This is a genomic window from Sphingopyxis sp. MWB1 (assembly GCF_000763945.1).
Classification (GTDB): domain Bacteria; phylum Pseudomonadota; class Alphaproteobacteria; order Sphingomonadales; family Sphingomonadaceae; genus Sphingopyxis.
On sequence record NZ_JQFJ01000002.1, the window covers coordinates 2,407,591 to 2,463,957 of the forward strand.

Consider the following 56,367-nt stretch of genomic DNA (forward strand, 5'->3'; position numbering starts at 1 on the left):
CATAGCCAAGTTGAAGCGCAGCCTCTTTCAGCGTGGTTCCACTTTCATGGGCGTGCTTGGCAATTTTGGCGGCCTTGTCATAGCCGATTTCGGGCGCGAGCGCGGTGACGAGCATCAGCGACCGGTCCACCAGTTCGGATATGCGCGCGCGATTGGGGGTTATGCCTGTCACACAATGATCGGTGAAACCCGCCATGCCGCGCGCGAGCAGGTCGACCGAGCGCAGCACATTGGCGCCGATCAGCGGCTTGAAGACATTGAGTTGTAAATGCCCTTGCATCCCGCCGACGGTCACCGCCTGATGATTGCCGATGACCTGCGCCGCGACCATCGTGAGCATTTCGCACTGGGTCGGATTGACCTTGCCCGGCATGATCGAGCTGCCCGGTTCATTGGCGGGCAGGTCAATCTCCCCCAGCCCCGCGCGCGGACCGGAGGCGAGGAGGCGGATATCATTGGCAATTTTGGTCAGCGTGACCGCCAGCGTGTTGAGCGCGCCTGAGAAAAAGACCAGGCCGTCGTTTGACGCCAGTGCCTCGAACTTGTTGGGGGCGGGTTCAAAGGCGATGCTGGTCATGCGGCTCAGTTCGCTCGTCATGGCGCGGTCAAAATCCGGCGGGGCGTTGAGCCCGGTGCCGACCGCCGTGCCGCCTTGCGCCAATTTGCAGATATTGTGCGTGAGCGCGCTTTCGATCCGCGCGCGGCAGGCAATAAGCTGCGCAACAAAGGCGGAAAATTCCTGACCCAGCGTCAGCGGAGTTGCATCCTGCAAATGGGTGCGGCCGATCTTGACCAGATCGTCCCACGCCGCGGCCTTTTCGGTGAGCGCGTCGATCAGCGCGCCAAGGGCGGGGAGCAGATGCTGCTGCGTTTCGAGCGCGACGGCGATATGAAGCGCGGTGGGAAAGCTGTCGTTCGACGACTGGCCGCGATTGACATGATCATTGGGATGGACCGGGCTTTTGCCGCCGCGCGTTCCCGTCAGCGCTTCATTGGCAATCCCCGCGATCACTTCATTCACATTCATGTTCGACTGGGTGCCGCTGCCCGTTTGCCAGATGGCGAGCGGAAACTGGCCGTCATATCGCCCGCTGGCCACCGCATCGGCGGCTTGTTCGATGACTTCGGCAATTTGGGGGTCGAGGCCGTGCCCGCGATTGACCCGCGCCGCCGCGCCCTTGATCCGCGCGAGCGCGTGGATGATCGGCATCGGCATGCGCTCGGCATCGGGAAAGGCGAAATTATGGCGGCTACGCTCGGTTTGCGCGCCCCAATAGGCGGTGGCGGGGACAGCAATATCGCCGAGGCTGTCGCTTTCGATCCGCTGGTCGGTCATGCCCATAATATCCTGATCAGCAATATGGCGGCGGCCCATATCATCGCAACCGCGCCCAATATCTGCCAATAGCCATTGTCGCCAAGCCGGCGACGCAGCCAGGCTGCCGCGAGCCAGACGATGACGAGCGCGGGGGTCAGCGCCACGAGGCTGAAGCGCAAAAGCCCGTCGATCATTTCATTTTGCGGCCGCGCGGTGCGGAAAATCGTAGTGCCTTCGACCCCCCACCAAAAGGCGGCGGTCAACACGACCATTCCGATGATCGCCCAATATTGCCAGAAACGCGACGGCGGCCAGAAGGGGCCGGCCACGCTATTTTCTCTTGCCGAAGTCCACCGTCACGACGTTGGATCCATCTTCGCTCAACACTTCGGGGCGGTCATTTTCCGCTTCATCATGCGGTTCGGGCGAAGCAAAATCTTCATCGCTAACCTGAAATTGCAGGCCGAAATCCACCGAGGGATCGACGAAGGCAGTGATGGCGGCATAAGGAATAACCAGGATCGAAGGCGTCTGGTTGAAGGACAGGCCGACACTGAAATGATCGGGCTCGACCGTCAGATCCCAGAAGCGATTCTGGAGGACGATCGTCATTTCATCGGGAAATTTGGCGACCAGATGCGCGGGAATGTCGACGCCCGGCGCCTGTGTCTTGAAGGTGATATAGAAATGATGCTCGCCGGGCAGGCTGTCGCTGCCCTCTATCTGCCGCAAAACGCGGCCGACCACGGCGCGCAACGCATCCTGCACGATTTCATCATAGGGAATCAGGCTGTCACGAACATCATCACTCATGCCTGCGGGGATGAACGCGCGTCGCGCGCCGGTCAAGGGGGTCGCGTGGGAAGAGAGTCTCCTTGCACCGCGAAAAGCGGGTGCTAAAGGGACGCCATGCGAACCGCCACCGTCCAGCGCACGACCAAGGAAACCGACATTTCCATCACCGTCAATCTCGACGGGACGGGAAATTATGTTGTTTCCACCGGCATCGGTTTTCTCGACCATATGGTCGAGCAATTGTCGCGCCATTCGCTGATCGACATTAGCATGCAAGTGAAGGGCGACCTTCACATCGACCAGCATCATACGGTCGAGGACAGCGCGCTGGCGCTGGGCGAAGCCATGGCGAAAGCGCTGGGCGACAAGCGCGGCATCGCCCGTTACGGCGAGGCGCATGCGCCGATGGACGAAACGCTGACCCGCTGTATCCTCGATATTTCGGGGCGTCCGCATTGCGTGTGGAAGTCGGGCTTTTCGCAGCCGCGGCTGGGCGAAATGGACACCGAGCTTTTCTCGCACTGGTTCCAGAGCTTTTCGCAGACGGCGGGCATCACCCTGCATATCGAAACCCTTTATGGTGAGAATAATCACCATATTGCCGAGAGCATGTACAAGGCGCTGGCGCGCGCGCTGCGCCAGGCGGTCGAGATCGACCCGCGCAAGGGCGACAGCATTCCCAGCACCAAGGGGGTGCTGTGATCCTCCCCTCCCGCAAGCGGGAGGGGATGAGATGACCCTGGCCCTTATCGATTATGGCGCGGGCAATCTTCGCTCGGTGCATAATGCGCTGCGTGCCGCGGGGGCCGATGATGTCGCGGTGACCGCCGATCCCGATGTGGTGGCACGGGCCGACCGCATCCTTCTGCCCGGTGTTGGCGCTTTTGCCGCCTGCATGAACGGGCTGCGCGCAATCGACGGGATGGTCGAGGCGCTGGAAGCGCGGGTGCGCGGCGAAGGCGCGCCTTTTCTAGGCATTTGTGTCGGCATGCAATTGCTCGCCGAAGCGGGCGAGGAACATGGGCGGCATCCGGGACTTGGCTGGATCGGTGGGACGGTGCGCGCCTTTGCGCCGCAGCCGGGCCTGCGTATTCCGCATATGGGCTGGAATGATGTGACGCCGGCGGCGGCGCATCCGGTGATTGCCGCGGGCGAGGCTTATTATCTGCACGGCTATCATTTCGCCGACGCTGCCGATGTGGCGGCGACGAGCCGCCATGGCGGGGATTTTGTCGCGGCGGTCGCGCGGGACAATATCATCGGCGTTCAGTTTCACCCCGAAAAAAGCCAGGCCTATGGGCTGGCGACGCTTGAAAGGTTTTTGACGTGGCGTCCGTAAATTCCGGCCTGACTATCTTTCCCGCCATCGACCTCAAAGGCGGGCAGGTGGTGCGGCTGGCCGAGGGCGATATGGATCGCGCGACCGTCTATGGCGACGATCCGGCGGGGCAGGCGCGCCTTTTTGCCGAAGCGGGCGCGACGCATCTGCATGTCGTCGACCTTGATGGCGCCTTTGCGGGCGCGAGCGTCAATGGCGCGGCGGTTGAGGCCATCATCGCGGCCTTTCCCGGCAAGGTGCAGGTCGGCGGGGGCATTCGCGACAGGGCGGGCGTGGATCGCTGGCTGGCGCTGGGGGTCGAGCGGGTGATCATCGGCACGGCGGCGCTCAAAAATCCCGATTTCGTCAAATCGGCGGCGCGCGACCTGCCGGGGCGGATCGTCGTCGGGGTCGATGCGCGCGAGGGCATGGTCGCGACCGAGGGCTGGGCCGATGTGTCCGACGTGCGCGTCGAGGATCTCGCCCGCCGGTTCGAGGATGCAGGCGTCGCGGCGCTGCTCTTCACCGATGTGGGGCGCGACGGGCTGCTGAAAGGCTGCAATGTTGCGGCGACCGTGGCGCTGGCGCAGGCGGTCGATATCCCGGTGATTGCGAGCGGCGGGGTCGCGGCGATCGGCGATATTCACGCGCTGCGCCCCCACGTCGCGGATGGCATCGAGGGGGTGATTACCGGGCGGGCGCTTTATGACGGGCGGCTCGATCTGGCCCAGGCGATTGCGGTGGGGCAGGCGTGAATCCTGCCTCTCAACCCCGTTCGTGTCGAGCGAAGTCGAGACACCCCCAGGCAAAGCGCCCAGCCAAGACGTGTCTCGACTTCGCTCGACACGAGCGGAATGAGAGGTTGGTGCCATGACTGTTCGCACCCGTGTGATTCCCTGCCTCGACGTCGCCGATGGGCGCGTGGTGAAGGGGGTGAATTTCGTCGATCTGCGCGATGCGGGCGATCCGGTCGAGGCGGCGCGCGCTTATGATGCCGCCGGAGCCGACGAGCTTTGCTTCCTTGACATCAGCGCGAGCCATCAGGGGCGCGGCACTTTGCTCGATATGGTGGCGCGTACCGCCGAGGTCTGCTTCATGCCGCTGACCGTCGGCGGCGGGGTGCGTAGCGCCGAGGATGCGCGCGCGCTGTTGCTCGCGGGCGCGGACAAGGTGGCGGTAAACAGCGCGGCTGTCGCGCGTCCCGAACTGGTCGCCGATATTGCCGACCGCTTTGGCAGCCAATGCGCGGTGGGCAGTATTGACGCGCGCAAAGTCGCGGATGGCCGGTGGGAGATTTTCACCCATGGCGGCCGCAAGCCCACGGGGATCGACGCGCTCGACCATGCGGTGCGGCTGGCAGAGCTGGGCGCGGGCGAGCTGCTGGTGACGAGCATGGACCGCGACGGGACGAAGGATGGCTATGACCTCGCGCTCACCCGCGCGATTGCCGATGCGGTGTCGGTGCCGGTGATAGCATCGGGGGGCGTCGGCAATCTCGACCATCTGGTGGCAGGCGTCCTCGAAGGCGGGGCGAGCGCGGTGCTGGCGGCGAGCATCTTTCATTTTGGCGAAGCGACCATTGCCGAGGCGCATGCGCGGCTGGCGGCGGCAGGACTGCCCGTTCGCGCGCATTAGTCTCCCCCCTTCGCGGGGACGCGCTATGTTTATAAAGGAGTGGCCCATATCGGCCGCGACAACGGGCTGGTCAGCCGCGATTGTCGATGTAATAGAAGCCTATGCTTCTCCTGCGCCGCCATATGACCGATATTTTGCCCATCGCGGCTGTTGTGGTCGCGATTTTGTGCCTGTCGGTGGCGTTACCGCCGCTTTTCGTTGCCCTGATCCTCGGCGCGGCGGTGATGATGGCGGTGCATCATGCCGAAGTGGTCGCGCACCGGGTCGGCGAGCCCTTTGGCACACTGATCCTCGCGCTCGCGGTCACGGTGATCGAGGTGGGGCTGATCCTGACGCTGATGCAGGCCGAGCCCGAAAAGACCGAAGCGCTGGCGCGCGACACGGTTTTTGCCGCCGTGATGGTGATCATCAATCTGTTAATGGGGCTGTGCCTGCTCGTCGGCAGTTTGCGCCACCATGAGCAGCGGTTCCAGCGTACCGGCATCGGCGCGGCGCTCGCAACACTGACCGTGCTAACGGTGGTTTCGCTGGTGCTGCCCAATTTCACGTCGAGCGCGCCGGGGCCGCGCTATACCAATGACCAGCTTGCCTTTGTCGCGGCGGCGTCGCTGATCCTTTATGCGACCTTTGCGCTCGTCCAGACGGTGCGGCACCGCTATTATTTTCTGCCCGATGCCGAGGATATTGCCGCGGGCGACGATCATGCCGATCCGCCGAGCAACCGGCGGACGCTGGCGTCGGGGGCGCTGCTACTCGCGAGCCTGATCGCGGTGGTGCTGCTCGCCAAATATCTCTCGCCGGTGATTGGCGAGATGCTGGCGAGCGCAGGCGCGCCTGCCGCAGTGCTGGGGGTGATTATCGCTGCGCTGGTGCTTGCGCCCGAGGGCGTGGCGGCGGCGCGCGCGGCGCGGGCCGACCGGCTTCAGACCAGCCTCAACCTTGCGCTGGGATCGGCGCTGGCGACCATCGGGCTGACCATTCCCGCTGTCGCCATCCTGTCGATCGTTGCCGATATGCCGATTGTGCTGGGACTCGACGCCAAAAGCTCGGTGCTGCTTTTCCTGTCGCTGATCGTCGCGTCGCAAACACTGGCCAATGGGCGGACGACCGTGCTGCAAGGCACGATCCACCTCATTCTGTTCGCCATTTACCTGTTCACCACATTCGAGCCCTGAGCGGGGCGCCCGCACGGGTCAGGTCCGGCGAACGAACACCGTTCCGGCTGAATAGCCCGCGCCAAAGGAGCAGATGAGGCCGGTGTCGCCCGCCTGCATGTCGTCATGGTGCAGGTGGAAGGCAATGATCGACCCCGCACTCGATGTATTGCCATAGCGGTCGAGCACGGTCGGGCTTTCCTCTGCGCTCGCTTCATGGCCCAGCACCTTGTGCGCGATCAGGCGGTTCATATTGCTGTTCGCCTGATGCAGCCACAGCCGGCGCATGTCGGCGCCCGCCAGCCCCAGCCGTTCCATTTCCTCGACGATCATCGCCGCGACCATGGGAACGACTTCCTTGAACACCTTGCGCCCTTCCTGAACAAACAGCTTGTCGGTCTTGGGCGCTTGCTGGTCGATGCCGCCATGGGCGTGGTTGAGGAAGCCGAAATTATTGCGGATATTGTTGGAAAAGACGGTTTTGAGCCTGGTACCCAAAATGTCCCAATGGCCGGCGGGGGCGATATCCTTTGCCTCGACCAATATGGCGGTGGCGACATCGCCAAAGATGAAATGGCTGTCGCGGTCGCGCCAGTTCAAATGGCCCGAACAGATTTCGGGGTTCACCACCAGCACGCTCTTCGCATGGCCCGCGCGAATATAATCGGCGGCGGTCTGAATGCCGAAGGTCGCCGAGGAGCAGGCGACATTCATGTCAAAGGCAAAGCCGTCGATGCCCAGCGCATTCTGAATTTCGATGGCCATGGCGGGATAGGCGCGCTGCATATTGGAGGCCGCGCAAAGCACCGCATTGACCTCTGAAGCATCGCGGCCCGCGCGGGTCAGCGCGTCTTTTGCCGCGGCGACGCCTATTTCGGCCAATATGGAGAGATCTTCATCGGCGCGTTCGGCGAGGCGCGGCGCCATATGCTGCGGGTCCAAAATCCCTGCCTTGTCGACGACATGACGCGCCCCGATGCCGCTTGCCTTTTCTATAAATTCGACGCTCGATTCGGTCAGCGGCTCCAGCTCTCCCGCCGCGATGGCATCGGCATTTTCCCTGTTGTAAAGAGCAACATAGGCGTTAAAACTTGTCACAAGTTCTTCGTTCGAAATGGTTTCGGCGGGGGTGAACAGGCCGGTTGCGGAAATAACCGGCTGCAGTGCGTGCGACATATTGGGTCTCGCCTGTCTTATGATAGTGAAACAGCCTGATTAGGCCCGCTCGCGGCGCGGTGCAACGGCCTATCCCACGCTGGCTTCAAACCATTTCGGCGTCCTGGTTAACCTGTCACTAAGCTTTTGAGTGGCAGATTATGGGATGAAGCCTCCGGGGGATGGCTCCCCGGGCGCGATGCGGGAGCATGACCATGGCGACGTCATCCGGACCGGCCGCTGGCGATATGTCGCTGGCTGAAATCAAGGAATTTGCAGGCTTTCCTGCGGGAACGCAGCGCTATATCCGCCGCTCGCTCGACATCGGGCTGGAACGCGACGACGCCGTCGCCCGCTGGTCGCGCGATGTGGTCGAGGAAACTGCGATTCGCGTACAGGCAAAAGTCTATCGCCGCCTCGATGATATTCGCTCGCACATGCCCGAGGACAGCGGGCTCGACGCGCTCGAAGGCTTTATGGCGCCGCTGGTGGCGGTATCGGCCTTTGATCTGGGTCAGGACCGGTTGCCGGGCTTTGGCCCCTATCGTTTCCTGTATGAGCGATTGCTTGGCGCACATGTCCGTCCCTGGCTGCCCGGCGCCTTTTGCGCGGCGGCCTCGCTGCCGCACCTCCACCCCGACAAGCGCAAGACCCTGCTCCAGTCGATCAGCGAGGCGGCGGCGACAGCCCCCGGATGGTCCTCACGCGAGCCGAGTTTTTACCCCGAATGGGTCGAGAAGATCGACGAGACGCGGCCCGCCAATTGAGGAAGCGGAAGCTCGTCGCAGCTTCCGCCCCTAGGCCGCGAGGAAACGCCACAGGCCGAAACTGCTCGTCGCGGTGAGGACGACGCCCACCAGAATGAGCAGCAGCTTGGGCGAAAAGCGCTTGGCCATGAAGGCACCGATCGGTGCCGCCATCACGCCGCCGATCAGCAGCCCCAGCGTGGCCCCGGCAATATCTTCAATGCCCAAATGCCAGATGAAGGTGGCGGAGACGGCGACGGTCAGGAAGAATTCGACGCTGTTGACCGTCCCGACGACCTTGCGCGGCTCGGCCCCCTGTACGAGAAGGTTCGAGGTGACCACCGGTCCCCAGCCGCCGCCCCCCGCCGCGTCGAGAAAGCCGCCGACAAGGCCGAGCGGCGCGATGACTTTCGGCTTGCGGAATTTGGGGGGATAGAAAAGCCCCCGAAAGAGGAGCCAGACGCCAACCGCGACCAGATAGCCGAGGATGAAGGGCTTGACGATATCGCCGTCGATCGAGGTGAGGAGATAGGCGCCCGTCACCCCGCCGATCACGCCCGGAATGAGCAGGCGGAAGAAGAGCGACCATTCGATATTGCGCTGGATCATATGGCTGATCCCCGAAACCGCGGTGGTGAACACCTCCACCACATGGATGCGCGCCGAAGCGGTGGCGGGGGGAACCCCCATGACCGCGACGAGCAACGTGTTGCAGATGACCCCAAAGGCCATGCCGAGCGCGCCGTCGACGAGCTGCGCTGCAAAGCCGATCAGGATGAACGGCAGGATCGCCGTCAGATCCAAAGGCAAAAATTCGCTCATGCCATTATCCCAACTGTAGGAGTTGAGAAGTGGCTGCCCGTTTTTTGATTATCGCGCCAGCGCAAATTTTCTGCTGGCGCCCAAGCTAATTATTTATGCGCCGAACCGAGGCGGGGAAGCGCGCGTCTTTTCGGTATCAGGGCGCAATAACGGGACTGCGGATCAAGCCCGGGGTCAGGATGAGGAAAGAGGTTGTATCAGGCCTGACGCCGCAGTTCGTCGGGCAGATGTTCCAGCACATAATCGATGAAGGCGCGCAATTTGGGCATCATCTGCTTGCGGCTGGGATAATAGAGAAAAAGGCCCGATGTGGAGGCGGCATGATCGGTCAGCACAAGCGCGATCTCGCCCGTCGCAACCATCGCCTTGGCCATCGGTTCGGCGAGCATCGCCATGGCGACCCCTGCGCGCATCGCGACCATCGCGGCGATCCAGTCATTGACGATGACGGGGCCGGTGACCGCGACTTCATATTCGCGGTTTCCCTTTTCAAAGGTCCAGGGCATCAGCGCGCCGCTGGCGAGGCGGAAGCGGATGCAGCGGTGGCTGCGTAGCGCCTCGGGGCTCGCGGGACAGCCATGGCGTTCGAGATAGGCGGGCGCGGCGGCGACGACGAAGCGAAAAGGGCCGGTCAGCCGCACCGCGATCATGTCGGCCTCGAGCGCCTCGCCCATACGCACCCCCGCGTCGAAACCGCCCGCGCTGAGGTCGGCGAGCCCGTCGTCGGCGTAAATTTCGAGCTCAATATCGGGATAGGCTTCGCAAAAGCCCGCGATGATCGGTTCGAACATCGGCTGGACCGCGCCGCGCATCAAATTGATGCGAAGCCGCCCGGCGGGACGATTGCCAAGATTGCGCGCCGCTTCATAGGCATCGGCCAGCCCCGCATAAGCCGGGGCGGCGCGTTCGAGGAACATTTCGCCCGCCTGCGTCAGCCCGACGCTGCGCGTTGTTCGCATGAAAAGCGGCGCGCCGACGCGGGCTTCCAGCGCCTTGATCGTCTGGCTGATCGCCGAGGGAGAAACGCCAAGGTCGGTAGCGGCGGCGGTAAAGCTTCGCCTTTCTGCAACGCGCAGAAAAGCTTCGATCCCGTCGAGCGCCCCTTGGGGGATTGTTAAATCCTGCTTCAAAGCACTTGCAGATTATCGACGATTATCTAAGGGCGCAACCACCGCTACAAAGGTTGCACAAGAAAACGAAAGGAATCTCTCCCATGTCCATTCAGCTCTCCTCATTTCGACGCTTTCCCTCTGCTTTCGCCGTGGTTGCGGCGTCGGCGCTTGCCTTCACCGGCCTGATCGCCTCGACCCAGCCGGCCTATGCCGCCGAAGGCGATTATCGCTGCAACGGTCTGGTCGAACAGGCGCGCGCCGCGGCCGATAACGCCACCGGCAAGGCGCAGAGCAATGCGCAGCGCTATGTCGCCACCGGGCTTGCGCTTTGCAAAGCAGGCAATGAACGCGCCGCCGCCAAGCAGTTCCGCGCCGCGCTGAAAGTCACCGGCGTTGACGAAGTCAATGACAGCGAAGTCGCTTCGCGCTGATCGCGCCTGCGACACCCAAACTCCGGTCCGTCCTCTCCCTCTCCAGACGGACAGATACTTGGGGCGGCGCCGCATCGCGGGCCGCCCCATTTGTTTGACATTGGCGCCCGCTTGCTGTGAGCCAAGGGCAAGGCCCGGTCCGGCAGAGGCCGCGCTGACAAGGAGAGGATGGCTTGTTCGATGCTTTGACCTTCGCCGCGCTTCCCGCCGGGGATGAGGCGCTGCGCCCGCTCGCTCGCCAGTTCGCCGAGGAAGCGCTGGCGGCGCTGCCCCCGGACATAAGGGCGCGATCCTGGTCGGGGTTCGACCAGGACTTCAGCCGCCGCTTGGGCGCGGCCGGGCTGCTCGGCCTGACCTTGCCCAAGGCTTATGGCGGGGGCGCGCGCGGACCTTTTGCGCGGTTTGTCGTGGTCGAGGAATTGCTGGCGGTCGGCGCGCCGGTGGCGGCGCACTGGATCGCCGACCGGCAGAGCGCGCCGCTGATCCTCAATTTCGGCAGCGAGGCGCAGCGCCAGACCTATCTGCCCGCCATCTGCCGCGGCGAGCTGGTCTTTTGCATCGGGATGAGCGAGCCCGGCGCTGGTTCTGACCTTGCGGGCGTGCGCACCCGCGCGGAGCGGACAGCGGAGGGGTGGCGGGTAAATGGCCAGAAAATCTGGACCACCAACGCGATGCACGGCGATTATATGATCGCGCTGGTCCGCACCTCGGGCGGGGTGGAGGATCGCCGTGCGGGGCTGTCGCAGATCATCATCGACCTGAAGGCGCCGGGGGTGACGGTGCGCCCCATCGCCGACCTGACCGGCGATGCCCATTTTGCCGAAGTCTTTTTCGACAATGTCGACCTGCCCGCCGATGCGCTGATCGGCGAAGAGGGTGAGGGATGGGCGCAGGTGACCGCCGAACTCGCCTTTGAGCGGAGCGGGCCGGAGCGTATTTATTCGAGCGTCGTGCTGCTCGATGCCTGGACCGAGCATCTGCGGCGGGTCGGGCGCGCGGATGGCGCGGCGCTGGCCCTGCTCGGTGAATTGACCGCGCGGCTGGCGGTGCTGCGCGCCATGTCGATTGCCTGCACCGCGCGGCTGGCGGCGGGCGAAAGCCCGGTGGTCGAGGCTTCGCTGGTCAAGGACCTTGGCACCGCGTTCGAACAGGCGTTGCCGGCCACCATCGGCGATGATCTGGCCGCGCATCCCGACGAGGGCGTCGATCCCGATCTTTACCGCACGTTGCTTTATACCACCCATATCGCGCCCAGCTTTTCGCTACGCGGGGGAACGCGCGAGATTTTGCGCGGGATCATCGCGCGCGGCATGGGTCTGCGATAGAGGGGCGCGCGACGATGAGCGATTTTCTGGACGCTTTTGAAAAGCTGCTCGCCAATGCGGCGCCGCTGCATGCCGTGCGGGCGGTCGAGGCGGGCGCGGATAGCGCGGCGATGTGGGACGCCCTTGCAGCATCGGGCTTCCTCGATGCGCTGGTGCCCGAGGGCCGCGGCGGCGCGGGGCTGACGCTGGCCGAGGTGCAGCCGCTATGGATGGCGCTGGGCCGCCATGCCGTGCCGCTGCCGGTCGGGGAGACGATGATTGCCCGGATGCTGCTCGCTATCGCGCCCGAGCCGGTCGAGCCGCCCCAAGGCCCCATCGCGCTTGCCGTCGCCGGGAAGGGTGCGGCGCTGATCGTGCCGCAGGCACAGGGCGCCGCGCATCTGCTGGTCGAGGCGGGGGACGGCCTGCACCTTGCCCTCGCCAGCGGAGGGGAGGCGACGGGCGTGGCGGGCGATGTCGCGGTGCGCTTTTCCTTCACGCCCGGCGAGCCCGTGGCACCGTCGCCGCAGGGCGGGCTGCGCGCGCGGGCGGCGGTGCTGCGCGCGGCGCTGATTGCGGGAGCGGCGAACCATCTGACCGCGATGACCGCCGCCTATGCCGGCGAGCGGGTGCAGTTCGGCAAAGCCATCGGGCGGCAACAGGCGCTGCAGCAGCAGATGGCGGTGATGGCCGAGGAAGCAGTGGCGGCGCGGATCGCATCCGAACTTGGCTGTGCGGCGGGCTGTCCACCGCCCCTGCCTGCCGCCGCGACCGCCAAATCGGTTACGAGCCGCGCGGCGGCAAAGGTCGCGGCCATCGCGCATGGCGTGCATGGCGCCATCGGGATCAGCGCCGAATATGATCTTCAGCTTTTCACCCGGCGGCTCCACCAATGGCGGCTCGCCGATGGCGGGGAGCGTTACTGGAACCGCCTGCTGGGTGCAGCGCGGCTGGCCGATGGCGCGCGCTCGGTCGATTATGTGCGGACGGCCATTTTCCCGAACCAGGACTGACATGTATTTGTAACGTAAATCGCGTGAATTGACACGTATATGTCATGCGAGGCTCCTAGGGCGGCGGCGGAACGAGAAAAGATAATCCGTCGCAACGTCCCAAGGAGCATTTATGAAACGCCTGACCGCCGGCGCGCTTTTCGCGCTGCCCTTCGCTGCGCCCTCTTTCGCCTTTGCCGCCGATGCTGCTTCGCTCGACGCCAGCATGGAGGCCGCCGCCGAAGCCGATGCCGACCGGGACGGCAACCTGATCATCGTCACCGGAACGCGCGATGCCGGGCGCACCCAGTTCGACACGCTGGCGCCGATCGACGTGCTGTCGTCGGGGGCGATCGACAATAGTGTCTCGGACGATCTGTCGGACACGCTGGCGCAGCTTTTGCCCTCTTTCAATGTGCAGCGCCTGCCCGCGAATGACGGGCTGGCCTTTGTCCGCCCCGCGACGCTGCGCGGCCTGTCGCCCGACCAGACGCTCGTCCTCGTCAATGGCAAGCGTTATCACCGCTCGGCGCTGCTCGGCACGCGCGGGGCGCAGGCGGCGGATCTGGCCTCCATTCCCAATCTGGCGATCAAGCGCATCGAAGTGCTGCGCGACGGTGCGTCGGCTCAATATGGGTCGGATGCGATTGCCGGGGTGATCAACATCATTCTCGACGATCAGCCGGGGATGGAGGCCTATGGCCAATTTTCCCAATATTATGAAGGCGACGGCACGGCCTATCGCACCGGCGCGCAGGGCGGCACCCTGCTGGGTGAGCGCGGCTCGCTGGTCATCAGCGGTGAATTTTCCAAATCGGACGCAACCTCGCGCACGCGCCAGCGCCCCGACGCCATCGTCTTTCAGGAAGCCAATCCGCATTTTGATGTACCCAACCCGGTGCAGCGCTGGGGCCAGCCCGATCTGCGCTCGGTGCGTGCGGCTTTCAACGCCGATTATGAGATTGTCGATGGCGCGACGCTTTATGGCTTCGGCACCTGGTCCGAAGGCGAAGGGGTAACCGACTTCAACTGGCGCAACCCCAGCTTTACGGCCAATGTCTATGGCTCCAGCCCGGCCTTTCCCGATTTCAACTTTGCCGAAATCTACCCCGCCGGTTTCACCCCGCGCTTTGGCAGCGAATTTGACGATTTTCAGCTTGCGGGCGGGATGCGCGGCGAGTTGGGCGCGCGGCTGACCTATGACCTCAGCGCATCGACCGGGCGCAACCGCATCGATTATAATATGAAGGAATCGCTCAACGCCTCGCTCGGTCCCGATAGCCCGACGAGCTTTTACCTTGGCCGGCTGCGCCAGAGCGAGCTGAATTTCAACGCCGATTTCGTCTATCGCCTGCCGTTGGGGCTGGTCGATCCCGCAAACATCGCCTTTGGTGCGGAACGGCGCAAGGAAAGCTATGCCATCTTCCCCGGCGATCCGGCCTCCTATGCCATCGGGCCGGCTGCGGCTTCGGGGCTGGCGCCGAACAGCAATGGCTTTCCGGGGTTCAGCCCGCTGAATGCCGGTAGCTGGTCGCAGACAAGCTATGCGGGCTATGTCGATGTCGAAGCGCGCCCCGCCGAGATGCTCACTTTGGGCGCGGCGGGCCGCTATGAGGATTTCTCCGCCTTTGGCGATACGTTCAACTACAAGCTGTCGGCGCGGCTGGAGCCGGTGCGCGGCGTCGCGCTCCGCTCGACCTATTCGACCGGCTTTCGCGCGCCGACACCGGGGCAGCTTAATGCGGTGAATACGAGCCAGGGGCTCGACACCACGACGATGCAGATTTTCAACCGGGGGCGGCTGTCGCCCAACGACCCCATTGCCATAGCCCTGGGGGCCGCGCCGCTGAAGCCCGAAAAGTCGCGCACGCTGACCGCCGGGTTGACCTTTCAGTCGGATTTCGGGCTGACGGGCAGCGTCGATCTCTATCAGATCAAGCTGCGCGACCGTTTCGGCCAGTCGCGCACTTTCACCGTGCCCGATGATTTCCCCAATCCGCAGCGTTTCACCGCGGTCAATTTCTTCACCAATGATTTTGACACGCGCACCCGGGGTATCGACGCGGTGATCGCCTATGCCCGTAACCTTGGCGCCGGGCGCGCCGACATCAGCCTAGCCTATAATTATAATGAGACCAAGGTGACGAGCGGCCTGACCGACGCCATCGCCAATGAAACCCAGCGCATATTGTTCGAGGACCGGCTGCCCAAGCATAATGCCACGGCCTCGCTGGGCTATAGCATCGGCGGTTTCGGCATTCAGGCGCGCGGGCGCTATTATGGCGCGTGGACCGATGTGAGCGGCAATGCGACGGGCGAGATTTTCCAGCGCTTTGGCTCGATGATGCTGTTCGACCTGTCGGCCAGCCTGAAGCTCAACGAGCATATGACCTTGCGCGCGGGCGCGGAGAATATCTTCGACGCCTACCCCGATGAAGCCACCAATCAGGCGGTGCGCGGGCTGATCTATTCGCGCCATGCCCCCTATGACACCGACGGCGGCCAATATTATGTCCGCCTCGGGGTGAGCTTTTAAGGGGTAGGGCGATGCGGTTCAGCCGAAGGGCAATGATCGCGGGGGCCGCAGCGGTTCCGGTGGCGGGCGGGGCAATGGCTGCCCCGCCGCTGCCGCCGGGCCCGGCGCGGGCGGATGACGAAGCCTATTGGGGCGCGGTCGCCGACCAATATGATGTCGTCCCTAATGTCATCCAGCTTGAAAATGGCAATTGGGGGATGATGGCGCGCCCCGTGCTTGATCATTATGAACAAATGGTGCGGCGGGTGAACAGCGCGACCAGCTTTTACGCGCGGCGCGATATGATCCCCGATCTGATTGCGGTGCACAGGCTACTCGCGGCGCGGCTGGGGGTGGGTGAGGATGAAATTGCCATCACCCGCAATGCGACCGAGGCGCTGAAGGCGCTGATCGGCGGTTATAACCGGCTGCGTCCCGGCGATGCGGTGCTCTATGCCGATCTGGACTATGATTCGATGCAGGCGTGTTTCGAGGGCTTGCAGGCGCGGCGCGGGGTGGAGATTGTCCGCATCGCGCTGCCCGAACCCGCGACGCATCAAGGATTGATCGACACCTATGCCAAGGCGCTGGATGACAATCCGGCGGTGCGGCTGATCCTGCTCACCCATTTGAGCCATCGCACCGGGCTGGTGGTGCCGGTGCGCGAGATTGTCGCCATGGCGCGGGCGCGCGGCGTCGATGCCATTGTCGATGCGGCGCATAGCTGGGGGCAGCTTGATTTCGCGCTTCCCGACCTCGGCGCCGATTTCGTCGGATTGAACCTTCATAAGTGGATTGGCGCGCCGCTGGGGGTGGGGGCGGTCTATATCCGCAAGGATCGGCTGGACCTTATTGACCCCGATATCGCCAATGCGCCGCCGCATGGGGATAGGGCGCGGTCGCGTGTTCATACCGGAACGGTCGATTATGCCGCGCAGCTGAGCGTGCCCGCGGCCTTTGCCTTTCAGGACCGCATAGGTGATGCGCCCCGCGCCGCGCGGCTGCGCCATTTGCGGGACTTGTGGGCCGAGGAGATGCGGGACACGCCGGGAATTGAGATTCTGACCCCGGCGGACCCGCGCCTTTATGGCGGGATCACTTCCTTTCGCTTTGCCGGCCGAACAAGCGTGGCGGAGAATGTCGCGCTCGCGAAACAGCTGCTCGATGCGCATGGCATTTTCACCGTGCATCGCAGCGGCCCCGCGCGCGGCGCCTGTGTCCGCGTGACGCCCGCGCTCTTTACCCGCGCCGCCGATATGGAACGACTGGTCGGGGCGCTGCGGCAGATGCTGAGGAGCGCCTGACGGAGAAGGGTCCCCGCCTACGCGGGGACACATGCCGTTAGGGCGATGCTTTCGTTATGGGGAGAACTTTGCAGGCGCCGCCTCTTCCGCGAGTGGCGGCACCGGCCTTGGCCTACGGTCGGGGCCGACTGCGACGAAGATGAAGCGCGCTTCGGTCACGCGATGTTCGTCGCTGGCATGGCGATCGCGCGCCCAGGCTTCGACCGCGACATGCATCGAGGTGCGGCCCACCTTGACCAGCCGGGCATAGACGGAGACTTCATCGCCGACGAAGACCGGACGGTGGAAGGACATGCCCTCCACCGAAATGGTCACGGCGCGCCCGCGCGCGTGAAGCGAGGCGACCGAGGATGCGGCAAGGTCCATCTGCGCCATCAGCCAGCCGCCAAATATATCGCCATAGACATTGGCATTGGCGGGCATGGCGGTGACGCGGACGGCGGGCGCGCTCGTCGGCGCTGTGTCAGCGGCGGGCATCATAGGCGCCCTTCACCCGCATCGCATGGGCGGCGGCGACCATGGCGACAAGCGCCGGGCGCACTTCTTCCCATTTGCGCGTCTTGAGCCCGCAATCGGGGTTCACCCAAATTTGCTCGGCTGGGACATGTTTCCCCGCCAGCGACAAAAGCTGCATCATCTCATCCGTCGCGGGAATGCGCGGACTGTGAATGTCATAGACGCCGGGGCCGACCTCGTTCGGATAGGAATAGCTGGCGAAGGCGTCGAGCAATTCCATCTGCGAACGCGCGGTTTCGATCGAGATGACATCGGCGTCCATGGCACCGATGGCGCGGATGATGTCGTTAAACTCCGAATAGCACATATGGGTGTGGATCTGCGCATCATCGCGTACGCCCGACGAGGTGAGGCGAAAGCTTTCGACCGCCCAGTCCAGATAAGCCTGCCATTCGCTACGGCGCAGCGGCAGGCCTTCGCGCAACGCGGCTTCATCAATCTGAATGATCGCGGCGCCCGCGGCTTCCAGATCCTGCACCTCGTCGCGGATCGCAAGGGCAATCTGGCGGCAGCTGACCGCGCGCGGCTGATCGTCGCGGACAAAGGACCAGTTGAGGATGGTGACGGGGCCGGTGAGCATGGCCTTTACCGGCTTGTCGGTCTGATCCTGGGCATAGCGCCACCAGTCGACGGTCATCGGCGCGGGGCGCGATACATCGCCATAAAGGATCGGCGGTCGGACGCAGCGCGAGCCATAGCTTTGCACCCAGCCCGCCCGCGTGAAAGCAAAGCCCGAAAGCTGCTCGCCGAAATATTGCACCATGTCATTGCGTTCAAATTCGCCGTGAACCAGGACGTCGAGGCCGATTTCCTCCTGCCATTTCACTGCGGCGCGGGTTTCGACGCGCAGATATTGGGCATAGGCGGCATCGTCCATTTCGCCCCGCCGGTGCGCGGCGCGCGCCTTTCGCACCTCGGCCGTCTGGGGGAAGGAGCCGATGGTCGTCGTCGGATAGGCGGGAAGGCGCAGCCGCCTTTGTTGCAATTTGCGGCGTTCGGCGAAGGGGGAAGCGCGGCTTGTGTCGCTTTCGCCAAGCGTCGCCAGCCGGGCTGCCACATCCGGATTGTGGATGCGCGTCGAGGTCTGACGGGCGACGGCGGCGATGCGTGAGGCGGAAAAAGCGGAGAAGCTCGCATCCTCGCCTTCGTTGAGCGCCATGGCGAGAGCAGCCAGCTCCTCGATTTTCTGCGCGGCAAAAGCGAGCCATTGCGCGATTTCCGGATCAAGCCCGGTTTCAAGCGCGAGGTCGGCGGGCACATGAAGCAGCGAGCAGGAGGGGGCAAGGATCAGGTCGCGCTTTGCGGCATGCTCCTTCAATCGCCAGTAAAGCGCAGGCAGGTTGGCGCGCCAGATATTGCGACCGTCGATGACGCCAAGCGAAAGAAGCACATGCGGTCGCAACTTTTCAAGCACGGGTTCGAGTTGTTCGGGCGCGCGGACAAGATCAAGGTGGAGGCCGTGGACGGGAAGTCCCGCGACCAGACCAAGATTGTCGCCAAGCCCGCCAAAATAGGTGGTGAGCATGAGCTTTGGCCCGGAGGTTGCGAGGCGGGCATAGGCGCGTTCAAAGGCGTTGCGCTGTTCGCTTGTCAAATCGAGAACGAGACAGGGCTCGTCGATCTGGACCCATTCGGCCCCCGCTTTCGCCAGCCGCGCCAATATTTCCCCATAAATGTCGAGCAAAGCGGGAAGCAGCGCCAGCGGTTCGACCGCCTTGCCCTTCGCCAGCATCAGATAGGAGACGGGGCCGAGCAGCACCGGGCGGGTGGCATAGCCCAGCGCCTTTGCCTCCTCAAATTCGTCGAAAATCTTGGTCGAGGCGATGCGGAAACGCTGTCCGGCGGTGAGTTCGGGGACCATATAATGATAGTTGGTGTCGAACCATTTGGTCATTTCCTGCGCGGTTCTGTCATGGGCATGGCCGCAGCCTGTGCGGTCCCCATCCCCCGGCGCGCCGCGCGCCATCGCGAAATAGGTGTCGATATCGACCCGATCGCCGTCCCAGCCATAGCGCGCGGGAATCGCGCCGATCAGCGCGCTGGTGTCGAGCACATGGTCGTAGAGCGAGAAATCATTGGAAGGCAGAATATCGGCACCCAGCGCCTTTTGCCGCGCCCAATGCGCAAGGCGCAGCCCGGCGGCGGCATTGTCGAGATCGGCGCGGGACGATTTGCCCGCCCAATAGCTTTCGAGCGCGAATTTCAGTTCACGGCGAAGGCCGATGCGGGGAAAGCCAAGAGTGGCAACGCTGACAGTCATTTTCTGGCACCTTGCATGAAGGCAAGGGTTCGGCAGGCGAGCAGGCACAGGGCCCCGCGCCCAGACGGCAAGGTCGGACGCAGCCATGCTTGCGGCCTGACCGGACACCCCGCCGGAGGACGTATCTGACGAGGCAGGTCTCCTGGCTCGCGGGTCAAAGCATACGGTCGGGCCTTCCCGGTTCCTTGCCGAACCAGTGACACATGATGACCGCCGCTCACCGCTTACAGTTGCGGGGGCAGCGCCGGCCTTGCCCCGAAAGGCGCACCGGCTTCCCGTCTTAGCTTTGCATGCCGAAAGGGCGCGCGAAGAACCTCGACAGGGTGAAGCATAGACATGCCATCGCGCCTGTCAATCAAGATATAAAGATTTCTTTATATCTTGCTTTAGGAGGTGTGCGCGGCTTTGGGTGGCCCGCTTTTCTGAAGTGCTTTCAGCCGGTGGCCAACCGCAACAATGGCATCGAGCGCCGGGATGAGTTCGAAGCCGAGCGGCGTCAGCTCATATTCGGTGGACGGGGGCGAGGTGCGCCGGACATGGCGCAGCAGCACGCCCTTGGCCTCCAGTTCGGACAGGCGGGCGGACAGCACTTTGGCCGATATGGGCGGTATATCGACGCGCAACTCGCTGAAGCGGCGCGGCCCGGCGCGCAGCGACCAGATGACATTGGGCGCCCAGGCCCCGGCGATGACCGCCATACATTCGGTCAACATACAGGGTTCGGGCGGGCGAGGGACCTGATTGCGGCGCATTTTGAGCGGCATGATGCGGGTTACCTGGTTTCTGTGGAGTAACGCATTTCTTCAAGTAACCAATGGTTATCATGTTGTCAAAGGTAACTATGTCCGGCATCGCCGCGCACAGCCTGAATTGCACGAAAGGATGATGCGTCATGAAGCTGTTTTACAAGGCGGGGGCCTGTTCGCTGGCCAGCCATATCGCGCTTTTGGAAATGGCCGCCGATTTCACGCTGGAGGCGGTCGATACGGTGAAGGGCGCCACGGCCAGCGGCGCGGATTATCGCGCCATCAATCCCAAGGGCTATGTTCCCGCGCTGGCCCTTGCAGACGGGGAGATATTGACCGAAGGACCGGCCATTCTCCTCTATCTTGCCGATCAGGCCGGAGCAGGCGTGCTCGCGCCGCTCGCCAGCCGCGAGCGGGCGCGCATGGTCGAGCAGCTCATCTTTACCTCGTCCGAGCTACATCGCGCCTTCAAGCCGCTGTTCCGGCCCGGCGCGAACGAAGCCGACCAGCAGGCGGCCCGTGCCGAGGTCGCGCAAAAGCTCGCGCATGTCGAAGCATGGCTCGCCGATGGGCGGGACTATGTCGTCGGGGAGCATTTCACCGTCGCCGACGCCTATTTGTTCGTTGTCGCCAATTGGACGGGCTTTACCGGCATGACGCTTGATCCCTGGCCGCATCTGGCCGCGCATCATCAGCGCATTGCCGAGCGCCCGGCGGTTCGCGCGGCGATGCAGGGCGAAGGGCTGCGTCCTTGAGCCGTGCCGATTTCGAAGCGGTGCAGCAGCTGATGACCGCCTATTTCGACGGGCTCTACCGCGCCGACAGCGCTGCGCTGCGCCCTCTTTTTCACCCCAGCCTCACCTATGTGTCGGCAGGTGCGGGCGATGATTTCACGCTCGATCTTGAGGCCTATATGGCGCGGATCGACCAGCGCGAGCCGCCGGCCATGCGCGGCGAGAAAAATAATGGCGCGGTGCTGGAGATCGGCTTTGGCGGGGAGCGCATGGCGCGGGTCACGGCGCGCATGGCCATGATGGGCCGCGACTATCTCGATTTTCTGACCCTTGTTCGCGATGTGGGCGGGGCCCCCGGCTGGCGCATCGCCGCCAAGATTTTCACCTATGACGCGCATGCGCGGGAGGCCTGATCCATGCCCTATATCCTGATTCAAGTGACGCGCGAAGGCGGTCCCGAAGGCAGAGGCCCATCGCGCGCCGAAAAGGCTGAACTGATAGCGGGCACCACCCGGCTGCTACAAGAGGTGCTGGGCAAGGACCCCGCCGCGACCATGGTGGTGATCGACGAGGTCGAACTCGACAATTGGGGAATAGGCGGCCTGCCGGTTCCCGAATTTCGGCGCCGGAGCAAGGGCTAGCGGATGGTGTGCCAGCTAGCGAGAAGAGCGAGGACAGCAAGGGCCAATGTGGCGGCCGCTAGGGCGGTGGGCGGATTGCCGCGAGACTGATGAACGGGGGCAGGGCAGCAAATTCGCACACCACCATGATGGCGGTGTCCGCGCCGAGCTACGCCCCCCCCCCCGCCCAGCGGGTCATGCATTTGCGCCATTGTCGACGAGAAGCGCGGTGCCGGTTATCGACCCTGCTTCGGGGCTGGCCAGATAGGCGACCGCCGATGCGATATCGTCGGGGGTGCCATAGCGTTTGGCCGCGGTGCGCGCGATCTGGTCGGGGGCATGATCGCCGCTCGCCGGGTTCATATCGGTATCGGTCGAACCGGGATGTACGGTGTTGACGGTAATGCCGCGCGGGGCAAGGTCGCGGGCCAGCGCCTGGTTGAACATCGTCAGCCCGGCTTTGCTTGCGGCATAAGCGGCAATCCCCGCGATCGGCGCCTGCAGGGCCAGATTGCTGCCAATTCCGATGATGCGTCCGCCTTCGCTCATATGCGGCAGGGCGGCTTGGATGGCGATGAAGGGCGCGCGCAGGTTCACCGTCATTGTGGCGTCGAAATCCTCCAAGGCCATTGTCGGCACGGGCGCCGCGATGAAGATGCCCGCATTGTTGACGAGAATGTCGAGGCCGCCGAGCGTCTGGGCCGCTTGGTCCACCGCCTGTTTGACCGCCGCGGCATCGCGATTGTCGGCGGCGATGGCGAGCGCCCGGCGCCCCATGGCCTTGATCGCATGTACCACGCCGTCTGCCGCGTCGGCGGATGATGCATAGCTGATCGCGACATCGGCGCCATCTTCCGCCAGCCGCCGGGCGATGGCGGCGCCGATACCGCGACTTCCGCCGGTGATAAAGGCGCGTTTTCCAGCAAGTTTCATCATATTGCCTGCCTATTTATGTAGTGATTGATACATAAATAGGCAGGCTTGCAAAAACATGTCAATCGAAATATGTATCAACTGATACAGAAAGGTAGGATATGGCGGAACGTGGCCGTCCACGCAGCTTTGATCGCACCCAGGCACTGGACCGTGCGATGCATTTATTCTGGCGCCAGGGCTATGGCGCGCCCCTTGGCGAACTGACTCGCGCGATGGGGATCAACGCCCCCAGTCTTTATGCTGCCTTTGGCAGCAAGGACGCGCTGTTCTGCGAAGCCGTGGATCATTATTGCCGGCATCATGGACAGGATATTTGGCAAAGCCTGACCAGCCGCCCCGACGTGCGCGACGCGATCGCTCATTTTCTGCTGGCGACGGCGGAGGCCTATTCGGTGCCCGGTGATCCGCCGGGATGCATGGTGGTGCTGGGCGCGCCCTTTGCGGTCGATCAAGACAGTGCGGCGCATCGTGAATTGCATGGGCGTCGCCGCGCCAATTTGCGCGAACTGGCCGCCCGTCTCCGCCGCGGAGTCGAAGAGGGGCAGCTGCCGCCCGACTTTCCGGTCGAAGAAGCCGCGGCTTTTTACCTCACCGTTCAGAGCGGCATGTCGGTCATGGTGCGCGACGGGGCGGACCGCGATACGCTGCTAGCGGTGGCGCGGGGTGCGATGCTGGGATGGGACCGCTGGATGGGCGAGCCCGACTGAACAGGCACGGAAAGAGCCGCGTATCGCCTTTATCGTTTACGCGGCTTTTACCAATTCGGGTGCATCACCGTCGGCGATATTTGCGACTGGGGATAGGTGATGGACAGCATGCGCGGTCTGCTTTCGGGCAACCACGGCCAGGATGACGGCGCAATCGACGCCCCCCCGGTCGTGGGCGTCGATGAACGGCGGATGCAGGTTCGGGCCTATAATTATTGGGCTTCCTTGCTGGGCGACCGCAGCTATCCTTCGGTTGAGGATCTGAACCTCGATCGCGCCGATTTCGGCGCCAATGCGGTGCTTCTTGATTTCACCAGCGGTGTCGAAAATCCGGGGCTGGCCTTTATCGGCGAAAAGTTGCGCGCTGAATCCGAGATCGGCGACGATGTTCATTATATCAGCCAGATTCCGGGGCGGTCGCTGCTGTCACGGCTGACCGACCATTATCTTCAGATCATCGCCAATCGTTCGCCCATCGGTTTTGAGGCGGAGTTTGAAAATGAGCGCGGCATGACGATCATGTACCGCGGCATTTTGCTGCCCTTTTCCTCCGACGACGATACGATCGACTTCATTCTGGGCGTGATCAACTGGAAGGAAGTAGCACCCGCCGACCAGGAAGCCGAATTGCAATTGTCGGTTGAGCAGGCGCTTCGCAGCGCGGCTCCGCTGACGGCGCCCGCACCGATATGGGCCGACGGCCCTGTTTCGGGACAGGGGATCGAGGAAGCCGCACCGGGCTTTGGCGCATTGGGGGACGACGCTGGGGCGCCGTCGACGCCGGTTGCGCCCGATGCAGCGCTTTCCGACTGGCTTGCGCTTGCTCGCGAAACCGCCGCCCGCGCGTACCAGGCCGATAGTCGCAGCCGCGCGGCGCTGTATCAGGCCGTCGGAACGGCCTGGGATTTTGCACTTGCAGCGCAAAGCCATCCCGATGATTTCGCAGCCTTGCTGCGCGATGCGGGATTGGGCGTCCAGGCGCGCGCACCGATGACGCCGGTGGTCAAGCTGGTCTTTGGCGCCGATTATGACAAGACGCGGCTGGCTGAATATGCCTGTGCCTTGACCCATGCGGGCGAAGCCAATGTCGGGCGCGGCGAGTTGGCTGCCTATCTGGAAAATTATGCCGGCGGCCTGAAAGGGCTGGTCAAGGATGTGCGCGCCCTGCGCCGTAGCCGTGCGGCCCCGCGCCGCCATTCGGCCAAGGCATTAAACGCGCTGCGCGAAGCCCGCCCTGCGGCGATGCTGAAACATGATGCGGGAGAGGCGGAGTTCGTCCTCCTGATCGCGCGCAGCATGGCCGATGGCCAGGTGGGAATTGTCGCGCGCGCCGATGACGATCCGGCGCTGGTCGAACGGCTGGCCAAAAAGGCCAAGCCGCTTGCCAACGGCGAATGACCTGCACAGCGCAACGACGAGACCAAAAATTGAAATAATTTTATGCGCGCGGCGCTGCAGGCCTTGAGCCTCGCGCGCGGTGGGCGCATAGGGTGGCCGTAGCGAAAGGGTCCGCCGATCCTGGTGAACCCCGCGCCATTGTTACGGATGTTGACCCATGTCTGAAAATATGTCCGACGCCCCCCGAGCGGACGATTCCTCCCCCGAAGCCACCCCCGACATTCCCCTCCATATCGCCAAGGCCTATCGAGCCGCTTTGCAAGGCAGCGCGCTGCCGGGCGAAGGCGATGATATGGACAAGGCCGCGCTGGCCGAGGCCGGTGCCTTTGCCGCCCGCGCATCACTGATGCGACAGGCGGCGACGCCCTCGCTGCTGCTGGAACCGCTTGCCGCTGACGGCACGGATCGCCGCATGCGTCTGGCCGTCATCAATGACGATATGCCCTTTCTGGTCGATTCGGTGTCGCAGGTCGCGGGCGCGCAGGGGCTTGTCATCCACCGTATCTTGCACCCCGTCGTCGCAATCGAGCGCGATGCGAAGGGCGTGTTGCAAAATGTCGGCGCGGGTGAGGCGCGTGAGTCGGTCATTTATATGGAATTGGAACGCGGCGATGCGCGGGCGCGCCGCCGCCTGCTCGACGCGATAGAGGCCGCGCTGGCCGATGTACGCGCCGCCGTTGCCGACTGGAAGGCGATGCGTGCCGCGATGCTGGCCGACGCCGCCATGCGCACCGAAGGCGAGGGCGCGGAGCTGCTGCGCTGGTTCGAGGGCGGATCAATGACCCAATTGGGCCATGAATGGCGCACCCGTGATGGCAAGATGCACGATCCGCTGGGGCTGAGCGCCTCTGCCACGGGCGAGCTGTTGTCGGATGCCGGATTGGAAGCGGCTTTCGACTGGTTTGAAAACGGCGGCCGCGCGCCGCTGTTGATCAAATCGAACCGCCTGTCGTCGGTGCATCGCCGCGTCCTGCTCGACCTGGTGGTCGTGCCCGAATATAAGGGCAAAAAGGTGGAACGCCTGTCGATCCATTCGGGCCTGTGGACCAGCGCGGCTTTGTCGGCGCGGCCCGACAAGGTGCCGGTGCTGCGCGCGCAGCTCGACACGTTGATGGACAAATTCGGTTTCGACCCCGCTGGCCATGCAGGCAAGGCGCTTGCCCATTCGCTGACCGCGTTGCCGCATGATCTGCTCATTGCTTTTGATGCGACCGCGCTCGAAGAACTGGTGCTGACGTCGATGTCGATCACCGATCGTCCGCGGCCAAAGATTGTCACGGTGCGCAGCGCGCTGGGACGGCATCTCTTCGCTTTTGTCTGGCTGCCGCGCGACGAAGTGTCGACCGGCCGCCGCCTGGCGGTCGAGGCGATGCTGGTGCGCGAGGCGCGCGCCGGTGTGATCGGCTGGACGATGGTGCTCGAAGATGGCGGTGCGGCGCTGCTGCGCTTTACGCTGGACCTTCGCAGCGGCGGTATCGTTCCCGACACGGCGGCGCTCAACGCACAGCTTGAACAGATGGTGCGGGGCTGGCAGCCCGAGGTCGAGGCCGCCCTGGCGCGGCAGGGCGATCCCGGACGCGCCGCCGCGCTGACCGCGCGCTTTGCTCCGTTGCTGCCTGCCAATTACCGCAATCTTTATGATCCCGAAGAGGCTGCACGCGACATCTTGCGGTTGCGCGAACTGGATAGCGACACGCCGCGCAGCGTGCGGCTGGCGCTGACCAGCCTGGATGGCGACGACCGCTTGCGGCTCAAAGTCTATAGCGCGGCCGGGCCGCTGGCCTTGTCGGATGTGGTTCCCGCGCTGGAGCATTTCGGCTTTGAGGTTCTGGAAGAAATTCCGACCGCTCTCAATCCGCTTCGCTCGGTCGAGGACGGCAGCGAGCCTTCGCCGATCGTCATCCACGACTTCACCCTGCGCTCGCCGGCCTCGGTCGATGAAAAGGCGCTGTTGCCGCATGTCGCGATGATCGAAAATGCCATTGCGGCGGTGCTCGATGGCCGGGCAGAGGATGACGCCTTCAACGAATTGATGCTCGTCACCCAGACCGATCCGCAGGCGGTCGTGTGGCTGCGCGCCTGGTTCCGCTATATGCGCCAGGGCGGTTCAAGCTATGGCATGGACACGGTGGTCGCCGCGCTGCGTCACGCTCCCGAACTTACCCGCGCCATGATCGAGCGTTTCCATGCGCTGCACAATCCCGCGCGCCATGATGCGGCGCGCGCCGAGGCACTGGACAAGGAAATTGTCGCAGGCTTTGCCGCGGTGAAGTCGATCGACGATGACCGCATCCTGCGCCTGTTCAATTCGGTGATCGGCGCGATCATGCGGACCAACGCCTTTGCGCCCGCTGGCGCCGAAGCGCTGGCGTTCAAGATTGATTCCAGCCTGGTCCCCGGCCTTCCCAAGCCGCTGCCGTGGCGCGAAGTGTTCGTCTATTCGCCGCGGGTCGAGGGCACGCATTTGCGCTCCGGCCCCGTGGCGCGTGGCGGGCTGCGCTGGTCCGACCGGCGCGACGATTTCCGCACCGAAATATTGGGCCTTTTGAAGGCGCAGCGGGTGAAAAACGCCGTCATCGTGCCAACCGGCGCAAAGGGCGGCTTCTATCCCAAGATGCTGCCCGATCCGGCGGTGGACCGCGATGCCTGGTTTGCCGAAGGCACCGAATGCTATCGCATCTTCATTCGTTCGCTTCTGTCGATCACCGACAATATCGTTGGCGGCAAGCTGGTTCACCCCGACCAGGTGGTGATCCGCGACGGCGAAGATCCCTATTTCGTTGTGGCCGCCGACAAGGGCACGGCGACCTTCTCCGACGTTGCCAATGCGCTGGCGATGGAACGCGATTTCTGGCTGGGCGATGCTTTCGCCAGCGGCGGGTCGAACGGCTATGATCACAAGGCGATGGGCATTACCGCGCGCGGCGCCTGGGTCTCGGTCCAGCGTCACTTTGCCGAAATGGGCGTCGATGTGCAGACCGACAGCATTCGCGTCGTCGGCTGCGGCGACATGTCGGGCGACGTGTTCGGCAATGGCATGCTGCTCTCAAAGGCGATCAAGCTCGTTGCTGCCTTTGACCATCGCCATATTTTCATCGACCCCGATCCCGACCCGGCGAAAAGCTGGAAGGAGCGCGAACGCTTGTTCAACCTCCCCCGGTCGAGCTGGGAGGATTATGACAAGAAGCTGATCTCCAAGGGCGGCGGGGTCTTCCCGCGCAGCCAGAAGAGCATCCCCCTGACCGCCGAAATCAAGGCGGCGCTCGGCCTGACAGTGGACGAGATTGATCCGCTGGGGCTGATATCCGCCATTCTGAAGGCGCCAGCTGACCTCCTCTGGTTCGGCGGTATCGGCACCTATATCAAGGCGGCGAGCCAGAATAATGCTGAGGTCGGCGATCCCGCCAATGACGCGCTGCGCGTCGATGCCGAAGACCTGCGCGTCAAGGCGATTGGCGAGGGCGCCAATCTGGGCGTGACCCAGGCGGCGCGCATTGCCTTTGCCGCCAAGGGAGGCCGGATCAACACCGACTTCATCGACAATAGCGCGGGCGTCGATTGCTCCGACAATGAGGTCAATATCAAGATCGCGCTCAACCGCGAAATGGCCGAAGGCCGGCTCGCGCAGGCCGACCGCGATGCCCTGCTCGTACGGATGACCGACGATGTCGCCGCGCTGGTGCTGGAGGATAACCGGCTGCAGGCGCTGGCCTTGTCGATCGCCGAAAAGGGCGGCGCGGCGGCGGTGCCCTCGCTCGTGCGGATCATGGAGACGTTCGAGGCGTCCGGCCGGCTCGACCGCAAGGTTGAGGGGCTGGCGGTCAACGACGACCTGCTCCGCCGCGCGCAAGAAGGGCGCGGGCTCACGCGTCCCGAACTCGCGATTTTGATGGCGACATCGAAACTGGCGCTTCAGGACGCAATCGAGGCAAGCGACCTGCCCGACGATCCGGAATTGGCCAGCGATCTTGCGGCGGCCTTCCCGACCGAAATGCAGCGCGATTTCGCCGATGCCATCGCCGATCACCAGCTGCGCCGCGAAATCATCGCGACCAAGCTGGCGAACCGGATCGTCAACCGTCTGGGTATCGTCTTCCCCTTTGAACTGGTCGAAGAGGAAGGTTGCGCGCTGGGCGAAGTGGCGGCGGCCTTTGTCGCGGTCGAACGCGTGCTCGACATGCCCGAGCTTTGGGCGGCGCTGGATAGCGCAAAGATCGACGAAGGCGTGCGTTTGTCGCTCTTTTCGCAGGCGGCGGCGGCGATGGCGTCGCAAATCGCCGACCTGCTGCGCGTCAACCCGGCCTTGTCGAAGCCGAGCGCGGCCATCGCGCGGCTGGAGCCGGGAGTCGACCGGCTGACCGCGGCGGTCGACGGGCTGCTTAGCCCTTCGGTGCGGCGCCAGTGGGACCAGCTGATGCAGCAATTGCTCGATGCGGGCGCGCCGGCAGAGCTCACCGCGCGGGTCGTACGGCTGTTCAAGACCGACGGCGCCATCGGTATCGTCGATCTCGCCGAACGGCGCGGCGATGACGAGGTCGCGGTGACCGGTGCCTTCAGCCACTTGGGCGAAGCGTTGGGCCTTGATTGGGCGCAGACGCTGGCGGCGCATATGAGCCCGACCGATCCGTGGGAACGGCTGCTCGTCAACAGCCTCGCGCGCGATTTCCAGCAGATGCGCCTCGGCTTTCTGGCGGGGCTGAAAGGTCAGGATCTGGAGGCGGCGGTGAGCCAATGGCTTGGCGACAATGCGCCGCGCGTCACCCAGTTCCGCGCCGTCGTGGAACGCGCACGCACCATTCCCAACCCCAATGGTGCAATGCTGTCGCATATTGCAGGTCAGGCGCGTTCGCTGCTGGGACGCTAGGGAGGACGCGGATCAGGCAAGGAGGCGGCGCTTTACGAATAAAGTAAAATGATATAATTTTGATTTTATCATTTTAAGGAGATTCGTTCATGCGCCGTCTTCTTCCGCCTGTTCTCCTGCTTCTGCTGCTTTCGGGACAGGCGTTGCTGCACGCGCTCCACCCGCCCGCCGCGATGCTTGGCGCGGCGGGACGGCCGCTGGGGCTGGGCCTGATCCTTTTGGGGATGGCGGGATTGGCTGCATCGCGGCTGGCGTTCAAACGGTCGGATTCGGAAATCATGACCTTTGGCCAGCCGCGCAATCTGGTAACCAGCGGGCTGTTTCGTTTCAGCCGCAATCCCATGTATCTGTCGATGCTTCTGCTGCTGCTGGGGGCCACGGCGTTGGTTGACCTGTGGTGCGCCTTATTGGCGCCCATTCTCTTTTTTGCCGCTGCCAACTGGTGGTATATTCCCTTTGAAGAGCAGGCAGCCTCGACGGCTTTCGGGGACGCTTATGGAGCTTATCGCCGCCGGGTGCGGCGCTGGCTTTGATCCCCAAAATGATGAGGGGCTTTGACCTTGGCGCGACCTAAGGCGGACGTGGCGGCGATGCGCGAGCGGCTGCTTGCCGCCGCTGAAGATATTATGCGCCGCGATCCTTTGGCGCGACTGTCGGTGAGCGACGTTGCGGCCCGGGTCGGCATGGGGCAATCCAATGTCTACCGCTATATCCGCTCCCGCCAACATCTGGCCGAACTGCTCGCCCAGCGCTGGTTCGAGGATTTGGAACGGGGGGTGGCCAGCGCTGTGACAGATGCATCGTCGCCGCGTGAAAAAATCATCGCCTGGGTGATGGAAACCATGACCCGCAAGATAGCGCTCCACGACCGCGACCCGGAACTTTTCGCGGCCTATCTCCAATTGGCGGGCGAGCACGCCGATATTGTCGCAGGGCATGTCGAACGGCTGCGTAGCCTTGTCAGGCCTTCGGTCGAAGCGCTGGTCGGGCAGGCGGCGTCAGGCACGGCGCTCCATCTGCTGGAAGATGCGACGGCGCAATTCCGGGTGCCGCACGTGATTATACTCGCCCGCGAGCGTGTGACGCCCCAGCGGGCCAAGGTCGTTCTCGACGCGATATGGCTTGCCTTCGCCGCCATGGCCGCGCGGGATCAGCCCGCGTCCTGACCGCTCTCCTCTCGGCCCTTCGCCCACAGCCATTGGCGGATCGCCGAGGTCAGGTTGGGCGGCTCATCCGCTTCCATCCGCTCGACGTCGATCCGTGCGACCAGCGCATTGACCGGCAGGCCGCGCGCCGCAGCCGCCACCTCCAGCGCATCCCAGAATAATGGTTCAAGGCTGATCGACGTCGGATGCCCGGCGATGGTGACCGATCGTTTGACGGGCGGATGATAGGGCGCGCGCATCGCATCATCATAGCGGCGCCGAGGGGGAAGGGCGACGGCAAAGCGCCTCCGCCCCTCCGCCCCGCATCAATACATATGCTGGCCACCGTTGATGCTCATCGTCGATCCGGTGACAAAACCGGCTTCCTCGCTGCATAGAAAGGCGACGCCGCGCGCGATTTCATGCGCCTGCCCCAGCCGGCCGACCGGAATCTTGGCGACGATTTTTTCGAGCACCGGCGCGGGCACGGCGGCGACCATGTCGGTGTCGATATAGCCCGGCGCGATGGCGTTGACGGTCACGCCCTTCTTGGCGCCCTCCTGCGCCAGTGCCTTGGTAAAGCCATGGATGCCCGATTTGGCGGCGGCATAATTGACCTGCCCATATTGGCCCGCCTGCCCGTTGATCGAGCCGATGTTGACGATGCGGCCCCAGCCGCGCTCGACCATGCCGCCAAAGGTCGCCTTGGCCATGTTGAAACAGCCGCCAAGGTTGATGCGCATCACATCGTTCCAGTCCTCGAAGCTCATTCGTGCGAGGGTGCCGTCGCGGGTGATGCCGGCATTGTTGACGACAATGTCGATGGGGCCGACCTCTTGCGTGACGCGGGCGCAGCCGTCGAGGCAGGCCTGATGGTCGCCGACATCCCATTTATAGGCCTTGATGCCCGTGCGTTCGGTAAAGGCGCGCGCCTTTTCGTCATTGCCGGCATAGTTGGCGACGACCGTCACCCCCTGTTCCTGAAGCGCGAGGCTGATCGCCTCTCCGATACCGCGGCTGCCGCCGGTGACGATTGCAATGCGTGCCATTCAGGCTCTCCCACAAAAAGGTGTCCCTACAGAAGGTCCCCTGTCCCTTCCTGCCTAGGATGACCGCCGAACGGGCGCAAGAGGAGGGGGGAAGGGTGCAGACGTTTGCAGCAGCGTGCGGGAGATTAAATCCACCCCGCCAGTTCGCGCATCGCCAGCCTGTGGAGCAGCGCCATGCCCGCCTCGCTGTCGTTGAGGCAGGGGAGATAGGCGAAATGCGTGCCCCCTGCCGCTTCGAAATCTTGCCTGCCGCGAATGGCCAGTTCTTCCAGCGTTTCGAGGCAGTCGGCGGAAAAGCCGGGCGCGACAAGCGCGACCTTCTTGCCTTGCTTGCCCAGTTCAATCAGGCGCGCATCGGTCGCGGGCTCCAGCCATTTGGCGCGGCCGAAGCGCGACTGAAAGGCAATGTCCACCGGCCGCCCCAGCGCCTCGGCGAGCAGCCGCGCCGTTTTCTGGCAATGGCAATGATAGGGGTCGCCCAGATGCAGCGTGCGTTCGGGCATGCCGTGAAAGCTGGCGAGCAGCACATCGGGGGTGAAGTCGAGCGCCGCCAGCCCCTTTTCCACCGATGCCTTGAGCGCGGCGATATAGGCGGGGTCGTCATGATAGGGGGGCAGGGTGCGTAGCGCCGGTTGCCAGCGCAGCGTGGCGAGATGCGCGCCAACCGCATCGACCACGGTGGCGGTCGTCGCGGCGCAATATTGCGGATAGAGCGGCGCAATCAGGATGCGGCGGCATCCCTTGGCCATCAGCGCGTCAAGGGCGGGGGCAATGGCGGGATTGCCATAGCGCATCGCATAAGCGACCTCGACCGCTTCGCCGAGTTCGGCTTGCAGCGCGGCGGCCTGGGCGCGGGTGATGGCGGCAAGCGGCGATCCCTGGTCGGTCCATACCTGTGCATAGGCATGGGCGGATTTCTTCGGGCGCGTCGTCAGGATGATGCCGCGCAGGATCGGCTGCCACAAAAGCGGCGGGATTTCGACGACGCGGCGATCGGAGAGAAATTGCGCGAGATATTTGCGTACCGGCCCCGGCTCGGGCGCATCAGGCGTGCCGAGATTGACGAGGAGCAGGCCGATGCGGGGCGCGGCGACGGGGGGATGGTCGGGGGGCAGGGTCATAGCGGGTGCGCCGACAGGGGAAGGCGGCGGATGCGCCGTCCGGTTGCAGCGAAAAGGGCATTGGCGATGGCGGGGGCGACCACGGGCACGGCGATTTCGCCAACGCCGCCGGGGTCGCGGTCGCTGTCGATAAATTCGACCAATATGCGCGGGCTTTGCGCGAGGCGGGGGAGGCCCAGCTGGTGCAGCTTGCGCGCGGTGGCAAGGCCGCCTTCATAATCGGTCGTTGCGCCCACCGCGGCGGCAAGGCCGAAGATCAGCCCTCCCTCTATTTGCTGGCGCGCAATGGCGGGGTTGACCAGCCGCCCGGCATCGACCGCGGCGACCAGTTGCTCGACCTGCAGCCCCTTGTCGCTTTGCCGCGCGGTCGCCATCAGCGCGATATGGCTGCCGCGCATGCTGTGACAGGCCAGCCCCTGCGCGCTCCCCGACAATCCGCCCTCCCAGCCGCCAAGGCTGGTCGCGGTGAGCAGGCAGCGCGCGAGCAAGGGCGCATCGCCCAGCATCGCCATGCGATAGGATAGCGCATCGGCCCCGGCGCGCGCCGCCAGTTCGTCGATAAAGCTTTCGGTGAAAAAGGCGGTGTAGCTGTCCGCATTACCCCGCCAGCGCCCGGTGGGAAGGCCGATGTCGGCGGGGCAGTGATCGAGCGCGAAATGCGGAATGGCATAGGGGGGATCGCCCCCCTCGACCGCTGCTGCATCGGGCTTTCCGGCCGCCGCGCGCTGCGCCTCGTCGGCGGGCATTCCCGCAAACAGTCGGTCGCGCACTTCATGGTTGGTGGAGGGGACGGCAATGCGCGCGACCATCGCGTCAATGCCATCGGCCGCGTTCAGCGTCGCGCTCATCCGCGCCCGCGCCGGGGCGCGCGGGGGCACGCGCATGATTTCCTCGGCCCGCGACCAGGCAAGCTGGACGGGGCGGTCGATCTGGCGCGCGATGATGGCCGCCTGCACCGCGGCGCTATGGTCAAGGCAGGCGTCGAACGAACCGCCCGCCATCATCGGGAACAGGATGACGGCATGTTCGGGCAGGCCGATGGCGCGCGCGACGGCGGCGCGGCACTGGGCGGGGGCCTGCGTTGCGACCCACAGCCGCAGCCGGTCCGGCCCGTCGGGCGCGGCGGTCGCGGTGCGGGTTTCAATCGGCGCGTGGAGCGCGGGGGCGACCAGATATTCGGCCGCCACGCGCGCGCGCCCTTCCATCGCTTCCCCGACATCGCCGCGCTTGGCGATGCGATAGCCGTCGGCGGCAAGCGCCGCTTTCAGCGCGGCGTCGATGCTGGCGGTCGAGACGGGATCGCCGCGCGTTTCAAAAACGGGAGCAAAACGGTCGAGCGCGCGGTTTGCCGCCCACCAGTTGCGCGCGACCGCCGCGATCCAGCGGTCATGGGTGACGACATGAAGCAGGTCGGGCGAGGCCAGCCCCGCCTTGCGGTCGATGCTCTTGAGCCGGGTTGCGCCCACCGGGCCTTGACGGATGGCGGCATAGACAAGGCCGGGCAGGCGAATATCGCCCGCATAATTGGCCGATCCATCGACCTTGGACGGCAGGTCGAGCCGCGTCAGTTCCTTGCCATAAAGCGGGTCGGCGCTGCTGGAACGATAAACCGGATGACCGGGCGGATCGAGCGTTGCAGCGAGCGCGGCGACTTCGCCGAAACGGATCTTGCGCTCGCCCAGCGTGACAAAGCCGTCCTGCGTATCGCATTCTTCCCAATCGGCATCCCAGCGCCGCGCCGCCGCCATCATCAGCAGCGCGCGCGCCTGTGCGGCGGCATCGCGGCAGGGGTCTTCGAACATGCGGACCGATGTGTCGTTCGCGGTGATCATCACGGCATTGCGGACCGCCCATTCGCGCCGCACCCAAGTGCGAACATCGGACACAAGATCGGGCACGCCGGCGCGCGGGGTAAAGACCGCGCTGTCTTCATCGACGAGCAGCGTATTGGCGTAAAGCGGGCTGATCGGTGCGGTTTCGACCGCAATCGTCCGCCAGTCCGCCCCCAGTTCATCGGCCATGATCTGGGGCAGCAGCGTCGTCACCCCCTGGCCCATCTCGCATTGCGGGACGATGGCGCTGATATGTCCATCGACGCCGATTTTCAGAAAGGCGTTGAAGATATGCTCATCTTCGGTGGCTGAAATATTGGGGCGATAATCGCGCGGCCAGACGCTCCATGCCAGCGCCAGCCCGCCCGCGGCGCCAGCGCCGATCAGCACGGTGCGGCGGCTGATTTTCGGCAGCCGCGCTTTGTCGTCGGTCAATCTGTCGCGAAGGCCGGTCATCGCCTTTTCTGATAAGCTGCACCGAAAGGGGAGGCAAAGGCTTTCGCTCGCGATTGAGCGTCGACTTGCGGATAATCCATCAGCCGATCCATATGCGTGCGTCCCCGCGAAGGCGGGGACCCATCACCCGAAAGCGTCACCCTGCACCGGTCGGAGGCGGGCTCCCGCCTTCGCGGGAGCAGAAAATCGCCATTCCTTACCAGCCCCACGGGGCGGGCGGCGGTGTGACCGGACGGTCATAATCAAAGGTCGCGCGGAAATGCCGGCCTTCGCGGTCCAGCGCATAGGAAAAGCCCTCCGCATCGGTTTCCACCGTCCAGATATTGGTGACCGATGCGCCCAGGCCATTGGCCTTGAACATGGCGATGGATTCGGCATCGACCGGAAAGCGTTGCTGCGTGGCGCTGCCCGCATCGGCGGTATCGCCGCCATACATGGTGACATCATCCTTGCTGCCATCGGCGTGACGATGATCATGCTTCAGCCGCAGGCCCTCCGCCGTGCGGCTGATGATCCAGGTGCGCGACCGGTCCCAGCCGCCATCGGGGCCAAGCCCTTCGATGTGAAAGGGGATTTCGATGCGGTCGGGGGTGCAATGGCGGATATGCATCACCATCGCCTTGCCCTTCATATCGGCATCGGCGGGCTGGTCGCTCGCGAGCTCGCCCGCATAGGCCTGACCGCAGCGCGTGGTGAGGGCCGCAAAGAACATATCCTGCGGACTTGTGGACGGGGAGGGAGTGACGCATCCCACGAGCAGCGCTGCGCTCGACAGCGCGAGCGGCAGGGAAAGCGTCTTCATTTCAAAAGGCCCAGACGCGGAATCTCGACCTTGGGGCAACGGTCCATAACGACGATCAATCCCGCCTCTTCGGCGCGCTTGGCCGCCGCGTCGTTGATCACGCCAATCTGCATCCACACCGCCTTGGCGCCGTGGACAATGGCTTCATCGACGGCGTGTCCGGCATCTTCGCTGTTGCGGAAAATATCGACGATCTCGGCGGCGGGTTCGACATCGGCAAGGCTGGCGACGACGGGCGCGCCATGGATCGTCTTGCCGGCATGGCCGGGATTGACGGCAATCACGTCATGCCCCTGTTCGACCAGAAAGCCGAGCACGCCATTGGAGGGGCGCGATGGATTGGGCGAGGCGCCCACCACGGCAATGCGCCGGGGCTGACCCAGCAGTTCGCGCATCTGCGCTTCGTCGTTCACGGCCATGCTTATCCCTTTCGCGCGTCAAGCCAGTCGGCAATTTTCGATGCTATAGCATGGAATGGCTCGCCAAGGGGGTCGGTTCCGGCTGCTGGCGGAACCCCGGCATCGCTTGACAGGCGAATACCCATGGCGAGGGGGACGCGGCCCAGAAAGGGCAGCTCCATGGTCTTGGCCGCCGCCTCGGCGCCGCCGCTGCCAAAAGGATCGCTGACCTCGCCGCAATGGGGACAGGTATAGCCCGCCATATTTTCAACCAGCCCGATGATCGGGACATCGGCCTGTTTGAACAGGGTGACGGCGCGGGTCGCATCCATCAGCGCCAGATCCTGCGGGGTGGAGATGATCACGGCGCCTGCGGGCTTGTGCCGCTGGATCATGGTAATCTGCACATCGCCGGTGCCGGGGGGCAGGTCGACAATCAATGTGTCGATATCGCCCCAGCTTGCATCGACCAGCTGTTCCAGCGCCTTCCCCGCCATCGGTCCGCGCCACGCAATCGCCTGTCCCGGCGGGGCAATCTGGCCGGTCGACAGCATCGGCACGCCATAGGCATTGGGGACGGGGGAGAGTTTGGATCCCTTGGCTTCGGGCTTCTTGCCCTCGCTGTCCATCAGCCGGGGCTGCGACGGCCCATAGATATCGGCATCGACCAGCCCCACCTTGACCCCGCGCCGTTGCAGCGCGACCGCCAGATTGGCGGCGAGCGTCGATTTGCCGACCCCGCCCTTGCCGCTGCCCACTGCGATGATCGTCATCGCGCGGCGCTCTGCCGTCATGGCGATCCGCACCGTCACGGCGCCCGCCGCGATCAGCGCGTCACGCAGCGCGGCCTCCAGCGGCGCGCGCGCCGTTTCGGCCAGGCCCGATACGTCGAGCATAAGCGCGACGGTGCCTGCATCGTCGAGCAGGCGGACGCCCGAGGCGCGGCCTTTCGACATATTTGCGGCAATTTCGGTGAGGCGGGAAAGGTCGAGATTTTGGGTCATGTCGGGGGCAGATAGGCATGAGCGCAGCGATTGCCAGCCATTTTCATCTGCTTCCCCCTGTTAATCGCGCGCGCCATCCCTATAAAAGCAGAATGAGCAACAAGAATGAAGGCAGCATGGAACGCCGCACCTCCTTGGGATTGCGGCGATTTTTCCATCAGATCAGCCAGATGGCAAATAGTCCCTGGGGCGGTGGGCCCAAGGATTCGGGGGATGGCGACGGCGGTGAGGGAGAAAGAAAAAAACCCGGCCCCCGCAACCCCTGGGTCACCCCTGATCCGATCGATACCAACCGCGGTCGCAAGCCGCGCGGACCATCGGCGCTCGACGAGCTGCTTCGCAAGGGGCGCGGCCGCATGGGCGGTGGCGGCGGCCCAGGCGGCGGTGGCGGAATCGATTTCAGCGATTCCGCCAAATATTGGAAATGGGGCGTGCTGGCGGGGACCGGCCTGTGGCTCGCCATTTCCTCTTTCCATGTCGTGCCTCCCGAAAAGGAAGGGGTGGTCACCCGCTTGGGCAGCTATTCGCGGACTGTCGGACCGGGCGTGAAATTCACCTTTCCCGCGCCGATCGAGCGCATCCGCATGGAAGATGTGCGCGCCATTCGCACCATGCCCATCGGTTCGCCCAATGCGAGTGATGAAAATTTCGTGCTGACCCGCGATCAGAGCTTGGTCGATCTGGCCTATGAAGTGCGGTGGTCGGTGCGGGATCCGGAGCTTTTTTTCTTTCAGCTTGCCGATCCCGAAGGGACGATCCGCGAAGTTGCCGAGAGCGCGATGCGCGCGACGGTCGCCAATTTCGACCTTGTACAGGCGATTGGTCCGGGGCGTGTCGATATTGAAGCGCAGGTGCAGCGCCGCATGCAGGCCCTGCTCGACCAATATCGGGCCGGGGTCATGATCCAGGGCATCGCGATCCGGCAGGCGGACCCGCCCAGCCAGGTCGATGAGGCTTTCAAGGAAGTGACCGCCGCACGGCAGGAGCGCGAATCGGCGATCAACCGCTCGCGTGCTTATGAGCAGCAGGTGCTGGAACGCGCCCGCGGCGACACGGCGGCTTTCGACAAGATTTACGAGCAATATAAGCTGGCGCCTGAAGTCACGCGGCAGCGGCTTTATTATGAAACGATGGAGAATGTGTTGTCGAACGTCGACAAGACGATCGTCGAACCGCGCGGTGTGAACACCTATTTGCCGCTGAGTGAATTGCAGCGGCGCGCGCGGCCGATGACCGAGCCCGATGCTGCACCAAAGGGAGGCCAGTGATGCTGAAATCGCTGTTCCATAACCCGGTGCGGTTGCTGGTCGGAGTTCTAGCCCTGCTGGTACTTCTCTCGATGACGGTTACTATTGTTCCCGAGGACAAGCAGGCGGTCGTACTGCGTGTGGGCGAAGTTTATGGGACAAAAAATGCCTATAAACCCGGCGAAAATTTTGGCCGGTCGGGCGCGGGGCTTTTGATGACCATGCCCTTTGCCGACACGGTGCAACTGATCGACAAGCGCATATTGGGCATCAATATGGAGCGTCAGCAGGTGCTGTCGACCGACCAGCAGCGTTTGCAGGTCGATGCTTTCGCCCGTTTCCGCATCACCGATCCCGTCCGTATGTATACGGCGATCCGCACCGAAGAACGGTTGCAGCAGCAGCTTGCCACCATCCTGGGATCGTCGCTGCGGAACGAGCTGGGCAAGCGTACTTTTGCGACCTTGCTTTCGCCCGAACGCGGCGCGGTGATGGATAATATCCAGGTCGCGCTCAACCGCGAGGCGCAGAAATATGGCGCCGAGGTGATCGATGTGCGGATCAAGCGCGCCGACCTGCCCGAAGGCGCAACGCTGGAGGCGGCTTATAATCGCATGCGAACCGCGCGGCAGCAGGAGGCCATTTCGATCCGTGCCGAAGGCGAAAAGGAAGCGCAGATCATTCGCGGTAACGCCGATGGTGAAGCCGCGCGCATCTATGCCGCCAGCTTTGGCAAGGATCCCGATTTTTACGATTTCTACCGCGCGATGCAAAGTTATCGCCAGACATTCATGGGTGAGAATAATCAGGGCGGGACGTCGATTATCCTGTCGCCCGACAATGAATATCTGAAACGCTTTCGCGGGAATTGATCGACGCGGACCGTTGGAACTGGCGGTTCGGAGATAGAAGAACGGGAGGTCGCCTTGCGGCGGCCTCCCGTTTTTTTTTGTGGTTAGAAGCGCATTCCGATACCCGCCAGCACTTGATGGCGATCCGAACGCATTTTCAGCATCGGGTCTTCGTCGCCGGCGCCAATGCGCTGTGATGCACTGCCATATTTGGTATAGGCATATTCCAGTTTGCCATAGACGCCCTGGTTCAGCCCGAATTCGACGCCGCCACCAGCATGGAATCCGCCGCGATTCTTGGAAAAGCCATAGGTGTCGCCAGGCTCTTCCTCATCATTGTCCGTCAGGTCGGGGTCATAAAAATTGCTGATCTTGCCGTGTGAATATCCACCTTTGACGTAGATCATCGACTTGTCGCTGAGAGGAAGACCGGCGCGCGCGCCGATGTTGAAGCTACGCTTCAGTTTGGAGCAACCCAAGTCATCGCCCACCAGTTCGGCGCAGGTTCGGCCATCTGAGAAGTCGGCGCCGATATAGCCGCCGAGTACCATCCCGCCTTCCAGCTGATAATCATAGCCGATTTCGGCGCCATAGCTGATCGAGCCGTCCTTGTCGGTCGCTTTCAGAATTTCGGGGCCGCTCTCTTCATCTTCGGGGTCATAATCGGGGTTTGGGAGGTGCGCCGTCGTGCCGAGCTGTTCCCATCCGCCGCGCACTTCGGCGCGGAATCCGGACAAATCCTGAGCGTAGGCGGGGGTCGCCGTCGCCGCGAGGAGGGCGGCCATGGAAATTATATATTTCATCCTCTTTCCTTCTCCAAATATTGGGGGGCTTTGGAAGGAAAGTCAGGCCGCCGGACAATTTCGTTCCCGGCCCGCTTTCCCCTTGGATGACGGAGCCCGGCGGGGCGGGCCTTGATCAAAATTGGGGAAGCTGGGGTCTGTGACGAGCGGCAACATGTTTTCGCCGGGGCGTGATGAGGGAGAAAAGCAGCGGCTTGCGGTCCAGGCCAAGGAGCGGTAACCCGTGCATAACCATGCAGCCATCCTATATGTTCAAATGATGTTAAGCCACGGGGCGCCAGAGAAGCCGCGCCGGGGTTCTTGGGTTGCCTGACACTCAATAAGAGAAGAGGATTTGCGATCGTGCGTTATGTATATGGCATCACTTCGGCGCTGTTGATGGGCGGAACGGCGCTGGCGCTGGTTACCCAATCGCCTGTCGGCGCCCAGGTGGCCCAGAATGACAGCAGCGAAATCGCGCGGACTGTGCCGCGTTCGGGCGCACCCGAAAGCTTTGCCGATCTGGTCGAGCAGCTTCAGCCTGCCGTGGTCAATATCTCGACAAAGCAGCAGGTGACGCTGGGTGTTCGCCTCAACCCCTTTGCGGGGACCCGCGAACCGATCACCCAGGAACAGCAGGGCGGCGGATCGGGCTTTCTGATTTCAAATGACGGTTATATCGTCACCAATAATCATGTGATCTCTGGCGGCCCGCGCGGCGAGGAAGTCAATGAAGTCACCGTTACCCTGACCAATCAAAAGGAATATAAGGCAAAGATTGTCGGCCGTGATGCGGCATCCGATCTGGCCTTGCTGAAAATCGACGCCAAGGGCCTGCCCTTCGTCAAATTCGGCGACAGCAATGCCGCGCGCGTCGGCGACTGGGTGGTAGCGATCGGCAACCCGCTGGGGCTCGGCTCGACCGTGACCGCCGGTATTATTTCGGCCGTTCAGCGCAACATTGGCCAGGGCGGCGCCTATGACCGCTATATTCAGACCGATACCGCGATTAACCGCGGCAATTCGGGCGGTCCGCTGTTCGATTTGCAGGGGAATGTTGTGGGGATCAACAATATGCTGATCTCCCCCGTTGGCGCGAACATCGGCGTTAATTTCGCCATTCCCGCCGATGCGGCGATTCCGGTGATCAATGCACTGCGCGCGGGCGAGCGACCGCAGCGCGGCTATCTGGGTATCGGCATTGCGCCGGTGAATGAAGATCTGGCAGCGGCGCTGGGTCTGCCCAAGGATCGTGGCGAATTCGTCCAGCGGGTTGAACCCGATGGTGCGGCTGCCAAAGCCGGAATGAAGCGCGGCGATGTCGTGACGATGGTCAATGGCAAGGAAGTCACGCCGCGCCAGACGCTTTCCTACATTGTCGCCAATACCAAGCCGGGAACCCGCATTCCGATCGAGATCGTGCGCGACGGCAAGAAGGTGACGCTGCAGGCCGTGGTTGGCGAGCGCCCCCCGGAAAGTGAATTGGTCGGCTCCGACTTCGATCCTGAAGATGAGCAGGCGCTTCCTGACGATCCCAAGGGCAGCGCCGACAAGGTTCTGCAGGAGCAGCTGGGCCTTGCTGTTCAGCCGCTGACCAGCGATATCGCCCGGGCCGTGGGTGTCGACAGCGACACCAAGGGCCTGGTTATCGTGGCGGGTTCGCGGACGAGCGATGCGGCGCGCAAAGGATTGCGCCGCGGCGACGTGATCCTGAGCATCAATCGGTCGCCGGTTACGAGCACCGAAGCGTTGGCAAAAGGCGTCACCGATGCCAAAAAGGCGGGCCGCGATGCCGTATTGCTGGAAATCCTTCGTCGAGGCGGCCCTGCGGCCTTCATTCCGGTTCGTCTCAACGACTGAGGAACGGCGTATCAAAGGGGCGTCGGCGTGTGCAATCCCGGCGCCCTTTTTTCTTGCGCGACATCTAAAAAGTTCTACTTTTGTTCCCTGTTCGAGTCGGGAGGAAAGTGATGATTGGATATGTGACGCTTGGAACCAGCGACCTGGAGCGGGGGGCTGTATTCTATGATGCAATTGCGAAGGAACTGGGCACCCCCCGGATGATGGAAACGGACGATTATATCGCCTGGGGAAAGATGGATGGTCCCGCCGGGGTCGCGTTGACCAAGCCTTTCGATGGCAATCCGGCTACGGTCGGAAACGGCGTGATGGTCGCTTTTCAGGCAAAGGATAAGGATCAGGTCCAGCGCCTCCATGATATTGCGCTAGCGAATGGCGGCAGCTGTGAAGGCGCTCCGGGACCACGGGGCGATAATTTTTATGCGGCTTATTTTCGGGATCCCGATGGAAACAAGCTTAACGCTTTCCTGATGGGGTGACCCGGTGATTGCTTGATTTTCAGACGCGTGCGGCTGTAGACCTAGCTTTCTTTCTTCAGGGAGGCAGCGGGTGAGCGAGGGCAGCACGGCAAGCGAAATTTATCTGGGGCTTGGCGGAGGCGGCGCGGCGGATGGCCCGCGTCAGTCGCTGGTACTGAAACGCGCCAACCGCCATGGTCTGATCGCCGGGGCGACCGGCACCGGCAAGACGGTGAGCTTGCAGGGTTTGGCGGAAAGCTTTTCCGCCGCAGGCGTGCCCGTATTTGTTGCCGACGTAAAAGGCGATTTGTCGGGCATGGCAATGGCGGGAAGCCCGACCGCCAAGACGCATGAGCCCTTTTCCAAGCGGGCCGCAGAAATTGGCGATGCTGATTGGACCTATCACGATAATCCGGTAATTTTCTGGGACCTGTTCGGTGAGCAGGGGCATCCGGTTCGCACGACCATTTCCGAAATGGGGCCGCTGTTGCTCGCGCGGCTGATGGGGCTCAACGATACGCAGGAAGGCGTGCTCGCCATCGCCTTTCGGGTGGCTGACGAGCAGGAAATGCTGCTGCTCGATCTCGCCGATCTGCAGGCGATGCTGTCTTGGTGCGCCGAAAATGCCAAGGAGCTTTCGGGGCAATATGGCAATGTATCGAAAGCCAGCGTCGGAGCGATCCAGCGTCAGCTTTTGACCCTGGAAAGCCAGGGCGGTGATCATTTCTTTGGCGAGCCCGCGCTCGACATTATGGACATGATCCAGTGCGACGAAAAGGGGCGGGGATATGTGAACATCCTAGCCGCCGACAAGCTGATGGCCAGCCCCAAATTATATGGCACTTTTCTGCTGTGGCTTCTTTCCGAAATTTTCGAAACGTTGCCCGAAGTGGGCGATCCGGAAAAGCCCAAGCTCGTTTTCTTTTTTGACGAGGCCCATTTGTTGTTCGAAGACGCGCCGCCTGCGCTGACCGAGAAGATTGAACAGGTGGTGCGTCTTATTCGCTCCAAGGGGGTGGGCGTTTATTTCGTCACGCAAAACCCGATTGATGTGCCGGAAGATGTGGCGGGCCAATTGGGCAATCGCGTCCAGCATGCGCTGCGTGCCTTTACCCCGCGCGACCAAAAAGCCGTAAAGGCCGCTGCCGATACTTTTCGGCCCAATCCAAAAGTCGATGTCGCGCGGGAAATTACGGAGCTGAAGGTCGGCGAGGCTCTGGTCTCGCTGCTCGATGCCGATGGTGCGCCGTCGCCGGTCGAGCGCACCTTGATCAAGCCGCCGTGCTCGCGTGCAGGTCCGCTCGACAAGAAAGAGCGGGCGATCATCCAATCGGTTTCGCCCGTTGAGGGCAAATATGACACGGCGGTTAATCGCGAAAGCGCCGAAGAACTGCTCGCAGCCAAGGCTGAACAGGCCGTCGCGGCTGCCGCCGAGGCACAGGCGCAAGAGCAGGCTGAAAAAGAAGCTGCCGCCCAGGCCAAGGAAGAAGCCAAGCGCAAGGCGGACGAAGAACGCGAGCGCTTGCGTGCTGAAAAAGCCGCCGCGCGCGAGGCCGCCAAGCCGACTATGGCGGAAAAGATGATGCAATCGGCGGCGCGTTCCGCAGCCACCAGCCTGGGGCGTCAATTCGCTGGCAAGTTGGGCAGCCAGTTGATGCGCGGCATTATGGGCAGCTTGTTCAAATAAGCGAAAAGGGGGCGGCGGCGCCAATCGTGCGGCCTCCCCCATTGTTTGGGAAAGCCAAGGAACGGCGAGGGGAGTAAGAGCGGCGCTGCGCCTGCTTATTTCGGCCCTCGCATGATCCAGTTGAACGCCATGGCATTGAACATGGTATAAAGACCATAGAGAAGCAGGCCGGTAAACCAGTTGCGCGTGGCAATCGCCATGGCACCCACCAGCAGCAGAAATTCGAAGATATAGGTGAAGTGAGGACCGGTCTTTTTGATCAGCGGCGCAATCATTTGCCGGACCGTCGGGTCGTTGCTTTCCATGAAAGCGCGGTGCATGGCGAAATTTGCGACCCCCGCGCAGAAAATGGCAATGATGGCAATCCACATAGGTTTGCAAAATGACGCAGACGGGGTGGAAATGCCAGCGCCATTCGGTTTAGATTCCCCAACATTCCCAAATTTATACTGATACTCCGACCAAAAAGAAGATCTCGCCGATGATTCTGCTTTCCCCTCTGACGACCCTCGCTGCGCTGACCGCCGTCCAGCCGCTGTCCTTTGGCCCCGTGCCGGTCCAGTTCGAAGCCGTGCCGAGCGAGGGCCTGGAAACGCGAAGCGCGGCCGTTCTGTTGTCCGCTGAAGAGCAGCTCAGCACGCCGCCATCGGTCATCCTGCCTTTGCCGGATGCGCTGAGGACGCTGATCGAAGCGGCAATGGTCAAGGGCGAAGATGGCGAAGTGGCGACCGTGATAACCCTCGCGCGCGAGACGCATCCGCAAAGCGCGCCTGAAATTGATGCGCTATTTGCGGCCTATGAAGCGCAGCGGGATCCCGCCGACAAGAAGGAGGTCCCGAATCCGGTACGTGAAATGCTGGAGGTCGCGATTGAAAGCGGTCAGGACCGCGACGTCGAAACGGTCGGCAAGCTGGCCAAGCAGGCCAATCCAGAGGATGCGGCGCTGTTCGAAACGATGCTTGCCGAATATCGTACCAAAAGAGCCAAGGAAAAAGCCGCCAAGGAAGCTGCTGAGCGTGCGCGGATCGAACAGGCGAAGCTGTGGGAAAATTGGACTGGTGAGGGGCAGATTGGCGCGTCGCATGCGACGGGCAATACCAAGTCTGCGGGCCTTAGCCTCGGAATTGGCATCACGCGCAAGGGCATCGACTGGGACCAGCGTTTTCGGGCCCAGGCCGATTATCAACGCACCAACGGACGCACAACGGTAGACAGATATTTGGCCGAATATGAACCGCAAATTCGTATCAGTCCGCGTGCCTTTGTTTTTGGTCTGGGACGCTGGGAAGATGACCGGATGCAAGGGTTTGACACCCGCTGGAGCGCCTCTGGCGGGCTAGGTTACAAGGTGATTCAGCAGGATAATATGACGCTGAACGTCAAGGCCGGGCCTGCCTGGAGGCAGACACATTATATCAAGGGGGGGCAGGACACCGAACTGACCGGGCTGGCAGGCCTTGATTTCGCCTGGCAGATGTCACCGACGCTGCGGTTGACCCAAACGGCGTCGACCATCGTCGGCGAACGCACGACGGCGACCAGTGCGCTAACCTCGGTCAACGCCAAGTTGACCGAGGATTTATCCGCGCGCTTTTCCTACGCTGCCGATCTCGACACCAATCCGCCGGCGGGGATTGAAAAGCTTGATACGCGTACGCGCTTTACGCTGGTTTACGGTTTTTAGCGGGTAGCGCCCCAACCTGCGTCGCGCGCAGCGCGTTCGGCGGCGCCGTCCAGCGGTGCGCCGACCATCATGGCGGCGGCCGCTTGGGCCAGTCCGCTGGAGGAGGCCTGCCGAAATTCGCTGCTCGCCGTCCCCGCCTGCGTGCGTTCGAGCGCCCAGCCATTGGCGCTGTGGCAGCCGATGCCGTCGAGCGCGTCGCTCTCAAAGCTGCGGCAATAACGGCCTTGACGGTCGCGAAAACTCATCCCGATCCGCACCGCGGCATCGCCTGTCTGATTGGACGCAAGCTGGGTGTCGAGCGCCTGGGCGAGCGGGCCGGCAGCCACAACCATGCCATCGGCCATGGCGACGGGCGCTGCCGGGGCCCATGGCCGCAGCCCGATGGTGAGGCCCAGCGCCAGCGAGGCCGCCATCGCGCCCCACTGCGCCCCGCTCCATTGGCCCATGAGCCAATGTCTGCTGCGGCCTTTTGCTTCCCTTGCCGCGCGTCGCTCGGCTAGACTGTCAACGATCCTGTCTCCCGATTGCTCGCTTGCACCAGCAAGGAGCGCCGTGAGGCGATCGGGCACCGGCTCTTCGGCAACGGGTGCATAATGGGCAGCGAGCCGGTCACGCAGCGCGCGATGGCGCGCGATCTCGGCGGCAAGTGCGGCATTGGTTTCGGCCTCACGGGTGATGCGATGCGCCGTGAGATCATCAAGCTCGCCATCGACGAAAGCGGCGATGGTTTCAGGATCGAAAGTCATGCGGCTTCTCCCAGCATCTGCATCAGGCTTTCGCGGCCCCGCGCCAGCCGTGATGTGACGGTGCCGATCGGCACGTCCAATATGTCGGCGGCTTCGCGATAGGCATAGCCTTCGACCAGCACTAGCAGGACGACTTCGCGTTGTTCATCGGGAAGGCGCGCCATGGCCTTGTCGACATCGCCCCCGACCACGCCCGCCTCGACCTGTGCCGCATCGTCGCCCGCCACCTGAGTGACGGCATCGTCGATAGGGGCGTGGATGCCGCGCCGTCCGGCGGCGCGGCGGTCGTCGATCCAGAGGTTGCGCGTTATCCGGTACATCCAGCTATCCAGTCTTGTCCCATGGCTCCATTGATCCTGCGATTTCAGCGCGCGCTCGATCGCCGCCTGACACAGATCGTCGGCGTCGCTGGTGTTGCCGGTCAGCCCGCGCGCAAAGCGGCGCAGGCGCGGCAACAGCTCGACCAATTCGTCCTCAAAGCGCATAATCGCCTTTTCGCCTTCTCCCGGATGAAACGATGCACTCCTATCGTTTCTTCCCGCGGATGCTAAATTTTTTCGGCGGTGGGTGCCTGGTTCAACATTGGCTCATCATGCTGCGATCAAGGACGGCTTATGCGATATGCGATTTTGGTTCTGGCGATAGGCGCGCTGCTGATCGGCGGCGGCGCCCCGAGCGCCTCGGCGCAGCTTTCGCTGCCGCAGATCGGTGTTCCCGACCAGCGCGGGAGCCTGCCACCGCTTTCGCCCCTGCCGTCGCCGCTGCCCGAGGTCGAGCGGAGCGCGCGCGGGCTGGTGAATGGCGGGCTGGAGCGCGTTCGACTGGACCGGATCGCCACTTTGCTGCGCGAACATCCGGGACGGGTCGAGCTGGACCGCGACAAGCAGATTGCGCGTGCGGGCGTCCTGATCGCAAGCGGGGTCGATGCCGCTATGCTGGCCAAGGCTGAAGGAGCGGGTTTTACACTGATCGACCGGGAGCGGATTGAAGGACTCGACCTCGAGATCATGCGCTTTCGCTTGCCCCGGGGGCAAAGCCTTGCGCGCGCGCAAAAACGGCTCGCCAAGCTTTTGCCCGAGGCGGAGGTCGATGCCGACCATCTTTATTTTCAAAGCGCGGGCAGCGGGCATGCCGCGGGCGGCGCGCTTTCCGGCGCGGCGCTGGCGATGGCGACACCGGGCGGACGCGCCTCGCTGGGGCTGATCGACGGCGGCGTTGCCAAGCATGCTGCCCTGTCTGGCCGCGTCGAGCAACGCGGCTTTGCTAGCGGCGCGCCCCGGCCGAGCGCGCATGGCACGGCGGTGGCGTCCTTGATGATCGGCACCGGGCCGGTCCGGGGGGGCGCCCCCGGAGCGCGGCTGCTCGCTGCCGATGTTTATGGCAATGATCCGGCGGGCGGTAATGCCAGCGCCATTGCCCGCGCGCTCGGCTGGCTTGCCGAACGCGGGGTTGCCGTGACAACGATCAGCCTCGTCGGGCCGGACAATAGGCTGTTGGGGCTTGCGGTGCGGCGCGCACAGCGACGCGGCATGCTGATTGTTGCGGCGGTGGGCAATGACGGCCCCGCTGCGCCGCCCGCCTATCCCGCCGCATGGCTGGGGGTGCTGGGCGTGACCGGGGTCGATGACAAGGCCCGCGCGCTTCCCGAAGCGCGGGTGAAGTCGGGGGTCGATTTTGCGGCGCCTGGCGCCGATATGGCCGCGGCGGATGAAAAGGGCGGGGTTGCGGCGGTGCGCGGCACCTCCTTTGCCGCGCCGCTCGTCGCGGGACGGCTCGCGCGCCATTATGGCGCGCCCGATGTTCAGCGGATCGAGCCTGCCGTCGCCGCCCTGATCGCCGAAGCGCATGATCTGGGTAAAAAGGGGCGTGACAAAATCTATGGCCATGGGCTGATTTGCGGCGATTGCGCGCGCCGCTGAATTTTTTTTGGAAGAAATCGCAAAGCGCCATCGTTCTCTTCCCAGGCCCACCCCCTCCGGGCCGCAAGACTTAGGAGAAGGATTATGGCGAAGAAGATTTTCATTCCCGCAGCGGCGCTGATGGTTTCGGCGCTGGCGATGGCAGCCCCCGCCTCGGCGCAGCTTCTGGGCGGTAGCGGCGGTCTGGGCGGAAGCCTTGGCGGCACCGTCGGCAGCACGCTGGGCGGATCGCTGGGTAATCCCGGCGACCGGATCGGCAGCACCATCGGCGGCGCAGGCGATCTGGCCGGATCGGGCCGGGGTGATGCGCAGGTCGATCGTCGTTCGGGCCGCGTGCGGTCGAGCGGCAAGGCCGATGCGCGCGGCAATGGTTCGGCCAATGGCGGCGCGGACCTGCTGGGCCGCCAGATTGGCGGATCGGCCAACAGCTCGGCAGAAGCCTCGGGCAGCGGTAGCGTGGACGCGCAACTGATCGGCACCGACGCGGTTGGCCAGACGGTGCGCGGCGCGGCCGGCACGGTGCGCGGTACCGCCTCCTCCGCGGTTGGCACCGCTGGCAATGTCGCCGCGACGGCTCGCAATCGCGCGGCCGGTGCGGCGTCGGGCGCTGGCTCGCTGGCGGGGCAGGCTGCCGGTTCGGCGTCGGGTAGCGCCAATGGCGTCTATCAGGGCAGCCTCGGCCAGCTTGCGGCGGCAGGCAGCGGTGCGGCCAATGCGGGCGGCATGTTCGCGGTTGAACCCGGAATGCCTGTCACTGACCCGCGCGGCAAGGTCATCGGCTATGTGCAGGATGTGCGCCAGACGGGCCGCGGCGTGGTTGACGCCGTGACCGTCGAAGTCGGCGATCGCGCCGCGACGCTCCCCGCCGCCAGCTTTGCCGGATCGGGCGATGTGCTCGTCAGCGGCATGACCAAGGGCGAGCTGAAAAATGCTGCCAAGCAGCAGGAAGCCGCCGGAGACGATGCCCAATAAGCATTGGTAAGAAATGGGCGTGACCGGCGCTCCACCCCCTCAAATGCCGGACACGACCGGGGCGGGTTCTTTGGGACCCGCCCTTTCTTTTGCGTCCGGCTCAATAGCTGCGCGGCATTCCCAGCACATGTTCCGCGACATAGGACAGGATCATGTTCGTGCTGATCGGCGCGACCTGATAGAGGCGGGTTTCGCGGAATTTGCGTTCGATGTCATATTCGGCGGCGAAGCCAAAGCCGCCATGGGTCTGGATGCACGCTTCGCCTGCCGCCCAGCTTGCCTCGGCCGCCAGCATCTTGGCCATATTCGCCTCTGCCCCCGCATTGTCGCCCGCTTCATATCTGGCGATCCCGTCGAGGACGAGCAGTTCGGCGGCGCGCATCTGGGCATAGGCGCGGGCGATGGGGAATTGCACCCCCTGATTCTGGCCGATCGGGCGGCCGAACAGCACGCGCTCCTTCGCATAGCTGCTTGCTTTCTCGATGAACCATTTCGCATCGCCGATGCACTCGGCGGCGATCAGCAGCCGTTCGGCATTCATGCCGGAAAGGATGTAGCGAAAGCCCTTGCCCTCCTCGCCGATCAGGTTCGCTGCGGGCACGTGCATCTGGTCAAAGAAGATTTCGGTCGTCGCATGGTTCATCATCGTGTCGATCGGGCGGATCGACAGCGTGCTCGCGGCCAGCGCTTCCTTCATGTCGACCAGAAAGACCGACAGACCCTCGGTACGGCTCGCCGCTTCCCCGCGCGGGGTCGTGCGCGCGAGCAGGATCATCAGGTCGCTGTGCTCCGCGCGGCTGGTCCACAATTTCTGGCCGCTGACGACATAATGGTCGCCATCCCTTTTGGCCGTGGTCTTCAGGCTCAGCGTGTCGGTGCCGCTCGTCGGTTCGGTGACGCCAAAGGCCTGCAACCGCAATTCGCCCGTGGCGACGCGCGGCAGATAGCGGCTTTTCTGTTCCTCTGATCCGTGGCGCAGCAAAGTGCCCATCACATACATTTGTGCGTGGACCGCGCCTCCGTTGCAACCCTGTCGCTGGATTTCCTCCAATATCGCGGCGGCGGCGGACAGCGGCAGTCCCGCGCCGCCATATTCCTCCGGGATCAGCGCGGCGAGATAGCCCGCTTCGCCCAGCGCGGCGACAAATTCGCTGGGATATTCGCGCGCGCGGTCCTTCGCCTGCCAATAGGGGCCGGGAAAGGCCGCGCAAAGCTTGGCGACCTCGGCGCGAATGTCGCTGTAATCGGGGATCATGCGGCCTCGAAGATCGCGGCGATGCCCTGGCCGCCGCCGATGCACATGGTTTCAAGCCCATAGCGCCCGCCGCGCCGCTTGAGCTCGCGGGTCAGGTTGGCCAGGATGCGCCCGCCGGTCGCGCCAATGGGGTGGCCGAGCGAGATGCCCGATCCGTTGACATTGAGCATGTCCATGCGGCTGTCGCCTTCCGACCAGCCCCAGCCCTTCAGCACCGCGAGCACCTGCGGCGCGAAGGCTTCGTTCAATTCGACCAGATCGATATCATCCCAGCCAAGGCCGCTGCGCGCAAAGAGCCGCTCGGTCGCGGGAACGGGGCCGATGCCCATGCGGCTGGGGTCGCAGCCCGCCGCTGCCGAGCTGTGATACCAGGCGACGGGTTCAAGGCCGAGTTCATCCAGCTTGTCCTCCGCCACCACCAGACAGGCGGCGGCGGCGTCATTCTGCTGGCTCGCATTGCCCGCGGTGACCACCCCGCCTTCCAGCGCGCGCAGCTTGCCCAGGCTCTCCATGCTCGCATCGGCGCGATAGCCCTCGTCATGGTCGAAGAGGATGGGATCGCCCTTGCGCTGCGGCACGCTGACTGGGACCATCTCGTCGTCGAACAGCCCTTTGGCCCAGGCCGCGGCAGCGTTCTGATGGCTGCGCACGGCATAGGCGTCGCACGCCTCGCGGCTGATATCGTAATCTTTGGCCAGATTTTCCGCCGTTTCGATCATGCCGCTGATCACGCCGAAACGCTCGATCGGCTGCGACATCACGCGCCCACGCGTCAGCCGGTCGTGCAGCGTGACATTGCCCGCGCGCACGCCCTTTCGAAGGTCGGTCGAATAATGTTCGACGTTGGACATGCTCTCGCACCCGCCCGCGACGATGACATCGGACATGCCGGTCTGCACCATCATCGCGGCGTTGACGATCGCCTGTAGCCCCGAACCGCAGCGGCGGTCGAGCTGATAGCCCGGAACCTCGATCGGCAGCCCAGCGGCGAGCCATGACCAGTGGCCGATGCACGGCGCCTCGCCATTGCCATAGCCCTGGCTGAAAACGACATCGTCGACGCGCGCGGGGTCGATCGCGGTGCGCTCCATCAACGCCTTCAATATGACCGCGCCCAGATCGCCCGCGGTCATCGCGGACAGCGCGCCGCCGAACTTGCCGACGGGGGTGCGGATGGGGGCGACGATGGCGGCGCGGCGCAGGGTCATGGCATTCTCCAGATTCGGATGATTATAAACGGAAGGGGAAGGGCGGGCGCATCAACCGACACCGACAATCCCCGCATCGATCAGCCGGGCAATCTCGCCCGATGGCAGCGACAGGCGTTCGGCCAAAATTTGCTCGCTATGCTGGCCGTTGCGCGGCGCGGGGCGCGGTGGCTGGCGCTCCTGCTGCGGCAGCGTGGCGAAGCTACCTGCGGCGGGATAGGCAAAGCCGCTGGGGTTTTCCGCCGCGCCGAAAATGGGATTGTCCGCAACGAGCGCCGGGTCGTTCGCGGCGTCGAGCATGGTGCGATAGGGCGAATGGACGATGCCGCCTGCGTCAAAAGCGGCGGCAAGATCGTCATGGTCGCGCGCGGCGATCGCGGCCTCGAACAGCGGATAGAGCGCGTCGCGATGGGTAAAGCGCAGGCCGTCGTCTCCGGCGAAGGACACGCCGCGTTCGGCCTCGACCGCAGCAACCGCTTCGCCCAGACGCAGCGCCGCGACCAGGTTCGCCCATTGCCGCGGGGTAACGACGACGATCATCGTCCGCCGTCCGTCGCGCGTCGTAAAATCGCGTCCGAACAGGCCATAGACGGCGTTGCCCAGCCGGGGGCGGTTCTCTCGCGCGTACAGCACCTCAGCAATCCCGCCCAGATTGGCGACGGTGCCGATGGCGACATCGGACAGCGGGATGCGCACCTCGCCGCCCGTTCCGGTCGCGCGCCTCCGTTCGATCGCTGCCATCAGCGCAAAGGCGGTATAAGCGCCGGTCAGCAGGTCCCAGGCGGGAAGGACATGGTTGACCGGTTCCGGCCCGGCGCCGGTCAGCATCGGATAACCGACGCTGTTGTTGACCGTATAGTCGAGCGCGGGCGAGCCGTCGGCCCAGCCCATGACGCGCACCGTGATCAACTCCGCGCATCGTTCGGCAAGGCGCTCGTGCGCCAGGAAACCGTCGACCGGAAAATTGGTGACGAACTGCCCGGCGGCGCGCACCAGCTCTTGCAGCAATTCACGACCTTCGGGGCGGGAGAGGTCGAGCGCCACCGACTTTTTCGCACGGTTGAGATTTTCCCAATAGAGGGAATCATTGTCTGCGGTGACGGGCCAGCGGCGAAAATCGGGGCCGCCGCCGATCTGGTCGACCCGGATCACTTCGGCTCCCATTTGCGCCAAGTAAAGGCCGGCGGTGGGGGAGGCGACGAAGGAGGAGGCCTCGATCACGCTCAACGAAGGGAGAAGATCATACATGGCGCCCGTTTCAGCGCCTCCGGTCGCGGCTGGACATGGATCGACTCTCCTCTCGCGGGAGGAGCTACCGGCTATGGTTGCAAAGGGCAACCTATCAGTCGGCGGGACAACTATCCCGCCTCGGCGAGCAGTGCCCTGGCTTCGTCGCCTTCCCAGTCGATGGCGCCGATCACCCGCCACAGTTCGCGGCCCGAGGCGTCATAATAGATGCTGGTCGGCAGCGCGCTGTTATAAGCGTCGAGCAGCTCATTGTCGGGATCGAGATAGGGCTGCAGCGCCTTCAATCCCGCCTTCTGGAACCAGGGATCGACGATTTCGGCGCCCTGCAAATCCTGTGCGACCACCACGACATGCAGCCGCGCATTTAGAGCCGCCAGCGCGTCGAGCGTCGGCATTTCAGCAACACAGGGCGCGCACCATGTCGCCCAGAGATTGACGAGGAGCGGTTTGCCGCGAAAGGCGGCGAGCGTCACCAGCGAGTCATCGGGTGCGATAAAGCGGGCGCCGGGGGCAGGCTTGCCGCGGTGGCTGCGATCGACCTTGTGCGCTAAAGCTTCCAGCGAGGGGGTGTCCTTGGCGCTGGCGGCAATCGAATTGCCTGTGCCTTCAGCCGCTGCTTGCTCCGCGCCGGGCTTTTCCCTATCGCAGCCCGCGATGGCCGCCCCGACCAGCAGGGCGAACGTTGCGACAGTTTTTTTCGGGATCACGCGGATGACCAAATCTCCGGACAGTAACAGCATGTGGGGCGGGCGCTTTGGTGGCGGCCCCGATGCGATCATGCAAGAGATTAACGCTTCTATCCCCATCGACAAGCGCCTGTGGGAAGAGGATGTTGCCGCAAGCCGCGCCCATGCCGCGATGCTGGGGGCGCAGGGCATTATCTCTGGCGCCGATGCCGCGACCATCGATGCAGGGTTAGCGCAGATCGCCGGGGAATTTGCGCGAGACGGCGTGCCCGTCGACCTCAGCCTTGAAGATATTCACATGACCGTCGAGGCGCGTTTGAAGGAGCTGGTGGGTGAAGCCGCCGGGCGTCTCCACACCGCGCGCTCGCGCAATGATCAGGTCGCGACCGATTTCCGCCTGTGGACACGCACCGCTTGCGAGCGGATCGACGCGGGGCTGAAGGCGCTGCAGGCTGCGCTGCTCGCCCGCGCCGAGGAGCATGCCGACAGCATCATGCCCGGCTTTACCCATTTGCAGGTCGCGCAGCCGGTGACGCTGGGCCATCATCTGCTCGCCTATGTCGAAATGCTCGCGCGCGACCGGGGGCGCTTTGTCGATGCGCGGGCGCGGCTCAACGAATCGCCGCTTGGTGCTGCGGCGCTCGCGGGCACCAGCTTCCCGCTCGATCGCGACGCAACCGCCTCGGCGCTCGGCTTCGATCGCCCGATGGCGAACAGCATCGACGCCGTGTCCGACCGTGATTTTGCGCTGGAATTTTGTGCCGCCGCTTCGATTTCTGCGATTCATCTGTCGCGCCTTGCCGAAGAAATCGTGATCTGGGCGAGCCAGCCCTTCGGCTTCATCAGCCTGCCCGATGCCTGGTCGACGGGCAGCTCGATCATGCCGCAAAAGCGCAATCCCGATGCCGCCGAACTGGTGCGTGGGCGCGCGGGCATGCTTCTTGGCGCCTTTCAGCGGCTCGCGGTGATCGTCAAAGGCCTGCCGCTCACCTATTCCAAGGATTTGCAGGATGACAAGGAAACGGTTTTCAGCGCCTTTGACGCGCTCGCCCTGTCACTCGCCGCGATGACCGGCATGGTCGAAACGCTGACTTTCCGCACCGACCGGATGCGCGCGCTCGCCGCGTCGGGCTATTCGACTGCGACCGACCTGGCCGACTGGCTGGTGCGCGAAGCAGGCGTGCCGTTCCGCGAGGCGCATCATATCGTTGGCGCCTGCGTCAAGCGTGCCGAGGAACTGGGCGTAGAGCTCTCCGCCTTGCCTCCCGCCGATGCAGCCGCCATTCATTCCGCCGTGACTCCCGATGCATTGGCCGCGTTGACGGTTGAAGCATCGGTTGCAAGTCGCGCAAGCTATGGCGGGACGGCACCCGAGAGGGTAAGGCAGGCCATCGCCGCAGCGCGCGCGGCGCTTTAGGCATTCGCGAAAGCAGGCTGCAAGGAAGAGGATGATGATTCAGCACCGCCCGATTGCCGTCACTCTGGTGGGTACCGCCTTGCTCGCGGCGCTGACGGCGTGCGGAGCCAAGGCCGATCTGCGCCCGCCCGCGAATCAACCCGATCCAGCTATCCCCGTGGGCGCGACGCGCGCCCCGACAACAGAGGAGCTTACGACGCCCGACGCGCAGGCACGGCCTGAGCGCAGCGACGAACTTCTCAAACGCTCCGAAACGCGCGAACCCGATGATTTCGATCTGCCCCCACCGGGCTGAATTTCCGCGCTTCTTCCTTGCTGCACGCGTGTGGTGCGACGCCGAGACCGCTCTCGATTTGGGATCGAGGTAGATGGACATCTCGACTTCGCTTAATGCGAACGGACGGCAAGACAGGGCGCGAGCATTGATACCAAGGATTTCCTTTCATGGACCATTTTAAATATCGTGACGGTGTTCTTCACGCCGAAGACGTCCCCATGACCCGCATTGCCGAGGAAGTCGGCACCCCCGTTTATATTTATTCGCGCGCTACGCTGGAGCGCCATGCACAGGTGTTTCGCGACGGGCTGAAGGATGTGCCGAAGAAGCACATCGCCTTTGCGATCAAGTGCAACCCCAATCTGGGCGTGCTGCGCGTGCTCGCGCGGCAGGGCTATGGCGCCGATGTCGTGTCGGGCGGCGAGCTCGAGCGCGCGCTGGCGGCGGGCATAGCGGCGGAGGACATCGTCTTTTCGGGGGTCGGCAAGACGCGCGCCGAGCTGGCGCTGGGGCTCGACCGGGGCATTGGCCAGTTCAACATCGAACATGAGCGCGAAGGCGTTGTGCTCGCCGAAATCGCGGCGGCCAAGGAAATGACCGCGCGCGCGGTGCTGCGCGTCAATCCCGATGTCGATGCGGGCACCCATGCCAAGATTTCGACCGGTAAGGCCGAAAACAAGTTTGGCGTGGGCATCGACAGCGCGCCGGCCATTTTTGATCGGCTCGCGGGCCTGCCGGGCTTGCAACTGCGCGGCGTCGCGCTGCATATCGGCAGCCAGCTCACCAGCCTCGCCCCGCTGGAAGCCGCCTTTGAGCGCGCGGGGCAGCTGGTCGCCGATCTGCGCGCGGCGGGGCACAGCATCACCCATGTCGATCTGGGC

The 56,367-nt window shown here is 63.9% G+C and carries 55 protein-coding genes and 1 riboswitch (2 of these 56 cut by a window edge); of the genes, 30 read left to right on the forward strand and 25 right to left on the reverse strand.

Going from position 1 to position 56,367, the window contains the following annotated elements:
- The 3 genes in view from fumC to JV18_RS0112030 are tightly spaced (at most 1 nt apart) and all read right to left on the reverse strand, a layout consistent with a single transcriptional unit that may run on beyond the window.
- On the reverse strand, nt 1-1,336 hold the 5' portion of the coding sequence (fumC, locus tag JV18_RS0112020; protein WP_033075316.1) for a class II fumarate hydratase. Its footprint begins 80 nt before the window's first position; only the first 1,336 of its 1,416 coding nucleotides appear in the window; the start codon lies at nt 1,334-1,336; the stop codon falls past the left edge of the window.
- Nucleotides 1,333-1,647, reverse strand: coding sequence for a hypothetical protein (locus JV18_RS0112025; RefSeq protein ID WP_033074679.1), 315 nt, complete (start codon nt 1,645-1,647; stop codon nt 1,333-1,335). Before JV18_RS0112025 ends, fumC begins: the two co-directional genes overlap by 4 nt.
- A gap of 1 nt (nt 1,648) precedes the next feature.
- Nucleotides 1,649-2,131, reverse strand: a complete 483-nt coding sequence (locus tag JV18_RS0112030; protein WP_033075317.1) for an SspB family protein — start codon at nt 2,129-2,131, stop codon at nt 1,649-1,651.
- A 96-nt stretch (nt 2,132-2,227) separates the two neighbouring features.
- Here JV18_RS0112030 and hisB point away from each other — a divergent pair, with 96 nt between their 5' ends.
- From hisB to JV18_RS0112055, 5 genes are all read left to right on the forward strand, one after another.
- Nucleotides 2,228-2,815 (forward strand): imidazoleglycerol-phosphate dehydratase HisB, encoded by a 588-nt coding sequence (gene hisB / locus JV18_RS0112035; RefSeq protein ID WP_033074680.1) that lies wholly within the window; start codon nt 2,228-2,230, stop codon nt 2,813-2,815.
- A gap of 31 nt (nt 2,816-2,846) precedes the next feature.
- Nucleotides 2,847-3,452, forward strand: a complete 606-nt coding sequence (gene hisH, locus JV18_RS0112040; protein WP_033074681.1) for an imidazole glycerol phosphate synthase subunit HisH — start codon at nt 2,847-2,849, stop codon at nt 3,450-3,452.
- Nucleotides 3,440-4,186, forward strand: coding sequence for a 1-(5-phosphoribosyl)-5-[(5-phosphoribosylamino)methylideneamino]imidazole-4-carboxamide isomerase (gene hisA / locus JV18_RS0112045; RefSeq protein WP_443027784.1), 747 nt, complete (start codon nt 3,440-3,442; stop codon nt 4,184-4,186). The genes hisH and hisA overlap by 13 nt, the downstream gene beginning before the upstream one ends.
- A 115-nt stretch (nt 4,187-4,301) precedes the next feature.
- Nucleotides 4,302-5,066: an imidazole glycerol phosphate synthase subunit HisF gene (hisF, locus tag JV18_RS0112050; RefSeq protein WP_033074682.1), complete on the forward strand. Its 765-nt coding sequence runs from the start codon at nt 4,302-4,304 to the stop codon at nt 5,064-5,066.
- A gap of 122 nt (nt 5,067-5,188) precedes the next feature.
- Nucleotides 5,189-6,241, forward strand: coding sequence for a calcium:proton antiporter (locus tag JV18_RS0112055; RefSeq protein WP_033075319.1), 1,053 nt, complete (start codon nt 5,189-5,191; stop codon nt 6,239-6,241).
- A gap of 18 nt (nt 6,242-6,259) precedes the next feature.
- Here JV18_RS0112055 and JV18_RS0112060 read toward each other — a convergent pair whose 3' ends face one another.
- Complete coding sequence (locus tag JV18_RS0112060) at nt 6,260-7,396, reverse strand: beta-ketoacyl-ACP synthase III (RefSeq protein WP_033074683.1); 1,137 nt, start codon at nt 7,394-7,396, stop codon at nt 6,260-6,262.
- Between the two features lie 194 nt (nt 7,397-7,590).
- Here JV18_RS0112060 and JV18_RS0112065 point away from each other — a divergent pair, with 194 nt between their 5' ends.
- Complete coding sequence (locus JV18_RS0112065) at nt 7,591-8,142, forward strand: hypothetical protein (protein ID WP_033075320.1); 552 nt, start codon at nt 7,591-7,593, stop codon at nt 8,140-8,142.
- 30 nt (nt 8,143-8,172) lie between these two features.
- On the opposite strand, the gene JV18_RS0112070 is transcribed toward JV18_RS0112065, so the two are convergent.
- Nucleotides 8,173-8,943, reverse strand: coding sequence for a sulfite exporter TauE/SafE family protein (locus JV18_RS0112070; protein WP_033074684.1), 771 nt, complete (start codon nt 8,941-8,943; stop codon nt 8,173-8,175).
- 197 nt (nt 8,944-9,140) lie between these two features.
- Complete coding sequence (locus tag JV18_RS0112075; RefSeq protein WP_033074685.1) at nt 9,141-10,073, reverse strand: LysR family transcriptional regulator; 933 nt, start codon at nt 10,071-10,073, stop codon at nt 9,141-9,143.
- Between the two features lie 83 nt (nt 10,074-10,156).
- Between JV18_RS0112075 and JV18_RS0112080 the strand changes: the two genes are divergently transcribed.
- The 5 genes from JV18_RS0112080 (at nt 10,157) to JV18_RS0112100 (ending at nt 16,601) form a co-directional block, all read left to right on the forward strand.
- Entirely contained in the window at nt 10,157-10,486 is a 330-nt protein-coding gene (locus JV18_RS0112080) for a hypothetical protein (RefSeq protein WP_033074686.1), read from the forward strand.
- Between the two features lie 173 nt (nt 10,487-10,659).
- A complete protein-coding gene (locus JV18_RS0112085; RefSeq protein WP_033074687.1) occupies nt 10,660-11,811 on the forward strand; it encodes an acyl-CoA dehydrogenase family protein in 1,152 nt (383 codons plus the stop codon).
- 14 nt (nt 11,812-11,825) lie between these two features.
- Nucleotides 11,826-12,803, forward strand: coding sequence for an acyl-CoA dehydrogenase family protein (locus JV18_RS0112090; RefSeq protein ID WP_033074688.1), 978 nt, complete (start codon nt 11,826-11,828; stop codon nt 12,801-12,803).
- A 112-nt stretch (nt 12,804-12,915) separates the two neighbouring features.
- Nucleotides 12,916-15,318, forward strand: a complete 2,403-nt coding sequence (locus JV18_RS0112095; RefSeq protein ID WP_033074689.1) for a TonB-dependent receptor plug domain-containing protein — start codon at nt 12,916-12,918, stop codon at nt 15,316-15,318.
- Between the two features lie 11 nt (nt 15,319-15,329).
- Nucleotides 15,330-16,601: an aminotransferase class V-fold PLP-dependent enzyme gene (locus JV18_RS0112100; protein WP_033074690.1), complete on the forward strand. Its 1,272-nt coding sequence runs from the start codon at nt 15,330-15,332 to the stop codon at nt 16,599-16,601.
- 54 nt (nt 16,602-16,655) lie between these two features.
- Here JV18_RS0112100 and JV18_RS0112105 read toward each other — a convergent pair whose 3' ends face one another.
- The 3 genes from JV18_RS0112105 to JV18_RS0112115 form a co-directional block, all read right to left on the reverse strand.
- Entirely contained in the window at nt 16,656-17,081 is a 426-nt protein-coding gene (locus tag JV18_RS0112105; RefSeq protein WP_052071967.1) for an acyl-CoA thioesterase, read from the reverse strand.
- Nucleotides 17,065-19,377, reverse strand: coding sequence for a 5-methyltetrahydropteroyltriglutamate--homocysteine S-methyltransferase (metE, locus tag JV18_RS0112110; protein ID WP_033074691.1), 2,313 nt, complete (start codon nt 19,375-19,377; stop codon nt 17,065-17,067). The genes JV18_RS0112105 and metE overlap by 17 nt, the downstream gene beginning before the upstream one ends.
- Before the next feature lie 115 nt (nt 19,378-19,492).
- A riboswitch (cobalamin riboswitch) is annotated at nt 19,493-19,710 on the reverse strand.
- A gap of 53 nt (nt 19,711-19,763) precedes the next feature.
- Complete coding sequence (locus tag JV18_RS0112115; protein ID WP_033074692.1) at nt 19,764-20,141, reverse strand: winged helix-turn-helix transcriptional regulator; 378 nt, start codon at nt 20,139-20,141, stop codon at nt 19,764-19,766.
- A gap of 128 nt (nt 20,142-20,269) precedes the next feature.
- Between JV18_RS0112115 and gstA the strand changes: the two genes are divergently transcribed.
- From gstA to JV18_RS0112130, 3 genes are read left to right on the forward strand one after another with little or no spacing between them, the layout of a single operon-like run.
- The gene (gene gstA, locus JV18_RS0112120; RefSeq protein WP_033074693.1) at nt 20,270-20,878 is read left to right on the forward strand and encodes a glutathione transferase GstA; all 609 of its coding nucleotides are present in this window, start codon (nt 20,270-20,272) and stop codon (nt 20,876-20,878) included.
- Complete coding sequence (locus JV18_RS0112125; RefSeq protein ID WP_033074694.1) at nt 20,875-21,270, forward strand: nuclear transport factor 2 family protein; 396 nt, start codon at nt 20,875-20,877, stop codon at nt 21,268-21,270. Before gstA ends, JV18_RS0112125 begins: the two co-directional genes overlap by 4 nt.
- A 3-nt stretch (nt 21,271-21,273) precedes the next feature.
- A complete protein-coding gene (locus JV18_RS0112130) occupies nt 21,274-21,498 on the forward strand; it encodes a tautomerase family protein (protein WP_033074695.1) in 225 nt (74 codons plus the stop codon).
- Between the two features lie 174 nt (nt 21,499-21,672).
- Here the strand turns inward: JV18_RS0112130 and JV18_RS0112135 are convergent, their stop codons facing one another.
- Nucleotides 21,673-22,413 (reverse strand): SDR family NAD(P)-dependent oxidoreductase, encoded by a 741-nt coding sequence (locus JV18_RS0112135; RefSeq protein ID WP_033074696.1) that lies wholly within the window; start codon nt 22,411-22,413, stop codon nt 21,673-21,675.
- A gap of 98 nt (nt 22,414-22,511) precedes the next feature.
- Between JV18_RS0112135 and JV18_RS0112140 the strand changes: the two genes are divergently transcribed.
- The 5 genes from JV18_RS0112140 to JV18_RS0112160 all read left to right on the forward strand — a co-directional run bounded on the left by JV18_RS0112140 (nt 22,512) and on the right by JV18_RS0112160 (nt 30,548).
- Nucleotides 22,512-23,120, forward strand: a complete 609-nt coding sequence (locus tag JV18_RS0112140; RefSeq protein WP_033074697.1) for a TetR/AcrR family transcriptional regulator — start codon at nt 22,512-22,514, stop codon at nt 23,118-23,120.
- A gap of 99 nt (nt 23,121-23,219) precedes the next feature.
- Nucleotides 23,220-24,518 carry a hypothetical protein gene (locus JV18_RS0112145; RefSeq protein ID WP_033074698.1) on the forward strand — a complete coding sequence of 433 codons (1,299 nt, stop codon included), beginning with the start codon at nt 23,220-23,222 and terminating at the stop codon, nt 24,516-24,518.
- A 169-nt stretch (nt 24,519-24,687) separates the two neighbouring features.
- Nucleotides 24,688-29,382 carry an NAD-glutamate dehydrogenase gene (locus JV18_RS0112150; RefSeq protein WP_235303229.1) on the forward strand — a complete coding sequence of 1,565 codons (4,695 nt, stop codon included), beginning with the start codon at nt 24,688-24,690 and terminating at the stop codon, nt 29,380-29,382.
- Nucleotides 29,383-29,471: 89 nt separating this feature from the next.
- Entirely contained in the window at nt 29,472-29,915 is a 444-nt protein-coding gene (locus tag JV18_RS0112155) for a methyltransferase family protein (protein WP_033074699.1), read from the forward strand.
- A gap of 27 nt (nt 29,916-29,942) precedes the next feature.
- Entirely contained in the window at nt 29,943-30,548 is a 606-nt protein-coding gene (locus JV18_RS0112160; protein WP_144243927.1) for a TetR/AcrR family transcriptional regulator, read from the forward strand.
- Here JV18_RS0112160 and JV18_RS0112165 read toward each other — a convergent pair.
- The 7 genes from JV18_RS0112165 to JV18_RS0112195 all read right to left on the reverse strand — a co-directional run bounded on the left by JV18_RS0112165 (nt 30,533) and on the right by JV18_RS0112195 (nt 37,189).
- Nucleotides 30,533-30,787 (reverse strand): ribbon-helix-helix domain-containing protein, encoded by a 255-nt coding sequence (locus JV18_RS0112165; protein WP_033074701.1) that lies wholly within the window; start codon nt 30,785-30,787, stop codon nt 30,533-30,535. The two genes, JV18_RS0112160 and JV18_RS0112165, sit on opposite strands and share 16 nt — an antisense overlap.
- 66 nt (nt 30,788-30,853) lie before the next feature.
- A complete protein-coding gene (gene phbB, locus JV18_RS0112170; RefSeq protein ID WP_033074702.1) occupies nt 30,854-31,576 on the reverse strand; it encodes an acetoacetyl-CoA reductase in 723 nt (240 codons plus the stop codon).
- A 125-nt stretch (nt 31,577-31,701) separates the two neighbouring features.
- Nucleotides 31,702-32,697, reverse strand: coding sequence for a ferrochelatase (gene hemH / locus JV18_RS0112175; RefSeq protein ID WP_033074703.1), 996 nt, complete (start codon nt 32,695-32,697; stop codon nt 31,702-31,704).
- A complete protein-coding gene (locus JV18_RS0112180; protein WP_443027785.1) occupies nt 32,694-34,964 on the reverse strand; it encodes a molybdopterin cofactor-binding domain-containing protein in 2,271 nt (756 codons plus the stop codon). Before JV18_RS0112180 ends, hemH begins: the two co-directional genes overlap by 4 nt.
- Before the next feature lie 217 nt (nt 34,965-35,181).
- A complete protein-coding gene (locus tag JV18_RS0112185) occupies nt 35,182-35,787 on the reverse strand; it encodes a hypothetical protein (RefSeq protein WP_033074704.1) in 606 nt (201 codons plus the stop codon).
- A complete protein-coding gene (locus tag JV18_RS0112190; protein WP_033074705.1) occupies nt 35,784-36,206 on the reverse strand; it encodes a CoA-binding protein in 423 nt (140 codons plus the stop codon). The genes JV18_RS0112185 and JV18_RS0112190 overlap by 4 nt, the downstream gene beginning before the upstream one ends.
- Before the next feature lie 2 nt (nt 36,207-36,208).
- Nucleotides 36,209-37,189, reverse strand: a complete 981-nt coding sequence (locus JV18_RS0112195; RefSeq protein ID WP_033074706.1) for an Mrp/NBP35 family ATP-binding protein — start codon at nt 37,187-37,189, stop codon at nt 36,209-36,211.
- A gap of 92 nt (nt 37,190-37,281) precedes the next feature.
- Here JV18_RS0112195 and hflK point away from each other — a divergent pair, with 92 nt between their 5' ends.
- Nucleotides 37,282-38,457: a protease modulator HflK gene (gene hflK / locus JV18_RS0112200; protein ID WP_081944847.1), complete on the forward strand. Its 1,176-nt coding sequence runs from the start codon at nt 37,282-37,284 to the stop codon at nt 38,455-38,457.
- Complete coding sequence (gene hflC / locus JV18_RS0112205) at nt 38,457-39,308, forward strand: protease modulator HflC (protein ID WP_081944782.1); 852 nt, start codon at nt 38,457-38,459, stop codon at nt 39,306-39,308. Before hflK ends, hflC begins: the two co-directional genes overlap by 1 nt.
- An 83-nt stretch (nt 39,309-39,391) precedes the next feature.
- Here hflC and JV18_RS0112210 read toward each other — a convergent pair whose 3' ends face one another.
- On the reverse strand, nt 39,392-40,090 hold the full coding sequence (locus JV18_RS0112210; RefSeq protein WP_033074707.1) for an outer membrane protein: 699 nt from the start codon (nt 40,088-40,090) through the stop codon (nt 39,392-39,394).
- 342 nt (nt 40,091-40,432) lie between these two features.
- Here JV18_RS0112210 and JV18_RS0112215 point away from each other — a divergent pair, with 342 nt between their 5' ends.
- From JV18_RS0112215 to JV18_RS0112225, 3 genes are all read left to right on the forward strand, one after another.
- Nucleotides 40,433-41,929: a Do family serine endopeptidase gene (locus tag JV18_RS0112215; protein ID WP_033074708.1), complete on the forward strand. Its 1,497-nt coding sequence runs from the start codon at nt 40,433-40,435 to the stop codon at nt 41,927-41,929.
- Nucleotides 41,930-42,039: 110 nt separating this feature from the next.
- Entirely contained in the window at nt 42,040-42,408 is a 369-nt protein-coding gene (locus JV18_RS0112220; protein WP_033074709.1) for a VOC family protein, read from the forward strand.
- Nucleotides 42,409-42,478: 70 nt separating this feature from the next.
- Nucleotides 42,479-44,074 (forward strand): helicase HerA-like domain-containing protein, encoded by a 1,596-nt coding sequence (locus JV18_RS0112225; protein ID WP_200879098.1) that lies wholly within the window; start codon nt 42,479-42,481, stop codon nt 44,072-44,074.
- A 95-nt stretch (nt 44,075-44,169) separates the two neighbouring features.
- On the opposite strand, the gene JV18_RS0112230 is transcribed toward JV18_RS0112225, so the two are convergent.
- Entirely contained in the window at nt 44,170-44,394 is a 225-nt protein-coding gene (locus JV18_RS0112230; protein ID WP_235303238.1) for a hypothetical protein, read from the reverse strand.
- A 161-nt stretch (nt 44,395-44,555) separates the two neighbouring features.
- On the opposite strand from JV18_RS0112230, the gene JV18_RS0112235 reads away from it, so the two are divergent.
- Nucleotides 44,556-45,758, forward strand: a complete 1,203-nt coding sequence (locus JV18_RS0112235; protein WP_235303240.1) for a DUF481 domain-containing protein — start codon at nt 44,556-44,558, stop codon at nt 45,756-45,758.
- Here the strand turns inward: JV18_RS0112235 and JV18_RS0112240 are convergent.
- Both JV18_RS0112240 and JV18_RS0112245 read right to left on the reverse strand, forming a co-directional pair.
- Nucleotides 45,755-46,504 (reverse strand): anti-sigma factor family protein, encoded by a 750-nt coding sequence (locus tag JV18_RS0112240; protein WP_033074711.1) that lies wholly within the window; start codon nt 46,502-46,504, stop codon nt 45,755-45,757. The genes JV18_RS0112235 and JV18_RS0112240 overlap by 4 nt on opposite strands.
- Nucleotides 46,501-46,989, reverse strand: coding sequence for an RNA polymerase sigma factor (locus tag JV18_RS0112245; protein WP_033074712.1), 489 nt, complete (start codon nt 46,987-46,989; stop codon nt 46,501-46,503). The genes JV18_RS0112240 and JV18_RS0112245 overlap by 4 nt, the downstream gene beginning before the upstream one ends.
- A gap of 129 nt (nt 46,990-47,118) precedes the next feature.
- On the opposite strand from JV18_RS0112245, the gene JV18_RS0112250 reads away from it, so the two are divergent.
- A complete protein-coding gene (locus tag JV18_RS0112250; protein WP_033074713.1) occupies nt 47,119-48,423 on the forward strand; it encodes a S8 family serine peptidase in 1,305 nt (434 codons plus the stop codon).
- Nucleotides 48,424-48,507: 84 nt separating this feature from the next.
- A complete protein-coding gene (locus tag JV18_RS14755; protein ID WP_052071971.1) occupies nt 48,508-49,395 on the forward strand; it encodes a hypothetical protein in 888 nt (295 codons plus the stop codon).
- Nucleotides 49,396-49,495: 100 nt separating this feature from the next.
- Here the strand turns inward: JV18_RS14755 and JV18_RS0112260 are convergent, their stop codons facing one another.
- The 4 genes from JV18_RS0112260 to JV18_RS0112275 all read right to left on the reverse strand — a co-directional run bounded on the left by JV18_RS0112260 (nt 49,496) and on the right by JV18_RS0112275 (nt 53,813).
- Nucleotides 49,496-50,650 carry an acyl-CoA dehydrogenase family protein gene (locus JV18_RS0112260; protein WP_033074714.1) on the reverse strand — a complete coding sequence of 385 codons (1,155 nt, stop codon included), beginning with the start codon at nt 50,648-50,650 and terminating at the stop codon, nt 49,496-49,498.
- Nucleotides 50,647-51,858: an acetyl-CoA C-acetyltransferase gene (locus JV18_RS0112265; RefSeq protein ID WP_033074715.1), complete on the reverse strand. Its 1,212-nt coding sequence runs from the start codon at nt 51,856-51,858 to the stop codon at nt 50,647-50,649. Before JV18_RS0112265 ends, JV18_RS0112260 begins: the two co-directional genes overlap by 4 nt.
- Nucleotides 51,859-51,909: 51 nt before the next feature.
- Nucleotides 51,910-53,106, reverse strand: coding sequence for a CoA transferase (locus tag JV18_RS0112270; RefSeq protein WP_033074716.1), 1,197 nt, complete (start codon nt 53,104-53,106; stop codon nt 51,910-51,912).
- 110 nt (nt 53,107-53,216) lie between these two features.
- Nucleotides 53,217-53,813 carry a TlpA family protein disulfide reductase gene (locus JV18_RS0112275; RefSeq protein ID WP_235303242.1) on the reverse strand — a complete coding sequence of 199 codons (597 nt, stop codon included), beginning with the start codon at nt 53,811-53,813 and terminating at the stop codon, nt 53,217-53,219.
- Nucleotides 53,814-53,844: 31 nt separating this feature from the next.
- Here JV18_RS0112275 and argH point away from each other — a divergent pair, with 31 nt between their 5' ends.
- From argH to lysA, 3 genes are all read left to right on the forward strand, one after another.
- Nucleotides 53,845-55,209 carry an argininosuccinate lyase gene (gene argH / locus JV18_RS0112280; RefSeq protein WP_033074717.1) on the forward strand — a complete coding sequence of 455 codons (1,365 nt, stop codon included), beginning with the start codon at nt 53,845-53,847 and terminating at the stop codon, nt 55,207-55,209.
- 31 nt (nt 55,210-55,240) lie between these two features.
- Complete coding sequence (locus JV18_RS0112285; RefSeq protein ID WP_235303244.1) at nt 55,241-55,504, forward strand: hypothetical protein; 264 nt, start codon at nt 55,241-55,243, stop codon at nt 55,502-55,504.
- A gap of 149 nt (nt 55,505-55,653) precedes the next feature.
- Nucleotides 55,654-56,367, forward strand: partial view of a diaminopimelate decarboxylase gene (lysA, locus tag JV18_RS0112290; protein ID WP_033074718.1) — the 5' portion only. The gene runs 546 nt beyond the window's last position; only the first 714 of its 1,260 coding nucleotides appear in the window; it begins with the start codon at nt 55,654-55,656; the stop codon falls past the right edge of the window.

Coding starts and splice junctions, on each gene's coding strand:
- JV18_RS0112030 (WP_033075317.1), bottom strand. CDS start 2,131: ATGAGTGATGATGTTCGTGACAGCCTGATTCCCTATGATGAAATCGTG.
- hisB (WP_033074680.1), top strand. CDS start 2,228: ATGCGAACCGCCACCGTCCAGCGCACGACCAAGGAAACCGACATTTCC.
- hisH (WP_033074681.1), top strand. CDS start 2,847: ATGACCCTGGCCCTTATCGATTATGGCGCGGGCAATCTTCGCTCGGTG.
- hisF (WP_033074682.1), top strand. CDS start 4,302: ATGACTGTTCGCACCCGTGTGATTCCCTGCCTCGACGTCGCCGATGGG.
- JV18_RS0112055 (WP_033075319.1), top strand. CDS start 5,189: ATGACCGATATTTTGCCCATCGCGGCTGTTGTGGTCGCGATTTTGTGC.
- JV18_RS0112060 (WP_033074683.1), bottom strand. CDS start 7,396: ATGTCGCACGCACTGCAGCCGGTTATTTCCGCAACCGGCCTGTTCACC.
- JV18_RS0112065 (WP_033075320.1), top strand. CDS start 7,591: ATGGCGACGTCATCCGGACCGGCCGCTGGCGATATGTCGCTGGCTGAA.
- JV18_RS0112070 (WP_033074684.1), bottom strand. CDS start 8,943: ATGAGCGAATTTTTGCCTTTGGATCTGACGGCGATCCTGCCGTTCATC.
- JV18_RS0112080 (WP_033074686.1), top strand. CDS start 10,157: ATGTCCATTCAGCTCTCCTCATTTCGACGCTTTCCCTCTGCTTTCGCC.
- JV18_RS0112090 (WP_033074688.1), top strand. CDS start 11,826: ATGAGCGATTTTCTGGACGCTTTTGAAAAGCTGCTCGCCAATGCGGCG.
- JV18_RS0112095 (WP_033074689.1), top strand. CDS start 12,916: ATGAAACGCCTGACCGCCGGCGCGCTTTTCGCGCTGCCCTTCGCTGCG.
- JV18_RS0112100 (WP_033074690.1), top strand. CDS start 15,330: ATGCGGTTCAGCCGAAGGGCAATGATCGCGGGGGCCGCAGCGGTTCCG.
- JV18_RS0112105 (WP_052071967.1), bottom strand. CDS start 17,081: ATGATGCCCGCCGCTGACACAGCGCCGACGAGCGCGCCCGCCGTCCGC.
- metE (WP_033074691.1), bottom strand. CDS start 19,377: ATGACTGTCAGCGTTGCCACTCTTGGCTTTCCCCGCATCGGCCTTCGC.
- JV18_RS0112115 (WP_033074692.1), bottom strand. CDS start 20,141: ATGCCGCTCAAAATGCGCCGCAATCAGGTCCCTCGCCCGCCCGAACCC.
- gstA (WP_033074693.1), top strand. CDS start 20,270: ATGAAGCTGTTTTACAAGGCGGGGGCCTGTTCGCTGGCCAGCCATATC.
- JV18_RS0112130 (WP_033074695.1), top strand. CDS start 21,274: ATGCCCTATATCCTGATTCAAGTGACGCGCGAAGGCGGTCCCGAAGGC.
- JV18_RS0112135 (WP_033074696.1), bottom strand. CDS start 22,413: ATGATGAAACTTGCTGGAAAACGCGCCTTTATCACCGGCGGAAGTCGC.
- JV18_RS0112140 (WP_033074697.1), top strand. CDS start 22,512: ATGGCGGAACGTGGCCGTCCACGCAGCTTTGATCGCACCCAGGCACTG.
- JV18_RS0112145 (WP_033074698.1), top strand. CDS start 23,220: ATGGACAGCATGCGCGGTCTGCTTTCGGGCAACCACGGCCAGGATGAC.
- JV18_RS0112150 (WP_235303229.1), top strand. CDS start 24,688: ATGTCCGACGCCCCCCGAGCGGACGATTCCTCCCCCGAAGCCACCCCC.
- JV18_RS0112155 (WP_033074699.1), top strand. CDS start 29,472: ATGCGCCGTCTTCTTCCGCCTGTTCTCCTGCTTCTGCTGCTTTCGGGA.
- JV18_RS0112165 (WP_033074701.1), bottom strand. CDS start 30,787: ATGCGCGCGCCCTATCATCCGCCCGTCAAACGATCGGTCACCATCGCC.
- phbB (WP_033074702.1), bottom strand. CDS start 31,576: ATGGCACGCATTGCAATCGTCACCGGCGGCAGCCGCGGTATCGGAGAG.
- hemH (WP_033074703.1), bottom strand. CDS start 32,697: ATGACCCTGCCCCCCGACCATCCCCCCGTCGCCGCGCCCCGCATCGGC.
- JV18_RS0112185 (WP_033074704.1), bottom strand. CDS start 35,787: ATGAAGACGCTTTCCCTGCCGCTCGCGCTGTCGAGCGCAGCGCTGCTC.
- JV18_RS0112190 (WP_033074705.1), bottom strand. CDS start 36,206: ATGGCCGTGAACGACGAAGCGCAGATGCGCGAACTGCTGGGTCAGCCC.
- JV18_RS0112195 (WP_033074706.1), bottom strand. CDS start 37,189: ATGACCCAAAATCTCGACCTTTCCCGCCTCACCGAAATTGCCGCAAAT.
- hflK (WP_081944847.1), top strand. CDS start 37,282: ATGAGCAACAAGAATGAAGGCAGCATGGAACGCCGCACCTCCTTGGGA.
- hflC (WP_081944782.1), top strand. CDS start 38,457: ATGCTGAAATCGCTGTTCCATAACCCGGTGCGGTTGCTGGTCGGAGTT.
- JV18_RS0112210 (WP_033074707.1), bottom strand. CDS start 40,090: ATGAAATATATAATTTCCATGGCCGCCCTCCTCGCGGCGACGGCGACC.
- JV18_RS0112220 (WP_033074709.1), top strand. CDS start 42,040: ATGATTGGATATGTGACGCTTGGAACCAGCGACCTGGAGCGGGGGGCT.
- JV18_RS0112230 (WP_235303238.1), bottom strand. CDS start 44,394: ATGCACCGCGCTTTCATGGAAAGCAACGACCCGACGGTCCGGCAAATG.
- JV18_RS0112235 (WP_235303240.1), top strand. CDS start 44,556: ATGATTCTGCTTTCCCCTCTGACGACCCTCGCTGCGCTGACCGCCGTC.
- JV18_RS0112240 (WP_033074711.1), bottom strand. CDS start 46,504: ATGACTTTCGATCCTGAAACCATCGCCGCTTTCGTCGATGGCGAGCTT.
- JV18_RS0112245 (WP_033074712.1), bottom strand. CDS start 46,989: ATGCGCTTTGAGGACGAATTGGTCGAGCTGTTGCCGCGCCTGCGCCGC.
- JV18_RS0112250 (WP_033074713.1), top strand. CDS start 47,119: ATGCGATATGCGATTTTGGTTCTGGCGATAGGCGCGCTGCTGATCGGC.
- JV18_RS14755 (WP_052071971.1), top strand. CDS start 48,508: ATGGCGAAGAAGATTTTCATTCCCGCAGCGGCGCTGATGGTTTCGGCG.
- JV18_RS0112260 (WP_033074714.1), bottom strand. CDS start 50,650: ATGATCCCCGATTACAGCGACATTCGCGCCGAGGTCGCCAAGCTTTGC.
- JV18_RS0112265 (WP_033074715.1), bottom strand. CDS start 51,858: ATGACCCTGCGCCGCGCCGCCATCGTCGCCCCCATCCGCACCCCCGTC.
- JV18_RS0112270 (WP_033074716.1), bottom strand. CDS start 53,106: ATGTATGATCTTCTCCCTTCGTTGAGCGTGATCGAGGCCTCCTCCTTC.
- argH (WP_033074717.1), top strand. CDS start 53,845: ATGTGGGGCGGGCGCTTTGGTGGCGGCCCCGATGCGATCATGCAAGAG.
- JV18_RS0112285 (WP_235303244.1), top strand. CDS start 55,241: ATGATGATTCAGCACCGCCCGATTGCCGTCACTCTGGTGGGTACCGCC.